43 protein-coding genes and 1 riboswitch (1 of these 44 cut by a window edge) are annotated in these 49,535 nt (G+C 34.2%); of the genes, 13 read left to right on the top strand and 30 right to left on the bottom strand.

Going from position 1 to position 49,535, the window contains the following annotated elements:
* Positions 1-67 precede the first annotated feature (67 nt).
* From metF to ABD745_RS09350, 7 genes are all read right to left on the bottom strand, one after another.
* A complete protein-coding gene (gene metF / locus ABD745_RS09380; protein ID WP_344828479.1) occupies positions 68-1,027 on the bottom strand; it encodes a methylenetetrahydrofolate reductase [NAD(P)H] in 960 nt (319 codons plus the stop codon).
* Between the two features lie 84 nt (positions 1,028-1,111).
* Entirely contained in the window at positions 1,112-3,772 is a 2,661-nt protein-coding gene (gene metH, locus ABD745_RS09375; RefSeq protein WP_344828476.1) for a methionine synthase, read from the bottom strand.
* 4 nt (positions 3,773-3,776) lie between these two features.
* The gene (locus ABD745_RS09370; protein WP_344828472.1) at positions 3,777-4,868 is read right to left on the bottom strand and encodes a fatty acid desaturase family protein; all 1,092 of its coding nucleotides are present in this window, start codon (positions 4,866-4,868) and stop codon (positions 3,777-3,779) included.
* A gap of 82 nt (positions 4,869-4,950) precedes the next feature.
* Positions 4,951-5,961, bottom strand: coding sequence for a homocysteine S-methyltransferase family protein (locus ABD745_RS09365; RefSeq protein ID WP_344828469.1), 1,011 nt, complete (start codon positions 5,959-5,961; stop codon positions 4,951-4,953).
* Between the two features lie 102 nt (positions 5,962-6,063).
* Positions 6,064-7,230 (bottom strand): O-succinylhomoserine sulfhydrylase, encoded by a 1,167-nt coding sequence (locus tag ABD745_RS09360; RefSeq protein ID WP_344828466.1) that lies wholly within the window; start codon positions 7,228-7,230, stop codon positions 6,064-6,066.
* A 65-nt stretch (positions 7,231-7,295) separates the two neighbouring features.
* Positions 7,296-8,834 carry an ACT domain-containing protein gene (locus ABD745_RS09355; protein WP_344828463.1) on the bottom strand — a complete coding sequence of 513 codons (1,539 nt, stop codon included), beginning with the start codon at positions 8,832-8,834 and terminating at the stop codon, positions 7,296-7,298.
* 1 nt (position 8,835) lies between these two features.
* Positions 8,836-9,774 carry an alpha/beta fold hydrolase gene (locus ABD745_RS09350; RefSeq protein ID WP_344828460.1) on the bottom strand — a complete coding sequence of 313 codons (939 nt, stop codon included), beginning with the start codon at positions 9,772-9,774 and terminating at the stop codon, positions 8,836-8,838.
* 65 nt (positions 9,775-9,839) lie between these two features.
* Positions 9,840-9,949: riboswitch (SAM riboswitch) on the bottom strand.
* A 188-nt stretch (positions 9,950-10,137) separates the two neighbouring features.
* Here ABD745_RS09350 and ABD745_RS09345 point away from each other — a divergent pair.
* The 4 genes from ABD745_RS09345 to ABD745_RS09330 all read left to right on the top strand — a co-directional run bounded on the left by ABD745_RS09345 (position 10,138) and on the right by ABD745_RS09330 (position 18,361).
* Positions 10,138-12,753 carry an MGH1-like glycoside hydrolase domain-containing protein gene (locus ABD745_RS09345; RefSeq protein WP_344828457.1) on the top strand — a complete coding sequence of 872 codons (2,616 nt, stop codon included), beginning with the start codon at positions 10,138-10,140 and terminating at the stop codon, positions 12,751-12,753.
* Positions 12,754-13,061: 308 nt separating this feature from the next.
* Complete coding sequence (locus tag ABD745_RS09340; RefSeq protein ID WP_344828454.1) at positions 13,062-14,504, top strand: leucine-rich repeat domain-containing protein; 1,443 nt, start codon at positions 13,062-13,064, stop codon at positions 14,502-14,504.
* A 64-nt stretch (positions 14,505-14,568) separates the two neighbouring features.
* Positions 14,569-16,440: a T9SS type A sorting domain-containing protein gene (locus tag ABD745_RS09335; protein ID WP_344828451.1), complete on the top strand. Its 1,872-nt coding sequence runs from the start codon at positions 14,569-14,571 to the stop codon at positions 16,438-16,440.
* A gap of 244 nt (positions 16,441-16,684) precedes the next feature.
* Positions 16,685-18,361, top strand: a complete 1,677-nt coding sequence (locus tag ABD745_RS09330) for a T9SS type A sorting domain-containing protein (protein ID WP_344828448.1) — start codon at positions 16,685-16,687, stop codon at positions 18,359-18,361.
* A gap of 78 nt (positions 18,362-18,439) precedes the next feature.
* Here the strand turns inward: ABD745_RS09330 and ABD745_RS09325 are convergent, their stop codons facing one another.
* From ABD745_RS09325 to ABD745_RS09295, 7 genes are all read right to left on the bottom strand, one after another.
* A complete protein-coding gene (locus ABD745_RS09325) occupies positions 18,440-18,865 on the bottom strand; it encodes an OsmC family protein (protein ID WP_344828445.1) in 426 nt (141 codons plus the stop codon).
* A 140-nt stretch (positions 18,866-19,005) separates the two neighbouring features.
* Positions 19,006-20,328, bottom strand: a complete 1,323-nt coding sequence (locus ABD745_RS09320) for a DUF58 domain-containing protein (protein ID WP_344828442.1) — start codon at positions 20,326-20,328, stop codon at positions 19,006-19,008.
* Positions 20,329-20,401: 73 nt separating this feature from the next.
* Entirely contained in the window at positions 20,402-21,433 is a 1,032-nt protein-coding gene (locus ABD745_RS09315) for an AAA family ATPase (protein WP_344828439.1), read from the bottom strand.
* A gap of 86 nt (positions 21,434-21,519) precedes the next feature.
* Positions 21,520-22,674, bottom strand: a complete 1,155-nt coding sequence (locus tag ABD745_RS09310) for a DUF4350 domain-containing protein (protein ID WP_344828436.1) — start codon at positions 22,672-22,674, stop codon at positions 21,520-21,522.
* Positions 22,675-22,687: 13 nt separating this feature from the next.
* A complete protein-coding gene (locus ABD745_RS09305; protein ID WP_344828433.1) occupies positions 22,688-23,488 on the bottom strand; it encodes a DUF4129 domain-containing protein in 801 nt (266 codons plus the stop codon).
* Entirely contained in the window at positions 23,481-24,443 is a 963-nt protein-coding gene (locus ABD745_RS09300; protein WP_344828430.1) for a DUF4013 domain-containing protein, read from the bottom strand. Before ABD745_RS09300 ends, ABD745_RS09305 begins: the two co-directional genes overlap by 8 nt.
* The gene (locus ABD745_RS09295; RefSeq protein WP_344828427.1) at positions 24,427-25,410 is read right to left on the bottom strand and encodes a stage II sporulation protein M; all 984 of its coding nucleotides are present in this window, start codon (positions 25,408-25,410) and stop codon (positions 24,427-24,429) included. Before ABD745_RS09295 ends, ABD745_RS09300 begins: the two co-directional genes overlap by 17 nt.
* A 27-nt stretch (positions 25,411-25,437) precedes the next feature.
* Here ABD745_RS09295 and ABD745_RS09290 point away from each other — a divergent pair, with 27 nt between their 5' ends.
* Complete coding sequence (locus ABD745_RS09290) at positions 25,438-26,187, top strand: RDD family protein (RefSeq protein WP_047401323.1); 750 nt, start codon at positions 25,438-25,440, stop codon at positions 26,185-26,187.
* 235 nt (positions 26,188-26,422) lie between these two features.
* Positions 26,423-26,713 carry a GNAT family N-acetyltransferase gene (locus tag ABD745_RS09285; RefSeq protein WP_344828424.1) on the top strand — a complete coding sequence of 97 codons (291 nt, stop codon included), beginning with the start codon at positions 26,423-26,425 and terminating at the stop codon, positions 26,711-26,713.
* On the opposite strand, the gene ABD745_RS09280 is transcribed toward ABD745_RS09285, so the two are convergent.
* From ABD745_RS09280 to smpB, 5 genes are all read right to left on the bottom strand, one after another.
* Positions 26,702-27,673 (bottom strand): glycosyltransferase family protein, encoded by a 972-nt coding sequence (locus ABD745_RS09280; RefSeq protein WP_344828421.1) that lies wholly within the window; start codon positions 27,671-27,673, stop codon positions 26,702-26,704. The two genes, ABD745_RS09285 and ABD745_RS09280, sit on opposite strands and share 12 nt — an antisense overlap.
* Positions 27,670-28,497: a UDP-2,3-diacylglucosamine diphosphatase gene (locus ABD745_RS09275; RefSeq protein WP_344828418.1), complete on the bottom strand. Its 828-nt coding sequence runs from the start codon at positions 28,495-28,497 to the stop codon at positions 27,670-27,672. Before ABD745_RS09275 ends, ABD745_RS09280 begins: the two co-directional genes overlap by 4 nt.
* Before the next feature lie 57 nt (positions 28,498-28,554).
* Positions 28,555-29,295: a YebC/PmpR family DNA-binding transcriptional regulator gene (locus ABD745_RS09270; RefSeq protein WP_047401319.1), complete on the bottom strand. Its 741-nt coding sequence runs from the start codon at positions 29,293-29,295 to the stop codon at positions 28,555-28,557.
* Positions 29,296-29,390: 95 nt separating this feature from the next.
* A complete protein-coding gene (locus ABD745_RS09265) occupies positions 29,391-30,884 on the bottom strand; it encodes an OmpA family protein (RefSeq protein ID WP_344828413.1) in 1,494 nt (497 codons plus the stop codon).
* 77 nt (positions 30,885-30,961) lie between these two features.
* Positions 30,962-31,420 carry an SsrA-binding protein SmpB gene (smpB, locus tag ABD745_RS09260; protein ID WP_047401317.1) on the bottom strand — a complete coding sequence of 153 codons (459 nt, stop codon included), beginning with the start codon at positions 31,418-31,420 and terminating at the stop codon, positions 30,962-30,964.
* A 204-nt stretch (positions 31,421-31,624) separates the two neighbouring features.
* Between smpB and ABD745_RS09255 the strand changes: the two genes are divergently transcribed.
* Positions 31,625-33,247, top strand: a complete 1,623-nt coding sequence (locus tag ABD745_RS09255) for an ATP-binding cassette domain-containing protein (protein ID WP_047401316.1) — start codon at positions 31,625-31,627, stop codon at positions 33,245-33,247.
* An 82-nt stretch (positions 33,248-33,329) separates the two neighbouring features.
* On the opposite strand, the gene ABD745_RS09250 is transcribed toward ABD745_RS09255, so the two are convergent.
* The 3 genes from ABD745_RS09250 to ABD745_RS09240 all read right to left on the bottom strand — a co-directional run bounded on the left by ABD745_RS09250 (position 33,330) and on the right by ABD745_RS09240 (position 35,020).
* Positions 33,330-34,145 carry a M48 family metalloprotease gene (locus ABD745_RS09250; RefSeq protein WP_344828408.1) on the bottom strand — a complete coding sequence of 272 codons (816 nt, stop codon included), beginning with the start codon at positions 34,143-34,145 and terminating at the stop codon, positions 33,330-33,332.
* A gap of 238 nt (positions 34,146-34,383) precedes the next feature.
* Positions 34,384-34,830, bottom strand: coding sequence for a GLPGLI family protein (locus ABD745_RS09245; RefSeq protein ID WP_344828405.1), 447 nt, complete (start codon positions 34,828-34,830; stop codon positions 34,384-34,386).
* Positions 34,802-35,020, bottom strand: coding sequence for a hypothetical protein (locus tag ABD745_RS09240; RefSeq protein ID WP_344828402.1), 219 nt, complete (start codon positions 35,018-35,020; stop codon positions 34,802-34,804). Before ABD745_RS09240 ends, ABD745_RS09245 begins: the two co-directional genes overlap by 29 nt.
* 154 nt (positions 35,021-35,174) lie before the next feature.
* On the opposite strand from ABD745_RS09240, the gene recJ reads away from it, so the two are divergent.
* The 4 genes from recJ to ABD745_RS09220 are packed head-to-tail and all read left to right on the top strand — an operon-like array spanning position 35,175 to position 38,064.
* Positions 35,175-36,887, top strand: coding sequence for a single-stranded-DNA-specific exonuclease RecJ (gene recJ / locus ABD745_RS09235; RefSeq protein ID WP_047401313.1), 1,713 nt, complete (start codon positions 35,175-35,177; stop codon positions 36,885-36,887).
* Between the two features lie 28 nt (positions 36,888-36,915).
* Positions 36,916-37,107 (top strand): four helix bundle protein, encoded by a 192-nt coding sequence (locus ABD745_RS09230; RefSeq protein ID WP_344828397.1) that lies wholly within the window; start codon positions 36,916-36,918, stop codon positions 37,105-37,107.
* Between the two features lie 18 nt (positions 37,108-37,125).
* Positions 37,126-37,710 (top strand): nicotinate (nicotinamide) nucleotide adenylyltransferase, encoded by a 585-nt coding sequence (gene nadD, locus ABD745_RS09225; RefSeq protein WP_344828394.1) that lies wholly within the window; start codon positions 37,126-37,128, stop codon positions 37,708-37,710.
* Positions 37,711-37,725: 15 nt separating this feature from the next.
* The gene (locus ABD745_RS09220) at positions 37,726-38,064 is read left to right on the top strand and encodes a DUF3817 domain-containing protein (RefSeq protein ID WP_344828391.1); all 339 of its coding nucleotides are present in this window, start codon (positions 37,726-37,728) and stop codon (positions 38,062-38,064) included.
* A gap of 56 nt (positions 38,065-38,120) precedes the next feature.
* Here ABD745_RS09220 and ABD745_RS09215 read toward each other — a convergent pair whose 3' ends face one another.
* Positions 38,121-39,902 (bottom strand): carboxypeptidase-like regulatory domain-containing protein, encoded by a 1,782-nt coding sequence (locus tag ABD745_RS09215; RefSeq protein ID WP_344828388.1) that lies wholly within the window; start codon positions 39,900-39,902, stop codon positions 38,121-38,123.
* 326 nt (positions 39,903-40,228) lie between these two features.
* Here ABD745_RS09215 and ABD745_RS09210 point away from each other — a divergent pair, with 326 nt between their 5' ends.
* Both ABD745_RS09210 and ABD745_RS09205 read left to right on the top strand, forming a co-directional pair.
* Positions 40,229-42,535: a TonB-dependent receptor domain-containing protein gene (locus ABD745_RS09210; RefSeq protein ID WP_344828385.1), complete on the top strand. Its 2,307-nt coding sequence runs from the start codon at positions 40,229-40,231 to the stop codon at positions 42,533-42,535.
* Between the two features lie 111 nt (positions 42,536-42,646).
* A complete protein-coding gene (locus ABD745_RS09205) occupies positions 42,647-43,495 on the top strand; it encodes an alpha/beta fold hydrolase (protein WP_344828382.1) in 849 nt (282 codons plus the stop codon).
* Between the two features lie 39 nt (positions 43,496-43,534).
* Here the strand turns inward: ABD745_RS09205 and ABD745_RS09200 are convergent, their stop codons facing one another.
* The 7 genes in view from ABD745_RS09200 to ABD745_RS09170 are tightly spaced (at most 56 nt apart) and all read right to left on the bottom strand, a layout consistent with a single transcriptional unit that may run on beyond the window.
* Positions 43,535-45,292 (bottom strand): discoidin domain-containing protein, encoded by a 1,758-nt coding sequence (locus ABD745_RS09200; RefSeq protein WP_344828379.1) that lies wholly within the window; start codon positions 45,290-45,292, stop codon positions 43,535-43,537.
* Between the two features lie 29 nt (positions 45,293-45,321).
* On the bottom strand, positions 45,322-46,347 hold the full coding sequence (locus tag ABD745_RS09195; protein ID WP_344828376.1) for a hypothetical protein: 1,026 nt from the start codon (positions 46,345-46,347) through the stop codon (positions 45,322-45,324).
* Positions 46,344-47,936, bottom strand: coding sequence for an NAD(P)/FAD-dependent oxidoreductase (locus ABD745_RS09190; RefSeq protein WP_344828373.1), 1,593 nt, complete (start codon positions 47,934-47,936; stop codon positions 46,344-46,346). The genes ABD745_RS09195 and ABD745_RS09190 overlap by 4 nt, the downstream gene beginning before the upstream one ends.
* A 10-nt stretch (positions 47,937-47,946) precedes the next feature.
* Complete coding sequence (locus ABD745_RS09185; protein ID WP_344828371.1) at positions 47,947-48,072, bottom strand: hypothetical protein; 126 nt, start codon at positions 48,070-48,072, stop codon at positions 47,947-47,949.
* A complete protein-coding gene (locus ABD745_RS09180; RefSeq protein WP_344828368.1) occupies positions 48,069-48,245 on the bottom strand; it encodes a hypothetical protein in 177 nt (58 codons plus the stop codon). The genes ABD745_RS09185 and ABD745_RS09180 overlap by 4 nt, the downstream gene beginning before the upstream one ends.
* The gene (locus ABD745_RS09175; protein WP_344828365.1) at positions 48,229-48,567 is read right to left on the bottom strand and encodes a hypothetical protein; all 339 of its coding nucleotides are present in this window, start codon (positions 48,565-48,567) and stop codon (positions 48,229-48,231) included. The genes ABD745_RS09180 and ABD745_RS09175 overlap by 17 nt, the downstream gene beginning before the upstream one ends.
* Before the next feature lie 56 nt (positions 48,568-48,623).
* A protein-coding gene (locus ABD745_RS09170; RefSeq protein ID WP_344828362.1) for a polyamine aminopropyltransferase crosses the window boundary here: on the bottom strand, positions 48,624-49,535 show its 3' portion. 603 nt of this gene lie beyond the right edge of the window; the window shows 912 of its 1,515 coding nt (coding positions 604-1,515); its start codon lies off the right edge, out of view; the stop codon is at positions 48,624-48,626.

The following is a 49,535-nucleotide window of genomic DNA, read 5'->3' as shown; positions in this document are numbered from 1 at the left end:
CTGAAACCATAAAAACGAAAAAGCCTTGCAAAAACAAGGCTTTAAAATCAAATATCACTTTACTTTATTAGAATAGCTCTCCGGCTACTTTTTTAATATTATCACTTTTACCCATCGAGTAAAAATGCAGAACAGGAACTCCAAAATCCAGCAATTCTCTGCATTGGTTGATGGCCCATTCGATTCCGATTTGTTTTACAGCTTCGTTATTTTTTGCTTTTTCCACTTCATTGATTAATTCTTCCGGCAAATCGATTTTAAAAATCTGAGGCAGAATTTTCAGATGTTTTTTCGTTGCAATCGGTTTAATTCCCGGAATTATTGGGACCGTAATTCCCATTTCCCTGGCTTTCGTAACAAACTCAATGAATTTTTTATTATCAAAAAACATCTGTGTCACAATATAATCTGCACCAGCATCTACTTTTTGCTTCAGCCATTTTAAGTCATAATTCATAGATGGTGCTTCCATGTGCTTTTCCGGATAACCTGCGACACCTATACAGAATTTGTTCGGCTCATCGCAAATCTTATCATCATTATGAAGATATTTTCCACGACCTAAATTATTGATTTGATGTACCAAATCCATCGCACTTGCATGACCTCCCGGTGTCGCTTCAAAATATTGATGACCTTTCATCGCATCACCTCTCAACGCCATAATATTATCAATTCCCAAATACATACAGTCGACTAAAAGATATTCTGTTTCCTCTTTGGTAAAACCTCCGCAAAGTAAGTGTGGAACAGTATCAACATTATATTTATGTTGAATTGCCGCACAAATTCCTAATGTTCCGGGACGCATTCTTGTGATTCTACGCTCCATCAAGCCATTTCCTTTGTCAATGTAAATATATTCTTCCCGTGAAGTCGTAACATCGATAAATGGAGGTTTAAATTCCATCAACGGATCAATGTTTGTGTATAAATCTTCAATCCCGATTCCCTTTTGTGGCGGAACAACTTCGAGGGAAAACAAAGTTTTTCCGTTTGCGTTTTTTATGTGGTCTGTTATCTTCATTTTATATTTTTGTTGATTATTAATAGTTGTTGGTTGCTGGTTTAATAACTGTCAGCAAACAACTATCAACCATTAACTATTTTATTAATCCGCTAAATTCGGTGACAACCATTTTCTAGCTTCCTGCAAAGAAATTCCTTTTCTTTTGGAATAATCTTTCAATTGATCTTCCGTGATTTTTCCCAATCCGAAATATTTTGCGTGCGGACTGCCGAAATAATATCCGGAAACCGAAGCAGTCGGGAACATTGCCAAACTTTCAGTCAGATAAACTCCAATATTCTCTTCCACTTTTAAAAGATCCCAAATGGCGTGCTTTTCCAAGTGATCAGGACAAGCGGGATATCCCGGAGCCGGACGAACTCCTTTATATTTTTCGGCAATCAAATCTTCGTTGCTTAAGTTTTCCTGATTGGCATATCCCCAATATTCGGTTCTTACTTTTTTATGTAAAAATTCGGCATAAGCTTCTGCAAAACGGTCTGCCAAAGCTTTTACCATAATGGCATTGTAATCATCGTTTGCTTTTTCGTATTCTTCTGCCAATTCATCGGTTCCAAAACCTGTTGTAACGCAGAAAGCTCCCATATAATCCGTTTTCCCTGAATTTTGAGGAGCAATAAAATCACTTAATGCCAAATATTCTTTGCCTTTTGATTTTTGAAGCTGTTGTCTTAGTGTTAAAAATTTAACCTGCTCATTATCATTTTCATCCAAAATTAAAATATCATCTGATTCATTAGAATTAGCTTTAAAAATTCCAAAAATGGCTTTTGCAGTTAATGATTTTTCATCCAAAATTTTCTTTAAAATAACCTGAGCATCTTTAAATAATTCTTTAGCCTGAGCTCCGACAACCTCATCATCAAAAATATTGGGATATTTACCATGAAGATCCCAGCTTCTGAAAAACGGCGACCAGTCGATGAAAGGAACTAATTCATTTAAATCTTGGTTCTCAAAAACCTGTATACCTAATTGATTTGGTGTGAAAATTTCTTCATTTTCCCAATCAATTTTAAATTTATCTCTTCTGGCATCTTCTATTGAAACATATTCTTTATCAATCTGTCTATTTAAAAACTTTTCGCGGAAATCAGAATAGTCGCTTTTTAAATCATCAACATATTCTTTATTTCTATCGCCAAGTAAAGAACTTACAACATTTACAGCTCTGGAAGCATCATTTACATGTACGACTGCATTTTTATATTTCAAATCTATTTTTACTGCAGTGTGTGCTTTTGAAGTCGTTGCACCACCGATTAATAAAGGAAAATTAAGATTTTGACGTTCTAATTCTGATGCGATGTACACCATTTCGTCCAAACTTGGCGTGATCAATCCGCTCAAACCAATCACATCAACATTATGATCGATTGCAGCCTGAATAATCTTTTCGGCCGGAACCATTACTCCAAGATCTACAATTTCATAATTATTACAACCCAAAACAACACTTACAATATTTTTACCGATATCATGAACGTCACCTTTTACTGTTGCCATCAGTATTTTTCCATTCGCAGGTCTTGTGCCATCTTTTTCAGCTTCAATGAAAGGTTGTAAATAAGCCACCGCTTTTTTCATTACCCTTGCCGATTTTACAACCTGTGGAAGGAACATTTTTCCGCTTCCGAACAGGTCACCGACAACACCCATTCCGGTCATTAAATTAACTTCAATAACGTGTAAAGGTTTTGCAGACTGTAATCTCGCTTCTTCCACATCTTCTTCAATAAAACGGTCGATTCCTTTTACCAAAGCGTGCGTGATTCTTTCCTGCAAAGGTCTTGTTCGCCATTCAAGCTCTTCGACAACCTCTTTTTTGACGGATTTATGTTTTTCGGAATAATCAAGAAGTCTTTCCGTTGCGTCTTCTCTTTTATCAAGAATTACATCTTCAACAAGCCCGAGAAGCTCTTTATTAATTTCATCATAAACCTCCAACATGGCAGGATTTACAATTCCGATATTCATTCCTGCCTGAATTGCATGGTAAAGGAAAACCGAGTGCATTGCTTCTCTCACGGTATCATTTCCACGAAAGGAGAACGAAACATTGCTCACACCTCCACTCACAGATGCATAAGGAAGATTTTGCCGAACCCATCTCGTCGCTTCAATGAAGTCGATTGCATTTCTTCTATGCTCATCCATTCCTGTTGCGACAGGGAAAATATTTAAATCAAAAATGATATCTTCTGCCGGAAACCCAACCTGATTCACCAGAATATCATAAGAACGTTTCGAAATTTCAAGTCTTCGATCGTAATTATCGGCTTGTCCGTCTTCATCAAAAGCCATTACAATGACTGCTGCACCGTATCTTTTAATAGCTTTTGCCTGTTTGATAAATTCTTCTTCACCTCCTTTCAGACTGATCGAGTTTACCACACATTTTCCTTGTGCGACTTGTAATCCGGCTTCTAAAATCTCCCATTTTGAGGAGTCGATCATGATCGGAATTCTGGAAATATCGGGTTCTGAAGCAATTAAATTTAAAAATTTAATCATCGAAGCTTTTCCGTCGATCAATCCATCGTCGAAATTGACATCAAGAATCTGCGCACCGCCTTCTACCTGATGACGGGCAATATCAAGCGCCTCCCCGAATTTTTCTTCTTTTATTAATCTTAAAAATTTCTTTGATCCGGCAACGTTTGTCCTTTCACCAACGTTGATAAAGTTACTTTCCGGTGTAATAATCAAAGGCTCAAGCCCTGATAATCTTAAATATTTCATCAATTTATTCTTCTAAAATAAAATATGCATTATTCGCATTTTGCTTCAGCAAATCAATATGTTTGCCCAAAGCGGTAAAAATCGGAAACCTTTTGTACGCCAAATTATGTTCTTTAGCAAACTTTTCAATCTCCTCCGTAATTTCATTATAATATAGATAACTGTAATTCGGAAACAAATGATGGGCAACATGAAAGTTGAAATTCCCTAAAATATTTCTTACAAACCAGTTATTTTCCTGTAAATCATTGGTGACTTCAAACTGATGATGAAGCCAACTGAAAGGCAGTCCGTTTTTCTCATCCAATTTTGGAAAAGCATTGTCAGGAAGCGGATGCAGAGGCAATAAAACAAACAGCGCAAAAATACTCGCCGAAATCACCTGCAAAAACCAAGCTCCGAAAGCCAAACCAAGAGATACTTTAAAAAACAAAACCGGAACTGCAATCTGGTAGAAAAAATAAAACAGTTTATAACTTACCATTTTTACTTTTTCAATAATTGGAATCGTTCCCTGGGTTTTCAGAATTACTCTTTCATTATCAAAAAAGTCTCTGAAATCTCTGATAAACATCCAATTAAACAGATATAAAGGATAGACCAAAAAGAAAAAGAAATGCTGATATTTCTGAATTCCTTTAGCCTTGATCCAAGGAATGATTAAAAGAAGTCCACTCTGCTCGATGTCCGTGTCCCATCCGTCCACATTCGGATAAGCGTGATGGCTTGCAATATGTCTTTTTTTCCAGATGTAGGAATTGGCACCTACGAAATCGAAAATCTGCAACACAAATCCGTTTAATTTTTTGTTTTTATAAATATTATTGTGGGCAGCTTCGTGGATCAAATTTAAATAAATCAACACCAAGGAAATTCCCATCAACACAAAACTTGAAATATAAACCCACTGATTTTCATTACTAAAAAGCGCAAAAACATATAAACCAAAATAGACCAAAGGCAAAATAATGGCTTTGATCTGAATATAAATATCCCTGTTTCCGGGAATGGCTTCTATACGCTGGTTCACTTTTTTTCTTAGTTCATTAAACAGTTTTGCATCCTCTGAATCCTTTAAGTAAATCGGCTTTTCCATAATATTAAATTTGTGTGATATTTAAATTTAATATTAAAAACCGTTCCTTTTATTATCGATTCAATAAAAAAAATCTATTAAATCAGACAAATTCCTTCAATTTTCTTGGTGGATACTGTGCAACCAGATCAGCAATTGCCTTGATGTGGTCCGGTGTAGTTCCGCAGCAGCCTCCGATAATATTGATTAATCTTTTTTCTACATATTCTTTAATCTGTGCTGCCATATCTTCCGGTGTTTCATCATATTTTCCGAACGCGTTTGGGAGACCTGCGTTTGGATAAGCTGAAACGTAGAATTCAGAATTATGAGCCAAGGTCTCTAAATACGGCGTTAACTGATTCGCTCCCAACGCACAATTGAAACCAACACTTAATAAATTCAAATGTGATACTGAGATCAAAAATGCTTCTGCAGTTTGCCCGCTCAGTGTTCTTCCTGAAGCATCGGTAATCGTTCCTGAAACCATGATCGGAATATTAATTCCTCTTTCTTCATTAATTTCATCAATAGCGAAAAGGGCTGCTTTTGCGTTTAATGTATCAAAAATCGTTTCAACCAATAAAATATCTGAACCTCCGTCTAACAAAGCTTCAGATTGTTGTTTGTAAGCAATTCTCAATTCGTCAAAAGTGATCGCTCTGTAACCCGGATCGTTTACATCCGGACTTAAACTTGCCGTCCTGTTTGTCGGACCGATTGAACCCGCCACAAATCTTGGTTTATCAGGATTTTGAGCGGTGAACTCATCACAAACTTTTCTTGCAATTTTCGCAGACTCGAAATTTAGCTCATAAACCAATTCTTCCATGTGGTAATCTGCCATCGCGATGGTCGTTCCTGAGAATGTATTGGTTTCTATAATGTCAGCTCCAGCTTCCAGATATTTTTTGTGAACTTCCTCGATCGCATGAGGTTGCGTCAATGAGAGTAAGTCATTGTTTCCCTTAACCGGATGTTCCCAATCTTTGAAACGCTCTCCACGGTAATCTTCTTCCTCGAATTTGTATCGCTGAAGCATCGTTCCCATTGCTCCGTCAAGAATTAAAATTCTTTCAGATAATGCTTTGTATAATTGTTCTGAATTTTTCATTTTGTTTATTTTTCATCGTTGGATTATTCCATTGATTGATGTTTTAATGATATTTCACATTTCAATAGGATTTTTTAAGTCGTCCCTTCGGGACTCCCATTATTAATCCAATGCCTGTTTTAAATCTGCAATAATATCGTCTACATTTTCCAAACCTACTGAGCAACGAACCAGACCTGCCGTAATTCCTACTTCGTTTCTTTCTTCGTCCGTTAATTTTGAATGGGTTGTAGATGCAGGGTGCGTTACAATCGTTCTTGTATCACCAAGGTTTGCAGAAAGAGAACACATTTTTATTTTATCTAAAAATTTTCTTCCGCCTTCAATTCCGCCCTTGATTTCGAATGCTACAATATTTCCGCCTAATTTCATTTGTTTTTTGGCAATTTCATAGCTTGGATGAGATGGCAGGAATGGATATTTTGTCAATTCTACATTCGGATGGCTTTCTAAAAACCCGGCTACTTTTAAAGCATTCTCACAGTGTTTTTCAACACGGATTGCTAAAGTTTCCAAGCTTTTTGATAGAACCCAAGCGTTGAAAGGTGACATTGCCGGTCCTGTATTTCTTGCGAAAAGATAAATCTCACGAATCAAATCTTCTCTGCCTACTGCTACTCCACCCAAAACTCGTCCTTGGCCGTCAATTAATTTTGTTGCTGAATGAACGACAATGTCTGCTCCATATTTAATCGGCTGTTGAAGGTAAGGTGTTGCAAAACAATTATCTACAATAAAGATAAGATTATGTTTTTTTGCAATTTGTCCAAAAAATTCTAAATCTAAAATCTCGATTGCCGGATTTGTCGGCGTTTCCAAATATAAAATTTTAGTATTTGGCTGAATATATTTTTCTACGTTTTCTGAATCTTCTGCTTTGAAATACGTTGTTTCGATATTCCATTTCGGGAAATATTTTGTAAACAATGTGTGTGTCGATCCGAAAACCGACTGACAGCTTACAATATGATCACCTGCATTTAACAAAGTCGCAAAAGTTGAATAAATCGCTGCCATTCCCGTTGCAAAAGCATATCCCGCTTCTGCACCTTCCATTTTGGCGATTTTGTCCGTGAATTCAGTTACATTCGGGTTTGAAAATCGGCTGTACAGATTTTTAGGTTTTTCTTCTGCAAATGAAGCCCTCATATCTTCGGCATCTTCAAAAACAAAACTCGAAGTGAGATATAATGGCGTTGAATGCTCGTCAAACTGCGTTCTTTCGGTTTGCGTTCTTATTGCGAAGGTTTCAAAATTTTCGTTTTCCATTATTTTATTATTTTTCCATAGGTTTCACCTACGGCTATTGATGTTGAACCCTTCGGGTTCGCTAATTATTTCGTTTCGCTTACTCTCAAAATATCTCCGAAAACACCTCTTGCCGTAACCTGAGCTCCGGCTCCGGCTCCCATGATTACGATTGGGTTTTCACCATAACTTTCCGTGTAAATTTCAAAGATTGAATCTGAACCTTTTAGTTGTCCTAAAGCGGAAGTTGCAGGAACTGAGATCAATTTTACATCCAATTCGCCTTTATCTTTTTGCAAATCACCATGCAAATCACCAACATATCTCAACACATGACCTGGTTCTTGATTTTCCTTGATTTTCTGATATTCTTCGTCTAATTCTTCTAATCTTGTAAGAAATTCTGGTTTTGAAATGGAAAGTAAATTCTCAGGAACAAGATTTTGAATATTGATATCATTAAATTCATTGATTAAATCTAATTCTCTCGCCAAAATCAATAATTTTCTTGCCACATCGTTTCCTGATAAGTCTTCTCTTGGATCTGGTTCTGTATAGCCTTTTTCCAACGCTTCATTAATAATCGTCGAAAATTTATCGTTTCTTAAAGAAAAATTATTGAAAACATAGCTCAATGTTCCGGAAAACACGCCTTTAATTCTTGTAATATTTTCTCCTGAAAGGTGTAAAAGTTTTATCGTATCGATTAACGGCAAACCTGCTCCCACATTGGTTTCATATAGATAACGTCTGTTATTTTTGTTCAACGTATATCTTAGTTTACGGTATTCTTCAATAGGAAGCGTATTGAAAATTTTATTGGACGACACCAGATCAAAACCATTTTCTGCCAAAGCATGATAATTGTGAACAAAATCTGTACTCGCTGTGTTATCAACAACGATAAGGTTTTCCAACTGATTTTCTTTTGAGAATTTGATTAATTCCTGAACATCGGACGGGCTTTCTGCCGTCAAAACCTCATCGCTCCAGTTACTTCCAAAACCTTTTTTGTTGAAGGCAATTTTTCTTGAATTGGCTACTGCCACAACTTTCAAGTCGATTTTTTTACGTCTTCTGATTTCTTCTGATGACTGTAAAACCTGTTCGATCAAAGTCTTTCCTACGTTTCCATGACCGATGATTGCTAAATGAACCGTTTTTGGCTTTTTAGAAATCTCAGATTCGATGATATTTTTTGCTTTTTCGTCTTGCGAAGAAGTCACTACTATATTAATTCGTTTTTCACTTGCTACTTGATTTAAAAGCAATGGGAAAACGTTATTTCTGGCTAATTCTGCCAACACTTTGTTGAAATCCTCTGCAACAAAACCTATTACTGAAACATTATTTATACTGTAAATCTGAGAAACTTTCCCTGATTTTCTTTCTGCTTCAAATTCATCAATCAGACAATTTACTGCTTTTTCGGAATCTGCTTCCTGAACCAAAATTGACAATCCGTTTTCGATTGCCTGCTGAGAAATTACTCCGACACTGATGCGCGCCAAAGTAAGCGCTTTAAAAATTCTTCCGTCAATCCCGATTTCACCTAAGAAATCCTCTCCTTCAAATTTGATGATTGATCTGTTTTTTAAAAATTTTATTTCGTTAGCATTTTTCATTCTACAAAATATTTTTAATGATATTATTTAATTGTTTGTATTCCATTAAGAAGGCGTCGTGCCCGTGAATTGATTTGATCTCGTGATAGAAAACATTTTCCTTTTTTTTTGTAAGCTTTTCAAAGCACATTCGGATTTCAGAAGCCGGGAAGAATAAATCTGTATCAACGGAGATCATGTGCATTCGTGCCTTAATCTTTTCCAGTTGAGTTTCTTCTGTATTAATATTCATCAGCAAATGATTCATTAGTTTGTAAGATTTTAAACTAAATCTTTCGTTTAAAGCATTTCCGTGATAAACAAGCCAGTCTTCCGATTCTAAGCTCTGTTTTTCCTGATTGTATTTGTTTTGAAATCTATCGTTTAAAGATTGGGGTGTTCTATAACATAACATCGCATGAATTCTGGCTTTCTGTAACGGTTTATCATTTCCGTTTAACAAAAATTTCTGAACCAGACATTGTGCATGGAGCCAATCATGAGTTTTAAAATCGCAGGCAATAGGAATGAAAATTTCGGCAAGATCTGTTTTTTTTACCAACATTTCCCAACCGATTCCACCACCTAAAGAACCTCCAATAATGGTGTATAAACTTTTAATATTTAAAATTTCAAGACCTTTTAAAAAGATATTTGCAATATCTGCAGTCGTGAAATCTTCGTATTCATCAATTAAAAAATCATCATAGCCGTTTCCGGGAATATTGAAGCACAAAACCGTGTATTTATTTGTATCGATCACCTGATTTTCACCGATCAGTTGTTTCCACCAGCCTTTTTCTCCTGAAACATTTGAATTTCCGGTTAAGGCATGATTAACTAAAACGATAGGTGCAGAAAACAGGTCTTTCCCGAAAAGCTGGTAGCTCAATGGGATACTGTATTCCTTTTGGGAATTTGCTTGATACGAAATATTAATATGTTTAAGTTCTGTTTTCAATTCTATTATACTTTTGATAATACAATTTGAAAATGCCATAAGAAATGGCTGAAAAGAACTTCAGTAAGTTATCTGTCCAAAATAAATTATTTGGTAGAACGTAGCACCTTCTTCGCTTGCGCAAAGGGTTGCTAAGGTTTCACAGGGTCTGTCCCTCAACCTTTCTTGATAACATTTTCAATATGTGAATGATCGAATGGTGCAAAGATATAACTTTTCTTTTAAATATTTATAAAAATTTAATTTAACACTCCAAACACCCATAGATAAAAGGTTTTCGAGAGTACATTAAATATAATTCAAATTTAGGAAGTTGGAATTTTTTCTCAAAAAAACTAACTTCGTATTGAAAAATGGTGAAATATGATTGCTGAAAAACAAAGATTACAAGATACGAACTGGAAAAACTGGGGACCTTACGTGAGCAACCGACAATGGGGAAATGTACGTGAAGACTACAGTGCGAACGGCGATGCATGGAATTTCGCCAATCATAATAATGCCGAAAGCAGTGCTTATCGTTGGGGTGAAGAAGGAATTGCGGGAATCTCCGATGTGAAACAGCTTTTTTGTTTTGCACTTTCGTTCTGGAACAAGAAAGACAAAATGGTGAAAGAGCGTTTTTTCGGTCTGAGTAATCCCCAGGGAAATCATGGAGAAGATATTAAAGAGATATTTTACTATCTGGATAATACACCTACTCACAGCTACATGAAACTGGTCTATAAATATCCGATCAATGCTTTTCCTTATGATGATATCCGTGCCGAGAATGCAAGACGAAGCAAAAAAGAGCCTGAATATGAAATTATTGATACCGGAATTTTCGATAATGATGAATATTTTGATATTTTCATTGAATATGCTAAAGCCGATCATAATGACATTTTAGTAAGAATTACCATTTGCAACAGAAGTAATATTGATGCTCCGATTGTAGTTGCGCCAACAGTATGGTTCAGAAACAACTGGAAATGGGGCTACAATACATATAAAGGACAAACTAATGCTTCTGCCGAAGGCTGTATTGATATCAACCACGATAGTATTTCTATTAAAAAGTTTTATTCAAGAAACCTTAATTCAGAAAGTGTTTTTTGTGAAAATGAAACCAATCATCCGAAATTACACGGAACACCTTATCCCGGAAATTCTTATTTCAAAGATGGGATTAATGATTATATAATCTACAAAAGCAACACAATCAATCCGGAAAAAAGAGGAACAAAAGCTTCTTTTTTAATTGATGAAATTATCGAAGCGGGGCAATCAAAAACTTTTGATTTCAGATTATCCCCGAATGAATCGGATGAACCTTTTCTGGATTTTGATCAAATATTAAAGACAAGGATTAATGAAGCTAATGAATTTTATGATGATATTCAGAATGATGTAGGGAGTGATGATGAAAAAAATGTTCAAAGACAGGCTTTCGCAGGGTTGCTTTGGAACAAACAATTTTATCATTACAATGTCGGAAAATGGCTGAAAGGTGATCCCAATTTTGAAGCTCCGAGAGATTTTAATAATTATGTAAGAAATACAGAATGGAATCATCTTCACAATAAAGATATCATTTCAATGCCCGATAAATGGGAATATCCTTGGTATGCGACCTGGGACCTGGCTTTCCATTGTGTTCCGTTTTCAATTATTGATGCTGAATTTGCAAAAGGACAGCTTCTTTTGTTAACGAAAGAATGGTACATGCATCCAAACGGACAACTTCCGGCTTACGAATGGAATCTGAGCGATGTAAATCCGCCTGTTCATGCATGGTCGTGCTTCAGAGTTTTTAAAATTGATGAAAAACAAAACGGAAAACCCGACCTTTTATTTTTAGAAAAAGTTTTCCAAAAACTGCTCTTGAATTTCACCTGGTGGGTAAACAGAAAAGATAAAAACGGTAAAAATATTTTCGGAGGAGGTTTCCTCGGACTCGATAATATTGGTGCTTTTGATCGAAATATGGTTTTAAAAGACGGTCAACATCTTGAACAAGCCGATGGAACAAGCTGGATGGCGATGTACGCTCTGAATATGATGCGAATTGCAATGGAATTGGCTCAATATTACCAGGTTTATGAAGACATGGCAATCAAGTTTTTCGAACACTATCTTTATATTGCTGAAGCCATGGAAAATCTGGGTGAAGGCACAAAAGGCTTATGGAATGAAGAAGATGGCTTTTTTTACGACGTTTTACAGCTTGGAAACGGAGATAGTGTTTCATTGAAATTAAGAAGTATTGTCGGATTGATTCCTATGTTTGCGGTGGAAATTATAGATCATCATTTGCTTGATAAAATGCCAAACTTTACTGCAAGAATGGAATGGATTTTAAAAAATAAACCTGAACTCACAAAACTTGTTTCTCATTGGGAAGAAGAAGGCCACGGAAGAAAACATCTGATGAGTATTCTGCGTAAAAACCGTTTAACAAAAGTTCTGACAAGAATGCTTGATGAAAAGGAGTTTTTAAGTGATTACGGAATTCGTGCCATGTCAAAATTTTATGAAGAGAATCCGTTTGTATTTTCTGTTCATGGAAATGAAAATATGGTTTATTATACTCCTGCAGAAAGTGACAGCCGGATGTTTGGCGGAAACAGCAACTGGCGTGGTCCTATCTGGTTTCCGATCAACTTTTTGATTGTTGAGAGCCTGCAAAGGTTCCATTTTTATTATGGAAACAGTCTGAAAGTGGAATTACCGACAGGAAGCGGAGATAAAAGAAATCTTGATGAAGTTGCCCAAAATATCAGTAACAGACTGTGTTCGATTTTCTTAAAAGATGAACATGGACAACGACCTTTTAATGGTGGAAATCCTAAGTTTAATTATGATGAAAATTTTAAAGATTATATTACATTCTTCGAATATTTTCATGGAGATAATGGTCGCGGAGTCGGCGCATCTCATCAGACAGGATGGACTGCAACGGTTGCGAAGCTGATGAAACCTAGATTGACAATATAATTTAAAGCCTCTTTTCTAAGAGGCTTTTTTTATTTTAAGATGGGTTTGATTACATTTTTATTTGAATACATTTCGGATATTCAAATAATTATTTAAATTTGTAGACCAAACACGCAAATAATGAAAACAAATTCACTTTTGTTTGATCTCTTATACATTAAGTTAGGAATTCGAACACAAATTACATCTCATCAAAGCTTATTTCTAAGTAACAAATTCAAAAATTTCAGCTATTAATACATTGATTGCAATTACAATCAGTGATTTTTCGGCTCAATATAAAACACAACCAATAAATACTTATACAAATGAAAACAAAATTATTTTGCTTGCTAGCTTTCCTAATGCTCAGCTTGGGAATAAAAGCACAAAACATCAGTTTTTCTGATCCGAATTTTAGAACAAAACTATTATCTTCTTCTCCCAGCAATACAGTTGCTAAAAATCTTAGTGGTAACTATTTTGCCATCGATACAAACGGAGACGGGAATATAAGTAAAGATGAAGCTGAAAAAGTTTCTGAACTTGATGTTTCCAATTCATCCCTTTATTCATTAGAGGGTATTTCTCATTTTAAAAACATTATTAAATTAGACTGTTCTCTTAATAATACCTATTTCCTAGATTTACAAGGTCTGGATAATTTACAGACAGTTAAATGTAACAATTCATCTATCAATGGAATTTTTCTTCAGTATGATTTAAATTTAAAAAACATTGATTGCAGTAACAACCTTTTAAAATATATTAATTTATCCAATCTTCCGAGTTTGATTAATATTAATGTATCAGGAAACAATCTTAGCGGATTATCCTTTCAGGACGGAATAGCTAATAATATTCAATCTTTAAATATAACCAACAATCCTTTACTTTCAAATATATGTAAAGATGCTTCTGATACTTTACCTTCTACCGGAAGTATTTCTCAGGCTTTTTGTAACAGTCCGGTAATTGATCCCATATTTACCCAAAAGCTTTTATCAGCAAATGCAACCAATATGATCGCTAAAAACATTAGTGACCAATATTTTAAAATTGACTCTAATAATGATGGCATTCTTCAAACAACTGAATTAGCACAAATAAAAGAACTGCATTTGGATAACAACCCATCTACCTTTGAATCGGGATCATCGATCAATACTTTTGGAATGACTAATTTAAAAATGATTATCTATAATGGGGAAGGGCAATATAATATGGGCAATACCTCTCTTCATGGATGGGGGCATTTATATGATGTTGATTTAAAAGGTTCACCTAATTTAGAATATATAGAGTTTAATGATCAGCCTTTAATCGAAATTGATGTTAGCAATTTGCCCTTCTTGCATACTTTACAAATGAATCTTGACATCCCAAACGGAGGAGCAAACGGCGGCGGTGGTTTACCAGCAAGCATGAAATTAAGATCTTTAAATGCTGAAAATTGTAGTTCTTTAACAAATATCGGATTAATGTATCAAAATGCATTAGAAATTGTCAACCTGAAAAACTGTTCTGCTTTAACAAGCTTTAACCACAACAATGATGGCAACTATAATATGGGTGGACTCATAAACAATGTAAGTTATCCTCCATATTGGAGTTTAAAAGAAGTAAATCTTGAAAACTGTATGGCTCTTACTTCTGTAAATGTAAGCAAAACAAAACTTACTCATCTTAATGTCAAAAATTGCCCTGCACTTGCAGAGATAAGAGCATACGAGTGCCAGATTTCTACTGCTGATAACATCTTAAATGGATAATAGCCTTAATATAAAAACGGTGATCATAGCCGGAAATAAAATAACAGCTATAAATTTTTCTAAAATGCCAAGCGTAGAAAAATTAGATTGTAGTTCTAACCTATTAAGCTCTCTTCAAAATTCTTCCAATACTTTAAAATATTTAAATATTTTCAACAACAATCTCACCACTCTTGATATTCACAATTTCCCAAACTTAGAAGAATTGGCATTGGGAAGTAACAAATTTGTTGATTTGGATTTTAGCGGCCATCATAAAATTGGAGCGATCTATAAAGGTGCTTATAATGTAGATTTCTTTTACATTAATAATCCTGCGATTTTAAATACTGATACTTATTTAAAATCATTCAATGCCAATAACTGTACTAGTTTAACAACATTAATTTTGAATTCTTCTGTACTGGAAAAATTATTTATAAAGAATGGAGTTGATCAGTTTTTAGATTTTTATTTTTGGACGGCAACTCCCAGCCAATATATCTGTTGTGATGAGAGTGAAGTAGCTAGTATCCAAAATGAATTAGCCAATTCCGGGAATACTACTTGTAATATTAATACCTATTGTAGCTTTACTCCAGGCGGAAATCACAACACCATCACAGGAACCGTAAGATTTGACGAAAACAATAACGGCTGTGATATCAACGATGAAGTTTTCGAACATATGAAAGTAAAAATAGATGATGGTATCACAACAGGAGAAACTTTTGTAAAAAGTAACGGAAAATATGATTTCTACACTCAGACAGGAGATTTTACCATAACCGCAGAGCCTGAAAATGCTTCATTATTTACTGTGACACCTTCTACCTTTACAACGAATTTTGCGAATAACAACAATAATACCTTCACTCAGAATCTTTGTGTTACCAAAAACGGAAATATCAAAGATCTTGAAGTAGTTTTCGCTCCTGTTACAGATGCAAGACCAGGCTTTGACGCCATTTATAAAATCATCTGGAGAAATAAAGGAAATACTACTCTCTCAGGAAATGCAACGCTTAGTTTTGACGCTTCAAAAATGAGCTTTGTTTCTTCTGTACTACCTTCTTCGGTTACAGGGAATCTTGTTACGTTTAATTTCACGAATTTGAAACCTTATCAGAATACATCTTCGGAGATTACTTTTACCATAAATACTCCGACAAATCCAACCAATCCTGTGAATAATGGCGATATTCTAAATTTCACTGCAGGCGTAAATCCTGTTTTAGGAGATGTTAATCCTGATGATAATCAATTTGTTTATAAGCAAACTGTGGTTGGTTCTTTTGACCCTAATGATATTACTTGCCTTGAAGGAAATCTTATTCCATTGTCAATGGTTGGGAAGTATCTTCATTATATCGTAAATTTCGAAAATACCGGAACTGCTCCGGCAACGAACATTGTAGTAGAAATGGATATCAATCCTGATGATTTTGACATTAATACTCTACAACTCCAAAATACTTCACATAATACTTATACCAAAATCACAGGAAATAAGGTAGAATTTATGATGAAAGATATCAATCTTGCGGCTGCAGCTCACGGAAATATTGTTTTAAAGATTAAATCTAAAAATAATTTGGTTTCAGGAGATAGTGTTATTAACAAAGCAAATATTTACTTTGATTATAATTTCCCTGTTACTACCAACGAAGCCACTACAAATATTATTAATTCTTCTTTAGCAACGACAGAAATCATTAAAGGAAACTCTTCTGTCAACGTTTATCCGAACCCCACAAAAGACGATGTGAATATCGAAGCAGATTCAAAGATAAAATCTATTGAAGTATATGATATTCAGGGAAGGATTCTTCAAAAACAAATAGGAATTAATACTCCAAAAACAAAAATTTCTCTTCAAAATACGATGTCAGGAACATATATTTTTAAAATCGCTACCGACAGGGAAACGATAACTAAAAAAGTAACCAAAAAATAATACAATAATTCATTTTAATAGTAATCCTTTTTCATCCCGAAAAAGGATTTTTTATTTGTATTTACATCATAATATTTATTATTTCAATAAAAAGTGAATCAATCATAGTCAAAATCTATTCCATCGATAAGAAAACAGTATATTTTATCTAAAATATATAAAAATTAAGTATTAAATTTCAAATTATATTGAATTTTTAACAACAAAATATCTATATTAGTGCCATAAAACCTAATAATAATTTATGAAAGTAAAACTACTTCCTCTCGCAGGCATGGTACTCTCAACCATGCTTATCACTCAATTAAAAGCTCAGGAATATCAGCCGATGCCAATCCAAAGCGGATTCAATGCTGATGTTATTGCTAACGGAGTCGGTCCTTCAGCATCTTCAACTAATAATGACGTTGACGGTGTCAGTTACGCTTTTGTTTCAAAAGATTTTCAGTTAACAGCTGCAAGTACCCCACTGACTTATGGTCTCCCGATAAACGGGATTATCAATTCTGCTGTAGGTTCAACTTCAGGACTATCTTATCAGATGGCATCTTACAGCGCAAACAATTCATTGAGACTGCAGAACACAAATGATAACGGTACTTTACTGTTTTCAACACCAATCCCGGTTGTTAGCTTATACATGATGGCAACAGGAGGAAGTGGAGACTGTACGGTAGATGTTGACGTAAATTTTACCGACAATACTTCACAGACATTTACCGGAATTGCTATTACAGACTGGTATTATGGAAGCAATTATGCTATTCAGGGAATCGGAAGGATTAATACTACAAATGATAATTTAGAATCCGGATACGGAACAGATCCTAGACTATATCAAATTCCCTTAGCAATTAATGCAGCCAATCAATCCAAAAATGTAAAAAGTGTAACGGTAACTAAAACCGGAACAGGAGGAATTCCTAATATTTTTGCTTTTTCAGCTGATGCATACAGCGCTTGCGGATCTCCTACAAACATTACTTATACGTCTACGATGAATAGCGCGACATTGAGTTGGACAGCTCCGGCAACGGCACCATCTTCAGGGTATCAATATTATTACAGCACCTCGCCTACCGCTCCTACAGCAACTACTACTCCTTCAGGAAGTGTTCCGGCAGGAACAACAACGGCAACAATTGGTAGCTTAACAACCGGACAAACCTATTATTTCTGGGTAAGATCAAACTGTGGAGGTTCTCAAGGTTTCTGGAAAATGAAAGAATTTGCAACAGGACAGGTTATTTCTACTTATACTTTAGGAGATATTAACACAGAATATAATTTCAGTCCGGATACATCAACTTCTACCAACTGTGCAGGAAGTGTAACGGTGAATATTCCGACAGGATATAAAGTAAAATCTACAGGTGTTTCTTACAAAATGACAACAGCAAGTAACGGATGGATGTCTGAGCAAAGAACATTATTGGTATGCTCTACAAACGGTGTAGCTGAATCTTCAATAACATCAGGAGCAGGGCAAAACGGAGGTACCTATTCTTATGACAGAACAGGGCTTACACTGGCAAATGATCTTATAGGAACTGTAAACTTCGAGCTTAGAGCCTGGAGAACTTATGGAGGATCTGACTGTAGTGTTGAATATAATAAGGTTGACAACGGAACATTTACAGTAACAGTAACACTTCAGCCAATTGTCTTGGCAACAAGCGAAGTAAATGCAAAAGAGAAAGAAAGAATTGCTTATCCGAATCCATTTGTCGATACTTTACATATCGAAAAAGCGGAAAATGTGAAAAAAGCAGTGGTAACAGATCTTTCGGGAGTTGTTATAAAAACAGTTGAAAACCCATCTGCAGACCTATTCTTAGGAGGTGTAAAATCCGGAATGTATATTTTAACAGTAACAATGAAAGACGGCTCTGTAAAAAGCATGAAAACTATTAAAAAATAATAATTTACACACATTCATACTAAAAACGCGGATAAAAATTAATTTTTATCCGCGTTTTGTTTTTTATTTTAACTAAATCTAAGCTTCTGCGATCTCTCCGTTTACAAACACTTCATACCCAATTTCTACATTTGGTTCCAATGTCTTAGAAACAGAACAGTATTTTTCAAAAGATAATTGAGCTGCCTTTTGAGCTTTTTTAGGATCAATATTTCCTTCCAGAAGAAACCTAACTTTAATTGATTTAAAAGGTTTCGCATCATCCACAGGAATTCTCTCCCCTTCTACTTCAGCTTTGAAATCTGTAATTTCCTGTCTCTGTTTTTTCAAAATAGAAACTACATCTATTCCGCTGCATCCTGCAACAGCCATTAAAACACTTTCCATCGGCGAAACTCCTTTTGCTCCGGGTTGAGAAGTATTATCTAAAAGAATTGAGTTACCTTGTGAATTGGTAGCCTCAAATAAAAAATCGTCGTTGATTCTATTAAGTGTTATTTTCATTTTTAAAATTTTATATTTAGGATGCTTACAGGCTCAGCATAACATTCCTATACTATCCGTTTTATTAAACAGTAATTTTGTAGCGATGTTATACTGAGGTTCTCGAAGCATTATTTTTTAGTGTTAAATCTTACACAAAATTACAAAATCCCCCTCGCTTTTATCTCCAGATACTTATTGATAACATCGATATTCAAATTCTCAGGTAACGTATAAACTGTATAAATTCCGTATTTGCGAAGCTCCTGAATGATTAATTTTTTTTCAAACTCAAATTTTTCGGCAATGATTTCATCATAGATTTCCTGCATACTTTCAGGATTTTTATGAATTAAGGTTTGAAGTTCAGAATTTTTAAAGAAAACTACCACCAATAAATGGTTTTTGGCAATTCCCCGGAGGTATTTTAACTGACGGTTTAATCCATCAAGTGTTTCAAAATTGGTGAATAACAATATTAAACTTCTCTGATTTAATGAATATTTGACGTCCTGGTACAACCTGTTAAAATCACTTTCAAAAAAGTCTGTTTTGATATTGTAAAGCGCTTCGGAAATTTTTCTTAATTGCCCTGATTTATTTTCTGCAGCAATCTTATTTTCTGTTTTTTTGGAGAAGGTCATCATTCCTGCACGATCTCCTTTCTTCAAAATAATGTGTGACAAAGCCATCGTTGCATTGATCGAATAATCCAGCAAGCTCAATCCTTTAAAAGGCATTTTCATCGTTCTGCCTTTATCGATCAACATGAAAATTCGTTGCGATTTTTCATCCTGAAACTGATTGACCATCAAACGATTTGTCTTTGAAGTCGCTTTCCAGTTGATCGTTCTTATATCATCTCCAGGAACATATTCTTTGATCTGTTCAAATTCCATTGTATGTCCCAGCTTTCGGATTTTTTTAATTCCGCCTAATAAAAATTCGCTTTGTAAAGCCATTAATTCATATTTTCTTAAATGAATAAATGATGGATAAGCTGGTAAATTGGCGTCTTTCTGAAAATTAAATCTCTTTGAAACAAATCCCAAAGGCGATGAAACATAAATATTTAAACTTCCAAAATTGTATTCTCCTCTTTCTTTCGGTTCTAAAATATATTGAAAAAAACTGTTCCTTCCGGATTCGATCTGTTTTTTAATCATAAAATCCCTTTTTTGAAACTGAAACGGAATTTCATCAATTACTTTAACATTAATCTTAAAACTGTAATTATTTTTAATATCAATTTTTACAGGATTTTCATCACCATTTGACAATTTTTCCGGTAAAATTCTCTGAGCAAAAATTCCATCCTTCTGATTGAAAACAAAAAGATAATCCAGCATCGCAGCCAGAAAACACAACACTAAAACAATGTGCGCAACAATCATCAAAAATGGAAAGAAAAATGCAAAAATATACAGTATCCCCACTCCGATGAGTGCGAAGAAAAAGCGTGTATTGATGTATAAGTTCTTCATTGGCTATATGCTGTAAGCAATAGGCAGTAAGCTAAAAACCGTCAACTGACGACTTCCAGCCAACAACCAATTTCTATCTCGGGATTTCTATACCTTCTAAAATTTGTCTGATGATTTCGTCTGCTGTAAGACCTTCCATTTCTCTTTCCGGCGAAACGATTACTCTGTGCCTCAACACTGCATAACTTGCTTCCTTGATGTCTTCCGGAGTTACGAAATCTCTTCCTCTTAACGCTGCAAATGCTTTTGAAGCCGTTAATAAAGCCAGACTCGCTCTTGGAGAAGCTCCTAAATATAAGAATTGGTTTTCTCTTGTATTTACAATAATTTTCGCAATGTATTCCATCAACTGGGCTTCAACAATGATTTCTTTTACCAAATGTTGATAACTTTTCAGTTGTTGGGCTGTGATCACTTTATTGACAACCTCGGTTTTATCTTCTTTTTTGCTTTCGTGCTGATTTCTGATGATCGCAATTTCCTGCTCAAGATTTGGATAACCTACATTTATTTTGAATAAAAAACGGTCAAGCTGCGCTTCCGGAAGTCTGTATGTTCCTTCGTGTTCAATTGGGTTTTGAGTAGCAACAACCAGAAACGGCTCTTCCATAATGTAACGGATTCCGTCCATTGTGATCTGCCTTTCCTCCATTACTTCGAACAATGCCGCCTGAGTTTTTGCAGGCGACCTGTTAATCTCATCAATTAAAATAAAATTAGAGAAGATCGGACCTTTTTTAAACTCAAATTCAGAATTTTTTACATTAAAAATTGATGTTCCCAAAATATCAGAAGGCATTAAATCCGGTGTAAACTGAATTCTGCTAAAGCCAACATCAATCGTTTTTGCCAATAATTTCGCCGTAATCGTTTTTGCAACACCAGGAACACCCTCGATCAAAACGTGTCCGTTTGATAAAAGTGCTGCCAAAAGATGTTCGACCATACTTTCCTGGCCTACAATTACTTTTGCAATTTCAGTTTTTACTTTTTCTAAACTTGCGCGAAGCTCAATCATATCAATTCTCGACTGAAACTGATCTTCTTTTTTATCAAAATTTATAGAATTTTGTGATTCTATATTTTGGTTTTCAAGGTTTTCCATATTGTTTTAATTTAACAATTTAGCAATGTAACAGTTCACCAATTGGAAAGAATTGTTACATCGTTATATTTTTAGATTGTTGCATTTTAAATTATTCCGTCCAGCAATTTATTCATTTTAGCCAGATCTTCTTTCATTACGTGGGCATAAGGATCTTGTCCTTTTTGGATCAGGCCAATTGCTTCGTTAATCATTTCCATTGGTTTCCCGGTTTTCAGATGAAGCTTTTTTGCAAACTCTTCATCTAAATTTTTAGTATCGATTAAAAGATCCATTCTTACTTTATTCAGAAAATATTGGGCTTTTTTCGCCATCATATCATGAAAATCTCCTTCCTGAAGATATAAATTCCCGATACTTTTTACAAAATCTACCGAAGTATTTTTCAACGGTTCGATAATGGGAACGATTCGTTGTTTTCTTTTTGCATTAAAGAAAATAAACAAGACCAATCCTCCCAACAGAACCCACCAAGCATATTTTAAAGCCGGATTTGAAAGAATAAATCTCAGGAAAAACTGTGATGCTTTCGAATTGCTTTCCAAAAACCACAGCGTTTCTTTATCATCAAGATACGAAAAAACATCCTGTGCATATTTTACATTTCCGCTCTTTAAGAGATAATAATTGGTAATAAAAAGTGGTTCACAATGAACGTAAATATTTCCTTTTCCAAATTTTACTTTAATGAAATTTGCCTGATCAGAATTATTTTTTTCAACCGTTTTTCCAAGAACTTCGACATTCGGTTTAATGAATGTAAAACCTCTTCCCGATGGAAATTTATCTAATCTAATAAAATCGTTCTGATATTTTGTATCGGTTAATTTTAAAACATTTTCATCCTCAAAAGAAATCTGCGAATCGTAATACCCGATACTGTCGGAAATGTCTTTCGGAATTTCACTTACAATCAGCATTGCATCAGAGCCGTTGGAAACCTGATCTAAAATTTTATTCCAGGATTCGCCGTCAACTTCATGTTCTATGACTAAAATATTGTGATTTCCCTTTTTATTCTGACTATAATAATCGTAAGGAGTCTGATCGATTTTCTTAACCTTATTTTTAAAAAGATCTTTAATTTCATTATTAAAAACAAACAATCCGAAAGGTGATTTCTGAGTGGTCTTGAAATTCTTCCGCCAATCTGTACTTTCTGTTTTATTCACTTCAAACAACGCCAAAATAACCATCACAACGATGAAAATTACAGCATATATTTTGAAAGTTTTGTTCATAATAACAATTTAATTATGGTTTAAATGATTGGTATTGGTTTTTAAATTTCAGATAATTTTCTTCATCAATAGTAAATTCTCCGTACCAAACGTAGTCGAAAATATAGGAAAGATCGTAAAAACTATCCTTCAAATGTGGAGCTTTCAGTTCTGCCACGTAATCTTTATTTGTTTTCTCGGGATTCCAGGTGATTAGTTTTTTATCACTTAATTTTTTAAGGATAAATAAAAAATGATAACGCACTGCCGATCGATAATCTCCTGATTTTTCAAACTTTAAAATACTTTCAGGGAAATTGATCTCGTGAATATTTTCATGCAGTTCTTCGTCTCTGATATCCACTTTTTTATTTTTCTTCCCAAATAAGAAGCCTCCCTCTTTTCCTATTAAAAATTTAATAATAAAATACAATAGAAAACCGGCAAGAAGAATTACAAATATCCGAATGAAAACCCCTGCAAAATTCCCTGATTTTGTGAAAACCGTTTCTCCAAAAATACTGTCTAAAAGTTCACCAATTTTTTTCATCAGCTTTTCCCAGAAAGACATTCTTGGCTTTACTGTGGTATAATCGAATTCTTTTCCTTTGTATCTTGACTGTATATTTTCTTTAAATTTTTTCGGATAAACATTATTTTCCGTTACCGGATTTTTAGACAAAACAGAATCTGCACGGTCCATATTTTTGTAGTGCCCTGTATACAAAGAATCCACATACACTTCGGCGGTCGGCGGTGGCGGATCGTTTTCTGTCTGAGCATAGGTAAAATCGACAGAGAAAAAAATCAGTAGAAAAAGAATAATTTTATTCATTAATTCCGATGGTTTCTATTTCTTCCAACTCCATTTTCTGATGAAAATCTGTTCGGCTGTCGTAATACATTAATCCTGAATTGACGTATAAAACATTCATCAGTAAAGATGAAACTAATGTTGAAACACCATAAAGGAAAAATACTAATATCCCGAAACTTCCTGTCATAGGATTTTGTTCAAAATTGGCATCCGGCGTTGTGGTTGATAATTTCATGATGTATAAAATCATCGGAATTCCCGTAAAAAATCCTATCACAAGATATAAAAGAATTCCCATAATAATTGTTGCACCCCAATATTTCCAATATGGAGAACTTTCTCTTCCGTTCGGATAAGAAAACTGTGATCTGATCGCATAGCTCAAGCTTTCGAAAAAACCCCTGTTTCCGTTGAAATAATCATAACAGAGAAATGTTATGACATTAAATAAAGTTGGTGCCACAAAAAGTACCAATACAATTCCGACAATAAAGAAAATCAATAAATAAGAAAATCCGAAAAGTATGGTTGCAACAGGCATCACAAGAAAAGTTAAACCAAAATAAATAGTAAAAACTTTTTTTAAATTTGTTTTAAAATCACTTAAAATATCGTCGGTTTTCACTTCTTTATTCCCTTCTGCAATTCTTTTCATGTAAAAAACAGGAAAGAGAAAATTGATGGTCATTAAAGCTGTTGAAATAATAAAAAGTAAGATTCCTGAAATAATAAGAAGTTCCAGATTATCTGTAAAAAACTGTTCAAAATAATAGCTCTGCCCGTTAATATTAGATCCGAGAATCATTCCGAAAAACTCTCTGAATCCTAAGACAATTACTACGACCATTAAGATCAGCAGCAATCCGTTCAGGAGAATAAAATTCTTGAAGTAGTTTTTTCCGTATAATTTAAAAAAAGCAAAACTATCACTTATAAAAGTTCCAAAATCTCTCTTTTTATAGAACTGCATCATTGATCTGGTTATTAATTTTTTTGTTGACAATAGAAGGATATATAAAATAATAAAATCCGATGATGATAAGCGAACCGAAAATGATGATTAAGTTTAAAAATAACGGCATTTTCAACGCGTGTCTCGTTACATATCCTTCGATAATTCCTGCACAGACCGTAAATGGAATTGTGCTTAAAAATATTTTAAATGAATCTTTAAATCCGTTTTTAAAAGAATTAAATCTCGAAAAAGTTCTTGGAAATAAAATTGATGTTCCCAAAATCAATCCGCACATTGCTTCTACAACCATTGCAAAAATTTCGAAAACGCCGTGAAGCCAGATTCCTCTTGCACTGTCTTTTAAAGCTCCGTAATCATAGAAAAAATACTGGAAAGAACCCAACATCACACTATTCGAAAGAAGCGCATACAGAGTTCCGACTCCTCCTAAAATTCCATAGATGTATAATTTCGCTCCAACTCCGATGTTATTGGAAATAATTCCTATTGTACTTCCCCAGGTTGATCCGCTTTGATAAACTCCGACAGCATTTCCTGTTTTGATATTTTCAATAGTCTGATTAACGTAATCTTCACCCAAAATAATATTCGCAAAATCTTTATCATAAATCGCAGAAAGCAATCCGATCAAAGTAAAAAGCGTGAAAAACAGAAAAGCATATCCCAAATATCTTCTGTACTGATACACCAGCAAAGGAACTTCCGTTTTAAAAAAATATAAAAACCGGTTTTCCTCCACTCTTTTCGTTTTATAAATTTTTTGAAAAATCTGAGAAGACAGATAGTTCAGATAAACCGTTGTATTGCTTTTTGGATAGTAAGTCTGAGCAAAAGACAGATCATTGATAAGATTTATATACAGTGAAGACAGGTCATCAGGATTTTTTTTAATTTTCCCTTGAATAACCTGTTCGATTCCCAACCATTTTTCTTTATTTTGCTTAATGAAATAAACCTCTCTCATAATTGTAAGGCTAAAATAATAAAAATTATGTCTCAAATTGCGATTAATACTTCACAAAATGTAAATATTAATTTCAACATTGCCAGTGTTGGAGATCGGATGATTGCGTTTATTCTTGATCTTTTGATTAAAGTGGCTTATGTGATCGCGATTCTCTATACTTTTTTCAATATTCTGGATTTGGGATATTTGCTCGATGGTCTTGATCAGTGGTCGATTGTAGCGATTTATACAATTCTTCTTTTCCCAACAGTGATCTATCCTGTTGTATTGGAAAGCTTGATGGAAGGGCAAACTCCCGGTAAAAAGGCAATGAAAATCCGTGTGGTGAAGATCGACGGCTATCAGGCTGGATTCGGAGATTATCTGATTCGTTGGGTTTTCAGAATTATTGATACCTTATTTTTGGGAGTTGTCGGCTTAATTTCTATGATTGTATCTAAAAACAATCAACGTTTAGGCGACATTGCTTCCGGAACAGCCGTGATTTCGTTAAAGAATAATATTAATATTTCTCATACGATTTTGGAAAATATCAAAGATGATTACATCCCCACATTTCCACAAGTTATTGCTCTGAGTGACAATGACATGAGAATTATTAAAGATAATTATCTGAAAGCTATGAGAGCAGATGACAGACAGATTATTTCTAAACTTTCCGATAAGATTAAAAGTATTCTTAAGCTTGAAATCGATCCTACCAAAATGACAGAAAGACAGTTTATCGGAGTCGTTATTAAAGATTATAATTATTACACAGGGAAAGACATTTAGGCTCCTTTTTAGGTTTTTGGCTAAAGCCAAATCCGTTTGTCTTTGTTTATTAAAACGGGCTAAAGCCCGTTCCTATTGATATAAATTTCCCGCTATAATTAGATTTGTGTTATTTGTGAAAAACATTAGTGAAATTTGTGTTTAATAAATAAATTCATATTAAAAATTTCTTGATTTATATCAAAATAACGACGGTTCGGTTTTTGTATTTTTACTTTAAATTAAAACTTAGATTATGAGATTTGAAAATAATAAATCAGGAAACGGCGGCGTCATTACTTTGAATAACGAAGTAAAAGAAATCGGCAGAATTACTTACACCATTTTTCCGGAAGAAAATAAATTCATTATTTCCTTCGTATTGGTCCATCCCGAATTTGAAGGTCGCGGAATGGGTAAATTTTTAGTCGAAGAAGCCATCAAATTTGCACGAGAAAACAACTGGAAAGTTTATCCGCACTGTTCTTACGCAAGATCTGTAATGACGAGAATGAGCGATGTTGAAGATGTTTTTTTAAAGAACTAAAACTTCATTCACCAAAATATCTTCAATATTATCAGGGTAGTTGACTTTAAGATGCTGATCGGAAGCTACCCAATTTTGTATTTCTTCCAGTTTTAAAACTTTAGAATTCGGAATTCCCATTTTGTCTAAGGCACAGGCATTACATTCCTGTTCGTATTGATTATGAATCGGAATTACAAATAATTTTTTATCCATAAAAAGTGCTTCCGCCGGACTTTCAAAACCTGCATTACAAAGAATTCCGTCACAGTTTTCAAAAGATTTTAAATATTGAATTTCATCAATCGGAAAAACTTCAACATTACCGTCTTTAAACTGAAGTTTGGAATATTTGGAAAAAATTTTCCATTCAACAGGGATTTGCTTTAAAACTTTGATAATATTTTCGTCGGAAAAACTCGGAAGATAAACCAAATAGAAACCTTTTTTATCAGGATTAAGATATCTTATTTTTTTTCTAATTACAGGTTTTTTAATCTGAGGATGATAATTTTCAAAATGAAAACCAATTTTCCTTTCACTCGGAACATAATATTTAAGGATCATTTCTCCTAAGAAATCTTTCTTTTCAGGTTTTGGAGTTTCTTTAAACAGCATGGAAGCCTGATGGCTCAATTCTATCATCGGGTGCTTTTTGAATTTGCAAGCCCAACCCGTTAAAGGTTCATAATCATTAATAATTAAATCGTACTGTGAAAGTTCAATTTCCCTGATTGCTTTGAATGCCTGGAGAAAATTATTATCTGTAAACGTTTTTTTATAGGATAAACCACCTGTTTTATCGTAAAGAAGAGAAATACCTTTATGTTGGAAATTAACGTCAAAATCAGCCCTTAATTGCGATTGATGCCCGCTTATCAAAGTATCAACCGATGCATATTTTTTTAAAATGGGAACAATTTCCTGTGCTCTTGCGACATGTCCGTTTCCGGTTCCCTGAAATGCGTATAATATTTTCATTTTGTGAAATTGGTTACTATTTTTAAAAGTTCTGCACTGTCAATATCCTGAATTTCGTCTGTTCCTTCATCTTTCAGCGAGTCTTTGTGGTCATCATAATAAAAAATTTTCCATTCCTTATCATTGTATTCTAAGGCGGAGAGGTTTTCGATCCAATCTCCGGAATTCAGATAGGTACAAGAACCTTTTTTATTAACAACTTCACGAATCTGCGGCTGATGAATATGTCCGCAAATTACATAATCATAATGATTGTCGATTGCTAATTCGGAAGCCGTTAATTCAAAATCACCGATGTATTTTACCGCTTTTTTCACGTTATTTTTAATCTTTTTTGAAAATGAATATTTCTCTCTACCCATTTTCTCCAAAAACCAATTTACAACATTATTGATTACAATTAATAAATCATAGCCTTTTCCACCTAATTTTGCAATCCATTTGGAATGCTGAACGGAAGCATCAAAAACGTCTCCGTGAAAGATCCATGTTTTTTTGTCGTTAATGTCTAAGAAAACTTTATTACAGACTTTTAATTTACCTAACTCGAAATCAGTAAACTTTCGGAACATCTCATCGTGATTTCCGGTGATGTAGAACACATCGGTATTTTTTGTAGCAAATGAAAGAATCTTTTTGATCACCTTCAAATGAGGTTTAGGGAAGTAAGACTTTTTGAATTGCCAGATATCGATGATATCCCCGTTTAAAACTAAAGTTTTCGGCTGAATAGAATTAAGATACCTCAGTAATTCTTTAGCCTTACATCCATAAGTTCCCAAATGAACATCCGATATGATAACTAATTCAACGTTTCTTTTCATAGTTTTATGCAAAGAAAGTACTTGAAAGTTAACTGTATATGAATGTTATGTTATTTTTTACAGAGTTTCCATCAACTCTTCTGTGATTTCCATGTTGTGATAAACGTTTTGTACGTCATCATCATCTTCGAAACGCTCCAGCATTTTCATATTTGCTTTGAACTGGTCTGCGTTCACTTCTTTGGAATTGTTTGGAATTCTTTGAAGTTCTGCGCTTTTTGCTTCAATTTTAAGCTCATCCAATTTATGAGATAAAGAACCAAAATCTTCAAAAGCTGTGGTGATCATTACTTCTTCCTCATCTTTTTCTACATCTTCTGCTCCTCCATCTATCATTTCCATTTCGAATTCATCCCAATCCATTTTAATTTGGGCCAAATCGATCGTAAAAATTCCTTTTCTGTCGAAGATAAATGCTAATTCACCGTTTTTACCAAGGTTTCCATCAAACTTATTGAAGATTGCTCTTACGTTGGCAACCGTTCTTGTAGGGTTGTTGGTAGTACATTCCACGAAAAATGCTACACCACCTTGTCCGTATCCTTCATAAGTGATTTCTTCATAGTTTTCTGCGTCTGCACCACCTGCCTTTTTAATTGCTCTTTCTACATTATCTTTAGGCATGTTTGCTCCTTTTGCATTCTGGATACATCTTCTCAAAGCCGGATTTGCCTCTGGATCTGTTCCGCCTGCTTTTACAGCTAATGCAATATCTTTACCTATTTTAGAGAAAGTTTTGGCCATTTTATCCCAACGTGCCATTTTAGAAGCCTTTCTATATTCAAACGCTCTTCCCATTTTTATTTTTAAATTTTCAACAAAATTAACTAAAAGTCAACAAAAAAAAAAATACCCCCAGAGAACTGGAGGTATTTATATTTAGAAAAATTTAATTATTTTTTCTTTTTAGCTGGAGCTTTTTTCTTAGCAACAACTTTTTTCTTAGCAACAGCTTTCTTAACTGGAGCGTCAGCGTAATCTTTCTTAGCGATTGCATTCCACTCGTCAGCACTTTCAATAGCTTTTACAACTACTTTTCTGTCAACTTGTCTTTCAGCATCAGTTGCTTTTTCAGAAACTGTAGCTTTAGATTCACCAACACCGATAGATTTAAGAGCATTAGCATCTACACCTCTTGCATCTAAAGCAGCAACTACAGAAGCAGCTCTTTCTCTAGATAATTTTAAGTTGTAAGCTTCAGCACCTTTAGCATCAGTTCTACCTTCTAATAAATAGTTACCACCGTCTTTCTTGATTAAGTTAGCAGCTCTATCTAATGCAGGAGTAGATTCAGCTTTGATTGTAGCTTTGTTGAAATCGAAATAAACATTTTTAAATTCAGTTTCAACTTCTTCAGCAGTCTTAGTCTTAGGCTTAGGACATCCGTTGTATTCTGGAAGACCTGGAACAGTAGGACAAGCATCATCTTTATCTAAGATACCGTCACCGTCTGTATCTGGCCAAGGACAACCGTTGTTTTCAGCAGGACCTGCAACTGTAGGACAAGCATCATCTTTGTCGATTACACCGTCACCATCTGTATCTGGCCAAGGACATCCGTTGTTTTCAACTGGACCAGCCACATCTGGACATTGATCGTCTTTATCTGGAACTCCGTCACCGTCAGTATCAGGACATCCCTGGAATTCTGGTAGACCTGGTGTATCAGGACATAAATCGTCTTTATCTAAGATACCATCCTTATCTCTGTCTCTGTTTCCGAATCTGAAGTTCAATGAAGCAGAAGCTTGCCAGAAGTTAGCAACAGTAGACTTATCTCCTGGAGTTGATACATAATCTCCCTGAACACCTAAACCGAAGTTTTTAGTTACCCAGAAGTTAATACCAGCACCTGTAGCAACAGTAAAGAAGTTAGCTTTACCGTTTTCGTTACCATCACTTCCGTTTGTTACATACTCACCATTAGCATCAGTTCTTGGGAAAGTAAGAGATGTGTAATCATGTCTTAGGTAATTAGCTCCAACTCTTAAATATGGGTCAAACCAAGATTCTTCATTCCATAAAAGACCTGCAGCTTTAGCTTGGAAACCAAGACCAGTCATCAACATGAATTCTTTACCCATGTTAAATCTCTTATTCTCAACGTTTCCTACAGTAGTCTGCCAGTCAATAACTAAACCTTTACCGATGTTTCTAGCAACTGTAAGTTTAGATAATGGAGGAGTAATAGAGAAGTTGTTCATATTGAACATTGTCTTCGTCAAATTTTTAGCAGCAAATGTATTACTGAAATTATCTCTCTGTGCCAAGTGGTTTTCCGCATGAGCACCAACTCCGATTAACCACGGATTGTTGGTAGTCTGAGCGAACACAGTAGAAGCAACAGTAAGTGCCAATGCTGAAATTCCTAATTTTAGATTTTTCATAGAATTAAATGATTAAATAATTGATAATGCAAAATAAATATAATTTTTCTTTATAAACAAAGTTTTTGCGATGATTTTTAACTTTTCTTTAATATTCTGTCGAGGTTTCGTTTATTTTCTCTATCTTTTATGCTCTCCCTTTTATCAAAGAGTTTTTTCCCTCTACCAAGGGCGATTAAGACCTTTGCTTTTCCCCTGTCATTGATATATAATTTTAAAGGTATAACAGTATTCCCAGCATCCTTTAATTTTTTCTCCAGTTTCTGCAATTCTTTTTTGTGCAAGAGCAATTTCCGTTCCCTTTTTGTTTTATGATTATAAAATGTCCCCAATTTATACTCATCAATCATCATATTAATAATGTATAACTCCCCATCAATAAACTGACAGAAGGATTCTGTAATAGATGCTTTAGAAGAACGTAAAGATTTTATTTCCGTACCCGTTAAAACCATTCCGGCTTCATATTCTTCCATGATTTCGTACTCGAATCTGGCTCTTCTATTAAATATATTGACTGTTTTTTCAATCTTCATTTTAAGTTCGTATGTATAAATGATGTGTGAATTTAATAAAGTTGCACCTAATGTTAAATCAAATTGTCCATTGAACACTTTAGCATTTATTAAATTTCCTTTATGAAATATATAAAAAATACCCCATATTAAAAAGTTGAATATTACATTATTACGAAATACCCAAATTCTTTTCGTAATTTTGCGCCAAATTTACAAAACTATATGTTAACAGTATCTAACTTATCTTTACAATTCGGGAAAAGAGTTCTTTTTGACGAGGTAAACATTATGTTTGCCAAAGGAAACTGCTACGGGATTATCGGAGCAAATGGCGCAGGAAAGTCTACATTTCTTAAAATATTAACAGGAAAACAAGACCCAACAACAGGACATGTATCTTTAGAACCTGGAAAAAGAATGTCAGTTCTTGAGCAGGATCACTTTGCTTATGATGAATTTACTGTTCTTGAGACTGTTTTAAGAGGTAACAAAAGATTATTCGAGATAAAGGAAGAAATGGATGCGCTTTATGCGAAAGAAGATTTCTCTGACGAAGACGGAATTAAAGCCGGTGAATTAGGTGTAATCTACGACGAAATGGGTGGATGGAACTCTGAGTCTGATGCACAGACCATGCTTTCAAACGTAAGAATCAAAGATGATATGCATTATCAGATGATGAGTGAATTGGAGAACAAGGACAAAGTAAAAGTTCTTTTGGCTCAGGCTCTTTTCGGAAATCCTGATGTATTGATTCTGGATGAACCTACGAATGACCTTGATATTGACACAATTTCTTGGTTAGAAGATTTCTTGGCTGATTATGAAAACACAGTAATCGTGGTTTCTCACGACCGTCACTTCTTGGATACAGTTTGTACGCACATCGGAGATTTAGATTATGCTAAACTTAACCTTTATACAGGTAATTACTCTTTCTGGTATCAAGCTTCTCAGTTAGCGACAAGACAAAGAGCTCAGGCTAACAAAAAAGCGGAAGAAAAGAAGAAGGAGCTTCAGGATTTCATTGCCAGATTTAGTTCAAACGTTGCAAAAGCTAAACAGGCAACGGCAAGAAAGAAAATGATCGATAAATTGAACATCGATGATATCAAACCGTCTTCAAGAAGATATCCTGCAATTATTTTCGAAATGGAAAGAGAAGTAGGAGATCAGATTTTAGATGTAAAAGGTCTTGAAAAAACAAAAGACGGAGAATTATTGTTCTCAAATATTGATGTTAACCTTAAAAAAGGAGATAAAGTTGCTGTTTTATCTAAGAACTCTTTAGCAATTACAGAATTTTTCGAAATTTTGGCAGGAAACGTGGAAGCAGACAAAGGGACTGTTGCTTGGGGAGTTACAACCAACCAATCTCACATGCCTTTAGACAACACAAGTTTCTTCCAGGAAGATCTAAGCTTAGTAGATTGGTTAAGACAATTTACTAAAAACGATGAAGAGCGTCACGAAGAATTCATGAGAGGGTTCTTAGGAAGAATGTTATTCTCTGGAGACGAAGCTTTAAAATCTTGTAAAGTACTTTCAGGAGGTGAAAAAATGAGATGTATGTTTAGCAGAATGATGCTTCAGAAAGCAAACGTACTTTTATTAGACGAACCTACCAACCACTTAGACCTTGAAAGTATTACGACCTTGAACAACTCATTGTCTAACTTCAAAGGGAATCTTTTACTGGCATCTCATGACCACGAAATGCTTTCAACTGTCTGTAACAGAATCATCGAATTGACTCCGAACGGAATCATCGACAGAGAAATGACTTATGACGAATATCTTGCTGATAAAAAGATCAAAGAATTAAGAGAAAAAATGTATTCTTAATCTGGAACAACATTAAAATTCATATAAAAAAATTCCTCAAAGTTGATTTGAGGAATTTTTTATTTTTATTATTAAAATTAAATTATTTCGTCAGTTTTGCTGTTGGTAAAGTCACTGTTCCCGGATCCTTCCATAAACCATCTTTTTCAGCACGTTTCTTCACAGCTTCAGCTCTTTTGTTACTGTCAGGGTGTGAATTAAACATTTTCTGAAATCCTGACTGAGCCGTTCCACCTTCAGACAATAAAGCCAACTTTTTGAATGCTGTATAAGCTCCCACAACATTGTATTTATTCGCTTTCATGAAGTCATAAGAATAAGTATCCGCTTCAGATTCCTGTTTTTTACTGTGAGAAGCATCAAGAAAAGCATTTGCCATTTTACCTATCTGACTGTCATTCAATGTAGCAACTGTACTTGAAGCAGAAGCAGCAGCATCCAGTGCAGCAGCTTTTAAATAAGCCGATTTCATAGCATCTTTCGTATCCTGATTTTTTACGTGACCAATTTCGTGACCGATTACAGCCAGCAATTCATCATCCGTCATAATATCCATCAGAGACGAAAAAACGCGCACACTTCCATCCGCACAAGCAAAAGCGTTGATGTCTTTCACTTTGTAAACTTTGTAATTAAGCGTCAAACCGTCCTGAGATTTGTGCTTTCCAAAAAGCTTATTCAATCTGATAGTGTAAGGATCTTTCGGGCCCGCAACAGGATTATTCTTATCCATATAATCTACAGACTCTTTGGATAATGTGATAGCATCTGCATTGGTAAAAGTAAGAGCTTTAGAGCCTTTAGAAACTACATCAACCGCTTTTCCTAAGTTGATTTTCTGTGCCTGTACCGAATACACTGCTCCTAAAAGCATTAGGCAAATAGTCATTTTTTTCATAATTGTTAATTTTGAATTTGGATGGCGAAGATATATAATTTTTAACAAAACTCAATTCAAAACTTTTTCTAATTTTTTTTAATATTATTAATCTAAAATATTATTTTCTTTTACTTTTTTCATTTTGATATTTCCTATCCATTTTAACTTCTTGCCTATCCATAGTTTCAGCTCTATACTTGGATTGGTAATTATCTAAATTGGGATCTTCCATCACCTCTCTCCTTTTTTTCATAAATTAAGATTTATCTTTCAAATCATAGACTTTTACATATTTAAGAAGTTCAATCAATTCCCTAACTTTAGCAATTTCAACAGCATTTATAAAGATGGATTTTTCTTCGTTGTAAACTTCTAAAATTAAACCATTTAATCCTTTAAATCGAAATGAACCTTCAGAAATAGGTATTGACAATGTATACCAAGCATAATAAACTTTTCCTGTATCTGAAGTAGTTTTTGCCAAATTACAAGAATAAGACAATATCGTTTTTTTCTTATATTTAATAAGCTCCCATTTTAATGCAGGTTTTTCAAATCTATATAAATCTTTTCTCGCAATGGGAAGTGTTGCAGTTATTTTATCTCCATCTTTATAGATACTGCTTTTAGATCTCGGAAGGCTACTTATTAGTAAAATGCCATAATTGCCTGCATTAGTATGTCTTTGCACTTTCGTCTGCATAAATAGATTTATTGGCGTTAAACAACAATGAATAACTATAAACAGATGCTTCTTTCTCATTTTTTATCAAAGTAGAATCTGGTGCCATTACCATAAAATAACGCACTTTTAAATCAGACATATCACCCTCACTTTGAGCAAAAATCGCAGAGTATAAAATTATTGAAACGATAATTAATATTTTTTTCATCCTTGATGCTTTTACAATTTAAAAGTAAGATTAAATGTTAATTCTTTTTAATTCTTAAGGTTTATTTAATGGATAATATTTTTATAGAAGAATTTCATTATTCCAACTAATCGTCAAGCTACCTTTTTAAACTTTTTTTCCCTATTTTTGTGAAATGAGTCAAAAATGGATTTACAAGCCCGAACCCGATGAGGAAATTGTGGATGGATTAAGTTCGTCACTTGGTTTTGGAACTTTCGAATCTAAACTCCTCGTTTTGAGAGGTATTGACAATTATCAAAAAGCAAGAGAGTTTTTCAAGCCAAACCTTACCGACATTCACAACCCGTTTTTAATGGCAGATATGCAAAAAGCTGTAGAGCGAATTGCCAATGCGATTGAAAACGGAGAAAAAATATTGGTGTATGGAGATTACGATGTAGACGGAACTACAGCTGTTGCATTAATGTATCTGTATCTCAGCAAAATTGTTCAGAAAAAATACCTGGATTTTTATATCCCAGACAGAAATTCTGAAGGGTATGGAATTTCAACTGAAGGAATTGATTTTGCGAAGCAAAACGGCTTTTCACTGATCATTGCTTTGGATTGTGGAATCAAATCTTTGGACATGATTAATTATGCCCAGACTTTAGACATTGATTTTATTATTTGTGATCACCATTTACCCGGCGACGAAATTCCGAATGCGGTTGCTGTTCTTGATCCAAAAAGAAGTGATTGCAGATATCCATTCAAGGAACTTTCCGGATGTGGCGTTGGTTTTAAACTTTGCCAGGGACTAAATACAATCTACAAACTTCCCGAAGCTGAATTATTTGAATTAACAGATCTTCTTGCCATTTCCATTGCTGCCGATATTGTTTCAATGACCGGCGAAAACAGGGTTTTGGCTAAAATGGGATTAAAAATATTACGAAAAACGAGAAATTTAGGTTTAAGATTATTAATTCCTGATGACAAGCTTTCTCATTTCGAAATTTCAAATATTGTTTTTGAAATTGCCCCTAAAATCAATGCTGCAGGAAGAATTTCACATGGAAAAGCAGCGGTTGAGCTCATGGTTTCTGATAATCTGAAACACGCTCATCAGATTGTAAGCGATATCATGAACCTCAACGACGAAAGACGTGAACTGGACATGAATTCTACGCTTTCAGCTTTGAACCAAATTATTGAATCTCAACAACAGTCAAAATATTCAACCATCGTTTATCATCCCGAATGGAACAAAGGTGTGATCGGAATTGTAGCCTCAAGATTAATTGAAACATATTACAAACCGACACTCGTTTTCACAGATGGAAACAATGGAGAAATGGTAGCTTCCGCGAGATCCGTATCAGATTTTGACGTTCATGAAGCTTTGGATATGTGTTCGGAATATTTTTTAAAATTCGGAGGACACCATGCGGCAGCGGGACTTTCAATGGAAAAAGATAAATTTGAGGCTTTTAAAGAAAAATTCGAAAGAGTGGTTTCCGAAAAAATTAAAGAGCATCAGAAAGAGCCCTCCATAAACATAGATTCTGAAATTAATATTGAAGAAATCAACAGGGAATTTATTAATTTCCACAGAAAACTGGCTCCGTTTGGTCCTCATAATATGAAACCTATACTGGCGCTGACCAACCAAAAACTTTCCGGATATATTAAAACGATGGGAAAAGATAATAATCACATTAAATTCTATGTGAAACAGGAATCTACAGGCAGAAATATTGAATGTGTCGGTTTTAAATTAGGTCAGTTTGCGGATGATTTCAGAACTAAAAATTTCGATCTTGCCTTTACTTTAGAAGAAAACCACTGGAAAGGAAATGTGACGCATTATCTGAATATTAAAGACGTAAAATTCAGAGATTAGAATTTAGGGCTTAGGAATTAGTTTAATTATGGGAAATTACAAAGAGTTAATTGTTTGGCAGAAATCTGTAGATCTTGTTACAGAGATCTATTCTTATACTAAACATTTCCCAAAAGAAGAAATATTTTCTCTTACCGAATTTAATAATTTAAATCAAAAATCAGAAGAGATTTCAAAAATGTTAAACGCTTTAATTACAAGACTGCAAACTAATCTCTAATTCCTAAGCCCTAAAATAATGAAAAAAATCGGTCTTTTTTTCGGCTCCTTCAACCCTATTCATATTGGTCATCTGATTCTTGCCAATTATATTCTGGAGAATTCTGATATGGATGAATTGTGGTTTGTAGTAAGTCCTCAAAATCCTTTTAAAGATAAAAAATCTTTGCTGAAAGATCATAACCGACTTGATATGGTACAGCTTGCTGTAAAAAATTACCCTAAAATGAGGGCTTCAAACGTAGAATTTTCGTTACCACAGCCGAGTTATACGATTGATACCCTGACTTATCTTCATGAAAAATACCCCGACTATTCTTTTAGTTTAATCATGGGCGAGGATAATCTGGATAATCTTCATAAATGGAAAAATTATGAAACTTTAATTAAAAATCACCATATTATCGTATATCCAAGAGTTTTTGATGGTGAAAAAAAAGACTCTGAATATCTTCAGCATGAAAATATTTCTTTCATCAAAGCTCCTGTCATCGAACTTTCTGCGACAGAAATCCGGAATATGATTAAAACAGGAAAAAACGTAAGACCAATGCTTCCTCCTGAAATTTTTGATTATTTGGACGGAAGTAGTTTTTATAAGTAATTTTACATTCAAGAAATGAATTTCATCGAAAAATTTTTCTCAAAATACCCTCAGGAAAAAGTCATTACATGGTTTAAACGAATCTGTCTGGCTGAAGCTGTTTCCTGGTTTTTTCTGTTCACGGCAATGACGTGGATACGAGTTGATCCGGAAGGTGTTCTTCCGATCGTTTATATCAGTACTATTGGTAGTATTCATGGGTTATTTTTCACACTCTATCTACTATTTTTACCTGCTATAAGAAAAATATATACCTGGGACGACGAAGACAGTGTTTTTGCGCTGATTTCTGCATTTTTCCCTTTTGCTACTATTTGGATAGACAAAAAACTCGCCCGTTTCGACAGAGAGTAAGAATACGACATAAAAAAAGGACCATTTCGGTCCTTTCTCTTTTTTATTTTAATTTTCTACATATCTCTTTTTACATGTCCCGTTGCCGTGAATGTATGATTTCCTGATGAGTTGGTATACGTTCCGTTAACTGTAAAATCAATATAATCTCCAACAGCTCCGAAAGTAGCTACATTAATAACCAGATTTCCATTACTCGGGGCAATTACTGCACCCGAAATTTCAAACATGTAATCTGTGGTAAAGCTTGCCGCAACTCCCAACATGTTATTCTGAGTCATTGAAAAAAATGGTCCCGCAGGATTTAGAGAACCTATTTTCAGCTGTTTTGCAGGATAGTTGGGTGTTGGCGAAGTAAGCCCTGTCCATTGTGCATTAATTGATCCTAAAACATATGTTATCGGCTGACTATCTATTTTATAGCTGATAAACTCTATTACAGAATTACAAACTGAAATATTGCCCAAATTAGTTGTTGTTGAAGTTGCTGTAAAAGGGATTTCGTTGGTTGTTTGCAGATTAGCTACATCAAATCCTTCATATACAAATTGTGGATTTGCCGTACAAGAATAAGTAGTCATCACAAAACCTCCCGTGCTGTTTACAGGAACATTCACATATTGAAAATAATTAGTCGCCACGGCAGGTCTTAAGGCTACATAACCATTAGTAACATCAGTATTGGCACAGGTTTTCAGATTTCCCTGGATAGTATATGTTGTCGATGCAGTAGTAGTAATTGTAATATCCGGTAAAGTCGTTGTTGTTCCCGTTGCAAAAGGACCGACATTAGCCAGGTAAATCACACTATTACAAATATCATAAATCTTTAAAGTAAGAACTTCACCTGCCGGAACAATTCCTGAAACCATTCCCATATTATCTGTCACACCGTAAGTCTCATAAGTCTGAGAGCTTCTTTTTAGAGCTACTTTAATATTGGGTAAAACCTGTCCTGCAGGATTTTTTACCGTTACTTTCAATGTTGCCTGTTCAAACTGTGCATCATAATTCCACCAGGAGAAATGACTCACCGTTCCTACATAAGTATTCCCTACTTTCGTTGCAGAACCATCTTCGTTCCACATACCTGTATTTTCATCGTACGACCATAACGGAATTGTATTGGGAGAAGTTGAAGCTTGTGAAGCATCAACCGGAACTGTAATTTCTGCAGTGTGTCCGTTTGCGATCTGAAGATTTTGTCCGGAGCTTCCTGTCAATTGTACATGAAGCATTCCGAAAGTTTCCATTACTCTTGCATTTCCTCCCGAATTGGTTGCAAGAAATGATCCGGGCATTAGTTCATTCAAGTATTGATTAGACGGAGCTAAATGAAACACAGCAACGTGTACGCTTCCTGAATATGCGTTTCCGCTAGCATCTTTAAAGCTCCCGTCGAATTTAACTTTCGTTCCGTTTGGCAATGAAACAGCAGATGCAGAGCCTGAAGAAACCGTAGAGGTTGTTGTCGCAGGAATCATCATAATATTCACCTGATTCATTCCGTCGGTAGGAACCAAAACTCGTGATGCATTTACATAACCTGACTTTGTAACTTTTACATGGGCAAAATTTTCTTTTACCGTAGCATTTTTAAAAGTGAAAAAACCCTTCAGATTTGTTGTAACTGTACTTGTTCCGATTGTTACCGTTGCTCCTGAAACCGGAACTCCGTTGGTGTCAAGAACTACACCCTGAAAGTTTTTTTGTGCAGTATTCCCAAAATTATAATTGGATGGGGAATTTGACGTGTTGTTATCTATTTCTAAGAAAGATTCATCTTTACATGAAAATATTAATGTTAACAACAAAAAAAAGAGGTAAATTTTTTTCATATGATATTAATTTTTAGTTTCTACTAAATTAATCATAAAATAGACACCTCTATCTTTTTATTAAATTTTTCATTACTTATTTTTTAAATCTGATCAATTTTCGCTTACAGATGTAACAAAATTTCCTCCTGAATTGTCTAATTAAGTAACAAAGTCATTAAAATAAAAAATTTAACTTGAAATTTTATACACTGAAATTCAAACAGTTAAATATTATTTACAAACATTTTAAGTACTTTGTATTGCATGATACTAAATTTATTATATATCTTTGCAATGTAAAATAATAACAAATACAAGCTATTAAACTCTCTAAATATAATATCATGAAAACACCAATTCTTATCGCAGCCATATTTTTCAGCGGACTGACATTCGCACAAGAAAAAAAACAAGACTCTGTAAAAACAAAAAGCATAGAAGGTGTAACCCTTACAAAACAGGTTTTCAAAAAACAAAGCGACCGTTTTGTTTATGACGTTGCCGCATCTCCTGTTGCAAAAGGAAACACAACTTTTGATCTTTTGAAACAGACTCCTCTTCTATCTACAACAGACGATAAAACATTGAAAATCGTAGGGAAAAACAATGCAATTATCTATATCAACGGTAGAAAAACCAATATGGATGCAGAATCTTTAACTCAGTTCTTAAAAAACACTCCTGCAGAAAATATTCAGAAAATTGAGGTGATTACCGTTCCCGGAAGTGAATATCAGGTAGAATCTTCCGACGGAATCATCAACATCGTTCTGAAGAAAAAAATGAGTGACGGAACAAGCGGAAACATGAGAATGTCGAATACTCAGAATAAATACAATGCAAGTAATGCAAGTTTTTCTGTGAATTACAGAAAAGATAAACTGGGAATCAGTGCAAACCTGAATGGTGGTGAAAATATCAATCCTCAATCTTATATTTTAAGAAACGGAACAGATCAGGTACAAAACGAATCTGTAGGTGATATCGATGATCCAAATAAAAATATCGGTGGATATTTAAATATTGACTATCAGTTAACCGAAAAAAGCAACTTGGCTCTATCTTGGAATTCTTGGGCTAATAAAAGTTATAATTCTACGATCGATTTATACAATACTTTGATCCAGCCAAATGATAAAGGAATTCTTGAAACAACCCACACCAGAACTAAAAATAAAGAAGATGCAAGAAATTACAACAACTCTGTCAATTTAAACTATGAAATAAAACTAGACTCTCTTGGAAGTAAATTCAATGCAAATGCAGCCTATCTTATCTATAAAAGATTCCAGTTTTCTGACAATAATACAATGCTTCCCGGAAAATCCAACGATTTTTCAACAATAGGAAAAAAAATTAACCAAGATATTCCACAGATTATCAATAATTTTTCCGGAACCGTAGATTATATTCAGAAGTTTAAAAATGATTTTACATTTTCTGTAGGCGGAAATTTCAATAAAACAAAAACAGATAATGACACTAAGAATTTTAGTTATATGTATAATTATGATCCGGATAATGGCAATCTGATAAGCATAGATACTAAACCGGATTTCACTCATTTTATTTATGATGAAAACATTTACGGAGCTTATGTCACTCTTGAAAAGAAATTTTCAGATAAGTTTTCAGGAAAAGTGGGAGCAAGATATGAAATAACCAATAGCCTAGGTACCGCAGATAATCCTACAAATACAGAACATCCTGAACAACAGCATCAAAGAATCGAAAGAAATTACAATAATTTTTTACCTTATTTAAGTTTCAATTATGCCATTAATGATAAGAACAATATCTCCTATTCATTTTCTAGCCGAATGAGAAGACCAAGTTTCTGGGAACTGAATCCGGTAAGAAATTACATCACAGAATTTAATTATACTCAAAACAATCCTTTTGTAAAGGCTTCTTCCACTTACAATCAGGAATTGACCTACATGTATAAAAATTCTTACTTCCTGATCTTAAATCATTCTTATTTTAAAGACCAGATCACTCAGGTTCCTTTGCAGGGTTTTGTAAAATCTGTTGACGGGACAATTGGAACACAAAATGTATTACGCTATATCAGAACCAATTTCGGAGATAAGCAGGAAATGTCTGCAATGCTTGGAATCCAGAAGTCTTTCTTCAAGCAATATTTAACATTGAATTTCAATGCCGGAATCCAACATAATATCAACAACGGAACATTGGATACAGATCCTACAACGGGAGATACTTTTGTAGATAAAGACGGAAATCCAATAGTATATACCAATCATGTAAAATCAACAAGTTTTGTAGTTACGAGTAATAATACGATCCGTTTAGACAAAAAGAAAACATGGTTCTTAGGAGTAAATTATTTCTATGTAGACAAACAGCAGATCGAGCTTGGAATGTTGAAAAACTTAATGAGTTTAGATTTAAGCATCAAGAAAAACTGGAACGACTGGACTTTTGCAGTTAATGTAAATGACGTTTTAAGAACAAATGTTGTAGAAATTGAAGATTATCAGGCAAGTGGAAATTATAACTACATCAAAAACGACATGTACAGAAGAAGCGTTACAGTAAGCCTTACCTACTCTTTCGGCAACAGCAAGGTGAAAAAAGTAAGAGACATCGAAGCAGCTTCAGACGCTATAAAAAACAGAACCAGATAAAAAACAATCATTTCTTCATATATATTATTTTGTGGTAAAACTCGTTGAGAAATCGGCGGGTTTTTCTATTTTTAAATTTAAATTACACAGAACAAATTACAACTCCTGAAGATGAAAAAATACACATCAATTTTCGGAATTTTACTCCTGATAATTTTTACAGGTTGTAAGAAAACTATTGATCTTGGAAAAGATGCTTCTTTTACAATTGAGAAAAACATTGCTTACGGAAAAGATGCTGACCAGAAAATGGACATTTATATTCCTGAAAATCAAACAAAGGAACAAGATATTTTCGTCATTGTTCACGGCGGTGGCTGGAGAGGCGGAAGAAGGTCACAATTAACAAACTTTACTTTTGATCTAATGAAGAAGTTCCCGGAAAATATTTTCGTAAATATCGATTATCGACTGGCTTCTTCAACCCGTTTTGCACTTCCCGATCAGACGGATGACATTAAAAACGTAATGAATTATTTAGAGAAAAATTTAAAAATTCATCCAAAATATATTCTTCTCGGAAACAGCGCCGGTGGAAATTTATCAATGTTGTATGCTTATAAATATGATCAGGATAAAAAAGTAAAAGCAGTTATTAACATCGTCGGTCCCGCAGATTTGAATGATCCCAGATTTAAAAATTATGATGATTATGCTTTCGTTGAAAAACATTTGATTGATCCCAAAATTGTCGATAACAGTATCTCATTAATGGATTTTGGAAGTCCTGTCTATTGGATCAATAAAGATTCTGCACCTACCCTTTCTTATTATGGAACAAAAGACAATGTTGTTCCTTCATCACAGAAGAAAATATTAGATTCTGTTTTAAATAAAAATAAAGTTTACCACGAATCTTACGAATTTGACGGAAATCATCTGGATTGGGAAAAACAATCAAATTCAACATTTCTAATTAATAAAATCGATTCATTTCTGAAAAACTTAGACAAAAAATAAACGCTCTGATTTCTCAAAGCGTTTATCATTATATTTTTTCTATTCCGATTTAAAAACTTCCGTTCTTTCCGAAACTCCATTCGAATTAAAAGCTTCGATCTGGAAATAATAAGCATCAGTCCTGTCGGCTCCGGTGAAGAAATATTCATTTTTACCATAAACCATAATGCTTCCGTACAATTTATCAGGAGATTTTCCCCAATAGATTACATATCCGTCTGCATCGGAATTTTGCTGCCATTTCATCCAGATACTTCTTCTTTCCCCATATTTTTTAGCATCAGCTCTCAGAGGAACAAAATTCTGAACTTTTGGAGGAACTGTTCCCGCTCCTTTTCCAAAAACTCGGAATCCACTTAATGCAAATTTTCCTGTCGGCATTTTCAGGTTTTCCATTTTCAGGAATCTTGCTTTGGCAGGTTTTTCCAGCTCTACATAATCATGAGGAACGTCTTTGGTATTTTTACTTTTATCCACAATGACATTCCATTTTCTACCGTCATTTGATCCGTAAATTTTATACTGATGCATCTTACCCAATGTTTTTCCCATAAACTCGACATCCTGATCGGCATAATTAATCTGAATGGCATTAATAGTAGAAACTTCACCTAAATCCGTCTGAAACCACTCTCCGGAATTCCCTGTTTTTGCACTCCAGTACGTCTTAATATCTTCATCCACCGCGTAATTGGAATGATAACCACCCAAAGTAGATGATACCTGAACCGGTTTATCATAATTCAATAACATCCAACCTGCAAAAAGCCCTTTTGAAAAATCTTTTCCCTGTGCATATTGCGGAAGGTACGTCGGATAATCGCCATACGCTGTATTACAATACATTACATCATCTTTATCGAATCCTGCAGGCCAGATTCCCAGTCTCCTTTCAAAATTATTTTTAGTTGAAATAAAAATTGTTGAAACATGCCACCAGTTCTTGTAGTTATCCTCAAAAGTTGCTCCGTGTCCCGCACCTCTCGCAAAACCTCCCGGTTTATAGGAAAACGGATTGTGCTGTTGATATTCAAAACCCTCCAATGGCTTATTACTTACATAAACTCCGTCAGAATATCCACTGAATTCCGTTGCAGGAGCTCCGTATTGCATATAATATTTTCCGTTGTGCTTTGTCATCCAAGCCCCCTCAACGAAAGGCTGCAGAAAAACATTGTCATTATATTCACCAAACCTTTCCCAGCCGTGATCTTCTGGTTTTAATCTTAAAATAGGTTTTACAAAACCTTCTGACTGTAAGTTTTTTACCTTTACTTCTGTTCCCAATAACGGCCATTCGTTACTTGAACCCCAATACAAATACAATTTGTTTTTGTCTTCATCATAGTGAAAAGCAGGATCCCAAGCTCCGACCTTTAAAGTATCTGTTGCGATTTTCCAGTCGTCTTTTGTAGGATTTGTACTTTTCCAGATTGGGAAATCCTGTTCCCATGTTGACCCGAAAACATATAAAGTATCTTTCATGGCCCAAACTGCGGGAGCATTCAGATCATGAGTATATTTATTATCCCTAAGGAATTTTCTGTGTACAAATTTCCAGTCGAGCATATCATCGCTGTACCAATATCCTTCCTGATTGGTGGAGAAAAGGAATAGTTTATTTTTAAAATTAACGATCACCGGATCCGCTGTAGCACGGTGTTTCCCCTGTTTTGAAAAAACTTCGAACGGAGTATACCCGTAATCAATATTGATGGGATTACAAAATGTCTTTTGCTGAGCTTTTAAGCTAAATATTCCCAACAAAATCATTAATGAAAGGAGGCACTTCTGCATTTTCATATTTTTTAACTTATAAAACAAAATTAATCAACTTTTTTCGGTTTTCTCCAAATAAAACCATCCAATAAGTAATGAGTAAGCTGCGGAACCACCAACAAAGGAACTAAAAATTGGAACCAATTTAATGAAACATTCAAATTCAATGAAAAATGTTCGTTCCAAACCAGAATTTCCCATAAAAATTCCTCAAAAAAAGCAAAACCAACAATTACCCCAATAAATAGAAATATTCCGAAAGTAGATTGAAAAACTGAAAATATAGTACGCTGCGTTGTTTCTTTCTGTTTAATTTCCCGAATATAGATCAAAGCAACGTAAGGAATTCCATGAGAAATAACATTGAGAAAAGTGAAAACCAAATCATTATTAAAGTAGACAATTCCAAAGTACCAAGAAAGGTAAGTTCCTGTAATTAAAGCTATTTTAGGAATATTGAATTGTTTGGTTTTAAAAATTTCAAAAATAGTTTTAACAATCCAAACTGATAAAATCAAGACATATAGAACTGTAATGAGATTCGTATAATCCGGTAGGTTTTTAAACCAATTAAATTCATTTTCAACAAACCATGTGAAAGCTCTCGGCGTTTTAAACCAGTATAACATAGGGAAAACCGTCGCAGAATAAACCGCAATCTCATCGATTCTTTTGCTCCGGTTATTGGGTTCGAAACGCGCATAAATTCTCATGAAACCATATTGCTGTCTGATAAAATGAAATACCGCGACCAAAGCCAGAACTGACCAAAACGTCAGGCTTCCGAATTGGTACAAAAACAATCCCAAAACCCAGCTCAAAGCCGGAATTCCATAATACAACAGTTTTCTTTTCCGAACTTCTTCTTTAACAAAATAAGTTTTAAATAAAGTAGAATATACATGTGCAACATCCACAAAAACGATCAGAAAAAGCCATGTGTAAAAAGAGTAGTGATTTTCAAGCCCCTGAATCTGTTTCTGAAAAAGAAAAATGATCAGTAAAATCAAAAAAGGTGGTGATAAAATAAACCAGCCGTCTGTTTTTGCATTATGTATCCAAGATTGCTTCATAGCATTTTTTTTGCCGTTCTTAATCCCTGATAAAAGGCTTCTTCAAAAATTGAAATTCCTGATAAATCAGAATGAGCGAAGAAAATTTTTCCGTCGATGGCTTGTTTTGTCTCTTGAGTTTTTTCTCCAAAAATCTGATTCGGAACAGGCGCAATCATGGCATGACCGATCTTGTGAAACTGCATTTCAATGATAAAATCTTCGATCAAAGGATGTGCTTTTTTTAAATCATCCAACACCAAATTTTTAAGCTGATCTTCTTTTAAAGCATATAATTTTTTTCTTGCCTTTTTACAGTCATCCGTTGAAAAACTTCTGTAGTAAGTAATCACTTTTTCTCCTAAAATCTGATCTACATTTTGATGCTGATCGTAAATATAACCCAAACCATCCGACCCGTAAATTACATTATCCCAAGCCAGTTCTTCATCACCTCCGAATTCGTTTTTCAAAGTAATCGTCGTTAAAAGCCACGGAACATAATTAAAATTTTCAGCTCTTTTATGATTAAAAATTCTTTCGTTGACAAACTGTGGCGTTGCAAAAAGAACTTTTTCAGCAATGATTTTTTTTGTCTTTTTCTGAATATTATCAAAACTTAAAACCTCAACATTTTCCTTCAATTGAACATCGAAAACTAAATGATTCGGTAAAGATTTTCCTTCTGTATATTTTGAAAAATGCTTTGCCAGTCTTGCATTTCCTTCCGGCCAGGTGAAAACCTGATCTTTATATTTTTTGCTCCAGTTGTTTTTTCTTCCTGCAAAATAATGAATTCCTGCCCAGGCTGAAACATAGTTAATTCCCAAGCCGTAATCGTCGCGACAGGAATAATCGAGTAACCAAAACAATTCTTCTGATTTAAAATCTTTTTGATGAAGCCAATCTTTAAAAATAATTTTCTCCAATTGTAAAACCTCATCTTCCCGACTAGAATCATCTACTGGAATCGCAAAGAAATATTTCCCCAGATTATCTTTTTTATCCCGGAAATGATCCATCATTTTAAAAAACCGATCCATTTCTTTTTGAGTTTCTGCGGAAATTCCTTTTTGCGGAACAATATCGTTTTGCCACGAATTTTTGAAAAATAATCGTTCCTGTTGAGGGAAAGTCATTTGATATTCATCTAAAATCGGATCGCCCCTTTCATCATCACCTTGATAAATTTTGCATTCTTTTAAAAATTCAATAATTTCAATATTTTCTTTATTCGGTAACGGCAAATAATGCGCACCCAAAGGAAATTTTGAAAACTGATTTTGTCCGTTTGATGAATTTCCTCCTAAATGATTTTCCATTTCTAATAACAGATAATTATTTTCATTATTTTGATTGAAGAATCTGCACGCAGAAAGCCCTGAAATCCCACCACCGACAATAAGATATTTTGTCTGGATTTCTTCCGTATGTTTTGGAAAATCTTTAGCCCAGAGTTTATGCCCGAGAATATGATTGGTTCCCGTGATTTTAAGCAATAATGATTTGCCTTTCTTACTGCAATATTGTAGAAAAGGAAGCATCAGACTGCCTAGAAATATGGTTTTCAGGAAATCTTTTCGGGAAAATTGAGTTGCAGAATTTGGCAAGATTTAATTATTATTTTGAAATACTTTCGTAATTGTCATCGGGATTCTGGAAGTTGTTGATGACACGGTGAATTCTTAATATGTCATCCTGATAATCATAAATAATATAGTTATGCTTCGTTACCAAATATTTCATAAACCTGTATCTCTATATTTTTCAAAATACACATTTTTCAATAGTAAAATTTGAATAGCTTGTTCATATTTATCCAAAAAGTTTTCCAAGACAAGAACTCCCCAATTATCGAAAAGATAATCCTGAAGATTCTCAAAATCTTTTCTGGAAAGACTACTATATTCTATTCTCATTCTTGCGCTGTTCTAATCTTGCTCGAGCTTGCCTCATCACTTCTTCATGAGAAATTGTTCTTCCCATTTTGAAATCTTCTTCGGATTTTTTCAGTGATTCTAAAATTTCTTCATGAGTTTCATTTCTGTAAACAGGCTCCATAACTTTAGCAATAGACAATAACTCCTCGGGAGTAAATCTTTTCTCTTTCATTTTCTTAAAAAACGTAGGTTTTTTGATTCCTGTTTTCTCAATGATATAAGCAATTTTGAAAGGCGACTCTTTCAGAATCTGATCTATATTATTTTGGATCTCTATATATTTTTCAATTTCAGCTATCATAATCTTATACTTTAAGTCTCATTTTATGATACAAATATAATAAATTATTTATACCATTATTGTACTTTCCCCCACTCTTCATCGAAATAACGTACTAAAATTTGGTTATCCAATCGGTTGACTTCGATATCTTTCGTCTTCATATCTTTAGTAAAATACGACAGTTGCGAAAAATTGTAATCATAGAACTTTAAATTGGGAATCTTTCTGTAAATCTTATTATTAATCGGTTCAAAAGAAGCCATCGAAAAACCCCATTCCCCGAAAGACGGAACATAAGTATGGTATGCCGAAGTAAACGGAAATATCTGATTGATTGTTTTTTCAATACACCAGAAAGATTTCGGCGCAAAATAGGGTGAAGTCGTCTGAACAACAATTTTTGTATCTAAAGTTGTCAATTTTTCCAACTCTTTGTAAAACTGCAGGGAATATAATTTTCCTAAACTGTAATTGGATGGATCGGGAAAATCGATAATGATAACACCGAATTTTTGCTTGTTTTCCTTTACCCAGATGTAAGCATCTTTGTTGATGATTTTCAATTTTGGGTTGGACAAAGAACTTTGATTAAGCTGACGCATCGTTTCATTGGTTTTGAAAAAATTAGTCATTTCTCCATCCAAATCTACCAGAGTAATATTTTTTACGTCTTTATATTTTAAGACTTCACGAACAGCAAAACCGTCGCCACCTCCTAGAATTAATACATCCTCAATATTTTTTGCCATCGACATCGCGGGATGAACCAATGCTTCATGATAGCGATATTCGTCTGTAGATGAAAACTGTAAATTGTTGTTTAAATATAATCTGAATTCGCGGCTGTTTCTTGTTAAAACGATTCTCTGATAAGGCGAACTTTTGGTATAAACTACATTTTCACCGTATAATTTCTCTTCAGAATAAGATAAAATTTTATCTGAAAAAATAAAAAGAGTCAGCAGAAATATAAATGCACCGATTGA

This window comes from Chryseobacterium ginsenosidimutans (assembly GCF_039536845.1).
Classification (GTDB): Bacteria; Bacteroidota; Bacteroidia; order Flavobacteriales; family Weeksellaceae; genus Chryseobacterium; species Chryseobacterium ginsenosidimutans_B.
The sequence above is the reverse complement of the archived record's forward strand: the minus strand, read 5'-3'. Positions and strand labels throughout refer to the sequence as shown.

Coding starts and splice junctions, on each gene's coding strand:
- metF (WP_344828479.1), bottom strand. CDS start 1,027: ATGAAGATAACAGACCACATAAAAAACGCAAACGGAAAAACTTTGTTT.
- metH (WP_344828476.1), bottom strand. CDS start 3,772: ATGAAATATTTAAGATTATCAGGGCTTGAGCCTTTGATTATTACACCG.
- ABD745_RS09370 (WP_344828472.1), bottom strand. CDS start 4,868: ATGGAAAAGCCGATTTACTTAAAGGATTCAGAGGATGCAAAACTGTTT.
- ABD745_RS09365 (WP_344828469.1), bottom strand. CDS start 5,961: ATGAAAAATTCAGAACAATTATACAAAGCATTATCTGAAAGAATTTTA.
- ABD745_RS09360 (WP_344828466.1), bottom strand. CDS start 7,230: ATGGAAAACGAAAATTTTGAAACCTTCGCAATAAGAACGCAAACCGAA.
- ABD745_RS09355 (WP_344828463.1), bottom strand. CDS start 8,834: ATGAAAAATGCTAACGAAATAAAATTTTTAAAAAACAGATCAATCATC.
- ABD745_RS09345 (WP_344828457.1), top strand. CDS start 10,138: ATGATTGCTGAAAAACAAAGATTACAAGATACGAACTGGAAAAACTGG.
- ABD745_RS09340 (WP_344828454.1), top strand. CDS start 13,062: ATGAAAACAAAATTATTTTGCTTGCTAGCTTTCCTAATGCTCAGCTTG.
- ABD745_RS09335 (WP_344828451.1), top strand. CDS start 14,569: ATGCCAAGCGTAGAAAAATTAGATTGTAGTTCTAACCTATTAAGCTCT.
- ABD745_RS09330 (WP_344828448.1), top strand. CDS start 16,685: ATGAAAGTAAAACTACTTCCTCTCGCAGGCATGGTACTCTCAACCATG.
- ABD745_RS09325 (WP_344828445.1), bottom strand. CDS start 18,865: ATGAAAATAACACTTAATAGAATCAACGACGATTTTTTATTTGAGGCT.
- ABD745_RS09320 (WP_344828442.1), bottom strand. CDS start 20,328: ATGAAGAACTTATACATCAATACACGCTTTTTCTTCGCACTCATCGGA.
- ABD745_RS09315 (WP_344828439.1), bottom strand. CDS start 21,433: ATGGAAAACCTTGAAAACCAAAATATAGAATCACAAAATTCTATAAAT.
- ABD745_RS09310 (WP_344828436.1), bottom strand. CDS start 22,674: ATGAACAAAACTTTCAAAATATATGCTGTAATTTTCATCGTTGTGATG.
- ABD745_RS09305 (WP_344828433.1), bottom strand. CDS start 23,488: ATGAATAAAATTATTCTTTTTCTACTGATTTTTTTCTCTGTCGATTTT.
- ABD745_RS09300 (WP_344828430.1), bottom strand. CDS start 24,443: ATGATGCAGTTCTATAAAAAGAGAGATTTTGGAACTTTTATAAGTGAT.
- ABD745_RS09295 (WP_344828427.1), bottom strand. CDS start 25,410: ATGAGAGAGGTTTATTTCATTAAGCAAAATAAAGAAAAATGGTTGGGA.
- ABD745_RS09290 (WP_047401323.1), top strand. CDS start 25,438: ATGTCTCAAATTGCGATTAATACTTCACAAAATGTAAATATTAATTTC.
- ABD745_RS09285 (WP_344828424.1), top strand. CDS start 26,423: ATGAGATTTGAAAATAATAAATCAGGAAACGGCGGCGTCATTACTTTG.
- ABD745_RS09280 (WP_344828421.1), bottom strand. CDS start 27,673: ATGAAAATATTATACGCATTTCAGGGAACCGGAAACGGACATGTCGCA.
- ABD745_RS09275 (WP_344828418.1), bottom strand. CDS start 28,497: ATGAAAAGAAACGTTGAATTAGTTATCATATCGGATGTTCATTTGGGA.
- ABD745_RS09270 (WP_047401319.1), bottom strand. CDS start 29,295: ATGGGAAGAGCGTTTGAATATAGAAAGGCTTCTAAAATGGCACGTTGG.
- ABD745_RS09265 (WP_344828413.1), bottom strand. CDS start 30,884: ATGAAAAATCTAAAATTAGGAATTTCAGCATTGGCACTTACTGTTGCT.
- smpB (WP_047401317.1), bottom strand. CDS start 31,420: ATGAAGATTGAAAAAACAGTCAATATATTTAATAGAAGAGCCAGATTC.
- ABD745_RS09255 (WP_047401316.1), top strand. CDS start 31,625: ATGTTAACAGTATCTAACTTATCTTTACAATTCGGGAAAAGAGTTCTT.
- ABD745_RS09250 (WP_344828408.1), bottom strand. CDS start 34,145: ATGAAAAAAATGACTATTTGCCTAATGCTTTTAGGAGCAGTGTATTCG.
- ABD745_RS09245 (WP_344828405.1), bottom strand. CDS start 34,830: ATGCAGACGAAAGTGCAAAGACATACTAATGCAGGCAATTATGGCATT.
- ABD745_RS09240 (WP_344828402.1), bottom strand. CDS start 35,020: ATGAAAAAAATATTAATTATCGTTTCAATAATTTTATACTCTGCGATT.
- recJ (WP_047401313.1), top strand. CDS start 35,175: ATGAGTCAAAAATGGATTTACAAGCCCGAACCCGATGAGGAAATTGTG.
- ABD745_RS09230 (WP_344828397.1), top strand. CDS start 36,916: ATGGGAAATTACAAAGAGTTAATTGTTTGGCAGAAATCTGTAGATCTT.
- nadD (WP_344828394.1), top strand. CDS start 37,126: ATGAAAAAAATCGGTCTTTTTTTCGGCTCCTTCAACCCTATTCATATT.
- ABD745_RS09220 (WP_344828391.1), top strand. CDS start 37,726: ATGAATTTCATCGAAAAATTTTTCTCAAAATACCCTCAGGAAAAAGTC.
- ABD745_RS09215 (WP_344828388.1), bottom strand. CDS start 39,902: ATGAAAAAAATTTACCTCTTTTTTTTGTTGTTAACATTAATATTTTCA.
- ABD745_RS09210 (WP_344828385.1), top strand. CDS start 40,229: ATGAAAACACCAATTCTTATCGCAGCCATATTTTTCAGCGGACTGACA.
- ABD745_RS09205 (WP_344828382.1), top strand. CDS start 42,647: ATGAAAAAATACACATCAATTTTCGGAATTTTACTCCTGATAATTTTT.
- ABD745_RS09200 (WP_344828379.1), bottom strand. CDS start 45,292: ATGCAGAAGTGCCTCCTTTCATTAATGATTTTGTTGGGAATATTTAGC.
- ABD745_RS09195 (WP_344828376.1), bottom strand. CDS start 46,347: ATGAAGCAATCTTGGATACATAATGCAAAAACAGACGGCTGGTTTATT.
- ABD745_RS09185 (WP_344828371.1), bottom strand. CDS start 48,072: ATGAAATATTTGGTAACGAAGCATAACTATATTATTTATGATTATCAG.
- ABD745_RS09180 (WP_344828368.1), bottom strand. CDS start 48,245: ATGAGAATAGAATATAGTAGTCTTTCCAGAAAAGATTTTGAGAATCTT.
- ABD745_RS09175 (WP_344828365.1), bottom strand. CDS start 48,567: ATGATAGCTGAAATTGAAAAATATATAGAGATCCAAAATAATATAGAT.